This is a genomic window from Azospirillum sp. Marseille-Q6669, assembly GCF_965111635.1.
Genome location: NZ_CBCOOP010000005.1, coordinates 500,001 through 555,611, shown reverse-complemented (window position 1 = coordinate 555,611; position 55,611 = coordinate 500,001). Strand labels below are relative to the sequence as shown.

Here is a 55,611-nt window from a genome sequence, read left to right as displayed (position 1 = left end):
CCTTCGCCGGTGCGCATCTCGGTGATCTTGCCCTGGTGCAGGACCATGCCGCCCATCAGCTGCACGTCGTAGTGCCGCTGCCCCAGCACGCGCTTGCCCGCCTCGCGCACGGTGGCGAAGGCGTCGGGCAGGATGGCGTCGAGCGTCTCGCCCTGCGACAGCCGGCCGCGCAGCCAATCGGTGCGGGCGCGCAGCGCGTCGTCGGAGAGCGCCGCCAACTCGGGCTCCAGCGCGTTGATCTGCTGGACGGATTTTTGCAGCGCCTTGACGGTGCGCGTGTTGGCGGTGCCGAAAATCTTGCGGGCGAGAGCACCGAACATGAAAACCTCGGGGGTGGAACGTCGTGAAGCCGGCTTTTTGACCGGTCTCACATAGGCCCGAAGCAAGTTTCTGTCAACGAGACCCGCCCCTTTGCCCGGCCCTTTGCGGCGCGCATCGCGGGGGTGTCAGCCCCGCATCGGCTGTGGAGCGGCGAGTGATGCGCCCTGGAAGCACCACCGTTCCGCCGCCATATCGCCTTGAACACGGTCGAAGCAAGGGGCCGAAGCAAGGCGTCATGGCCGCTCATCACGACCGCTTGCCCCGCGCCGCGAACCCATGCTTAATCCCCCGCGGATTCGGGCGCGGGGCCGGATCGTCCGCACAGCCGCCACCAAATCAACGGCCGCCGCCAATCATAAGACGTTCTGTCATGCCATTGACCGTGACAAGACACATCCGCCGGAAGGAAAAGACTCCATGGTGAATCGAGTGTTCCGCGCCGCCCTGCTGTCGATGGCCGCCTGCGGCCTCGCGCTGGCCGCACACGCCCAGACTCCGGCGCCGACTCCGGCTCCCGCCGCCACGCCCGCCCCCGCCGCGCAGGCCGCTCCCGCCCCGGCGGATGCCGATCCGGTGGTGGCGCGCGTCAACGGCGAGGCGGTCCACCGCTCCGACGTCCAGCGCATGGTCGCCCAGCTTCCGCCGCAGGTGCAGCAGATGCCGCTGGAGATGATCTACCCGGCGGTGATCGAGCAGCTCGTCAATTCCAAGCTGGTGGCCGAGGCCGGCTACAAGGCCAACCTCGCCGGCACGCCGGAGGTCAAGGACGAGATCAAGCGCGCCGAGGAGCGCGCGGTGCAGCGCGCCTACATCCAGAAGGAAGTGCAGTCGCGCATCACCCCGGCCAAGCTGGACGAGGCCTACCAGGCCTTCCTGAAGCAGAACCCAGCCCAGGAAGAGGTCAAGGCCAGCCACATCCTCGTCGAGAAGGAGGATGAGGCGAAGGCGATCATCGCCCAGCTCAAGAAGGGCGGCGATTTCGCCAAGCTCGCCAAGGAGAAGTCGAAGGACCCGGTGGCCGCCGAGCAGGGCGGCGATCTCGGCTACTTCACCAAGGACACGATGGTCGAGCCCTTCGCCGACGCCGCCTTCGCCATGAAGAAGGGCGAGGTGAGCAAGGAGCCGGTGAAGACGCAGTTCGGCTGGCACATCATCAAGGTCGAGGACAAGCGCACCCAGCCGCAGCCGTCCCTGGACGAGGTCAAGCCGCAGCTCGAGCAGCAGCTCAGCAAGGACATCGTGACCAACGTCGTCGAGGACCTGCGCAAGGTCGCCAAGGTCGAGACCTTCCAACTCGACGGCTCGCCGATGCCGAAGGAAGAGCCGGCCCCGGCCGCTCCGGCCCCGAAGGCCGAAGAGCCGAAGAAGAACTAAGGTCCGGCAGCGCTTGCCCCCACCCCGACCCTCCCCGCTGACGCAGGGGGGGAGATTGTCCCCTCCCCGCCCAGCGGGGAGGGTTAGGGTGGGGGCAAGCGCCCGCACATCAATACCCCCTCACCCCCGCTCCACCAGCCCCACGAGCCCGTCCCCATGGCCACGACCGTCTCCCCTTGGCACCCGCCGGCTTCCCGACGCTCCCGCCCGTGGCGGGCGTGCGCATCGCCACCGCCAACAGCGGCATCCGATACAAGGGCCGCGACGACCTGATGCTGGCCGTGCTCGACGAGGGCACGACGGTGGCCGGCGTGCTGACCAAGTCGCTGACCTGCTCCGCCCCGGTGATCTGGTGCCGCGACAGCCTGCCTCGCGGCTCGGCTCGCGCGGTCGTGGTCAACGCCGGCAACGCCAACGCCTTCACCGGCAAGGCCGGCGACGCCACCGTCCAGGCGACCGTCGAGGCCGCCGCCAAGATCGCCGGCTGCGCCACCGACGAGGTCTACGTCGCCTCCACCGGCGTGATCGGCATCCCGCTGGCCGCCGACGCCATCGCCAAGGTCCTGCCGGGCATGGTCCCGGCGCTGAAGGACGACTCGGCGGCGCTGGAGGCCGGGGCGCGGGCCATCATGACCACCGACACCTTCGCCAAGGGCTCGACCCGTCAGGTCGCCATCGGCGGGACGACGGTGACGATCAGCGGCTTCGCCAAGGGCTCCGGCATGATCGCCCCGGACATGGCGACCATGCTGGGCTTTCTCTTCACCGACGCGGCCATCGCCGCCCCGGCGCTGCAGTCCATGCTGTCGGAGTTCACCGAGCGCAGCTTCAACGCCATCACGGTGGACGGCGACACCTCGACCAGCGACACCCTGCTGCTGTTCGCCACCGGCAAGGCCGGCAACGCCCCGGTCACCGACGCCCAGGCGCCGGAGCTGGCCGACTTCCGCAAGGCGTTGGAGGAGGTGATGCTCGACCTCGCGCTGCAGATCGTGCGCGACGGCGAGGGGGCGACCAAGTTCGTCTCGATCACGCTGGTCGGCGCCGAGAACGACGTGGCCGCCAAGCGCATCGCCCTGACCGTCGCCAACTCCCCGCTGGTCAAGACCGCGCTGGCCGGCGAGGACGCCAACTGGGGCCGCATCGTCGCCGCCATCGGGCGGGCCGGCGAGCGGGCCGACCGCGACCTCATCAAGATCACCATCGGCGGCACGCTGATCTGCGCCGAGGGCATGGAGGTTCCCGGCTACGACGAGGCGCCGGTCGCCGCCCACATGAAGGGCCAGGAGATCGACGTGCACATCGACCTGGGCATCGGCACCGGAACGTCCCGCGTCTGGACCTGCGACCTGACCCACGGCTACATCGACATCAACGGCTCCTACCGGAGCTGAGGCCGGCCTTGACGTCATGACCGGCGCACTCCTGCCCGAGCGCCTCGACACGGCGCGGCTGACGCTCCGCCCCTTCCGCATGGAGGATGTGGAGCGTTTCGTTCCTCTGATCGGGGAGTGGGAGGTGGCGCGCTGGCTCGCCCGCGTGCCCCATCCCTACGGCCTGGAGGACGGGCGCGTCTGGGTCGCCCTGGCCGCCCGCAACCGGGCGGAGCGCGCGTCGCTCGACCTGCTGGCGGTCCGTAAGGACGATGACCAGCCGGTGGGCGGCATCGGCGTGATCCTGGCGGACGGCGAGATCGGCTATTGGCTGGGCCGGCCGCACCAGGGGGTCGGCTATGGCGCGGAGATGCTGCGGGCCGTCGTTCCCGCCGCCTTCGCGCTGGGCCTGCCCCGCCTGTGGGCGCGGATCGCGCCGGACAACCACCGCTCCCGCCGCGTGCTGGAGACGGTCGGCTTCACGCCGCTCGACGCTGCCGACCATTATGAATTGACCGCCGGACGCTGGCGGTTCCTCACCCAGGAGACCGCGTGATGCCGGCCTGCTTCGACCCCTCCTCCACACCGGCCCCCGGTTCCCTGCCGACCCTGCTGGTCGTCGCGGTCGCCCTGGTGGACGCCGACGGCCGCGTCCTGCTGGCCCAGCGCCCGCCCGGCAAGTCGCTGGCCGGGCTGTGGGAGTTTCCCGGCGGCAAGGTCGACGCGGGCGAGACGCCGGAGGCCGCGCTGGTCCGTGAGCTGAAGGAAGAGCTTGGCATCGACACGGCGGCGAGCTGCCTCGCTCCCTTCACCTTCGCCTCGCACAGCTACGAAACGTTCCACCTGCTGATGCCGCTGTTCGTCTGCCGCGTCTGGGAGGGCGACGTGATGGCGCGGGAGGGTCAGAAGCTCGCCTGGGTCTACCCGAACCGCATGGGCGACTACCCCATGCCCCCCGCCGACGTGCCGCTGGTGGCGATGCTGCGCGACCTGTTGTAGCCGGTTGGGGATTTGCAACGCCGGGGAATTGCGCTACCTTATCGGGAGTGGCCGGCAGGTGCTCCTAACACCCACCGGCACGCTCCTAGTGCTTAGCGCACGGTGAAGCGGATTTCGATCCGCCATCGCCGCCACTGGAGCACCAGGAAAAAGGGCATTTTTGGCATGCCTCTTTCTCCTTTCGAAACGGCGGGTGGCCTGTTCCACCCGCCGTTTTCACCTTACACACGATCGGATGCATTTGCGCCACAGTTTTTCCCGCATCGCGCGATGCGCCACCCTTGTCCCCACAGCCCTTCCGGATTGCGTCTTCACGAATCGGGTGATCTGTGCCACATCATAGCCGTCGCGTTCGGGATCGCACCCCGACCACCAGATTCTGACCCGAACACCAGATTCTAAATCGTCCAGAGACGGACCCGCATCTGAACCGCATCGGCGTGGACTCGCTCTTCAATCTCAAGGCCCATCCGGCGGAGCCGGCCCAGGACCCTGACGGCAACCCCGCCCTGGAGGTGCTGGCGTCGGTCTTCGGCTATTCCGCCTTCCGCGGGCAGCAGGCCGACATCATCGCCCACGTCATCCGTGGCGGCGACGCGCTCGTCCTCATGCCCACGGGCGGCGGCAAGTCGCTGTGCTATCAAGTGCCGGCGCTGGTGCGCGACGGTGTGACGGTGGTGGTTTCGCCGCTGATCGCGCTGATGCGGGACCAGGTGACGGCGCTGCGCGAGTTGGGCGTGCGGGCGGCCTTCCTCAACTCCTCCCTCGACGCCGCCGAGGCGCGCGAGGTGGAGCGGGCCATGGTCCGTGGCGAGATCGACCTCGTCTATGTGGCGCCGGAACGTCTGGTCACCCCGCGCTTCCTCGACCTGCTGGACCGCACCAAGCTCGCCCTCTTCGCACTGGATGAGGCGCATTGCGTCAGCCAGTGGGGTCATGATTTCCGGCCCGAGTATCTCCAGCTCTCCATCCTGCACGAGCGGCACCCGACCGTGCCGCGCGTCGCGCTGACCGCCACGGCGGACGCGCAGACCCGCGCGGAGATCAAGGACAAGCTGGGGCTGACCGAGGCCCGCGTCTTCCTGTCCAGCTTCGACCGGCCCAACATCACCTACCGCGTCGTCCCGAAGAAGAGCGAACGCCAGCAGATGCTGGCCTTCCTGCGGGAGAACCATCCCGAGGACGCCGGCATCATCTATTGCATGTCGCGGGCGAAGGTGGAGGACACCGCCAACTGGCTGAACCAGCAGGGGCGGGAGGCGCTTCCCTACCACGCCGGCCTGCCGCCGGAGGTGCGCGAGGCGAACCAGGACCTGTTCATCAAGGGCGAAGGCATCGTCATGGTGGCGACGGTGGCCTTCGGCATGGGCATCGACAAGCCGAACGTGCGCTTCGTCTGCCACCTCGACCCGCCCAAGAGCCTGGAAGCCTATTATCAGGAGACCGGCCGCGCCGGACGCGACGGCCTGCCCGCCGACGCCTGGATGAGCTACGGCATGGCCGACGTGGTGGGCCTGCGCCAGATGCTGGAGCAGTCGGAGGCCGGCGATTCCCACCGCCGCGTCGAGCGCTCCAAGCTGGAGGCGCTGCTCGGCTTCTGCGAGACCTCGGCCTGCCGCCGCAAGGTGCTGCTGAACTATTTCGGCGAGACGCTGGAGGCGCCCTGCGGCAATTGCGACACCTGCCTGGAGCCGGTGGAGACCTGGGACGGCACCGTCGCCGCGCAGAAGGCCCTGTCGGCGGTCTATCGCACCGGCCAGCGCTACGGCGCCGGGCACCTGATCGACGTGCTGCTGGGCAACGCGACGGAGAAGGTGGCGCAGCAGGCCCACGACGCGCTGAAGACCTTCGGCTGCGGCAAGGAGCTGTCGAAGGCGGAATGGCAGTCGGTCTACCGCCAGCTCGTCGCCGCCGGCTATCTGACGGTCGATCTGGAGGGCTATGGCGGCTTCCGCCTGACCGACGCCGGAATCCCGGTCATCAAGGGCCAGCAGACGGTGAAGCTGCGCAAGGACCCGGTGGTGGAGAAGCGCCGCGGCGTCCACGACGCGCTGCGCCGCCACGTCTCCCGCGGCGGCTCCGCCCCTTCCGGCGGCCTGTCCGGCGAGGGCGTGTCGCGGGCGGGTGCGCGCGGCGCCCTGTCGCCCGCCGACGACGCGCTGTGGCACGCGCTGAAGGACTGCCGCACCGAGCTGGCCCGCGCGCAGGGGGTGCCGCCCTACGTGATCTTCCACGACAGCACGCTGCTGGAGATGGTCGCGACGCGCCCGATGGACCGCGCCGCCTTCGCCCGCCTGCCCGGTGTCGGCGCCCGGAAGCTGGAGCGTTATGCCGACCCCTTTTTGGACGTCATCCGCCAGAAAGGATAATTTTATCCATCTCCCAAAAAAGCGCTTGCGCCGGTCCGCCCCCCCGGTTAATTTCCGCGCCCACGACGCACCGACGTCGGCGCCGCAGTAGCTCAGGGGTAGAGCAACTGATTCGTAATCAGTAGGTCCGGGGTTCAAATCCCTGCTGCGGCACCAGTTTTTGTCAATCGACACAAGGGCTTAGCGCTAATGGCGCTAAGCCCTTCGTCGTTCTAGGTACCATCAAGGTAACAGACCATGCGATTGGCGGCTGAGTCTTAGGCGCGGGCATGATTGGGCGTAGAAGGGGGCTCCTGCGCATATGCACGTGCCATCGACCAACCGCAACAGCCATGTGCAGTTGCTAATGTGACAACATCAGCTGCTCCCTGGGGAATGTCCCACGATGTAATGTCTGAGAGGTGAGGCCGGCCCACCTAGATGTCCTTCCCCCACCTCCCCCAACGATCAGCACACCAAATTACTCGGCACCAACCCGCTAAACGCCTGAACGGCAAAATCAAGCGGCGCACCAATGTTGTCGGTACCTTCACTGGGGAGCCATGCGCCTCATTGGTGCCGTGCTAGCTGGAGCAGCCTGATGAGTGGGCAGTGTGCCGGCGTGACACGACTATGGAAAGCCTGACCGAGCTGTGCCAACCTCAGGCGACTTACCCGCAGGTTATCGCAGCGGAATAGAGTGACAGCTTCAGCTCGCCGAAGAGCGCATAGGTTCCCTCAGACACCACGCCGCTGGGCACGATCTCGCCAAGGTCTCGGCAGGCTTGCCGTGCAGCGAAGATACGGGTCGATTGAAGCTGTTGCCATGCCCCTACAGCAAGGCGTCGAAAAGTGTGACATGCTAGATTATGGGGTCCGCGGTAAAAAAAGTGAATACGTGGCCATTATGTATGAGAATCAAAGGCATAGCCACGCAGCAGGAGGCTGGTCCGCCCTTGGTCAAGCGAGCAACCTTAATGGGGACCTATCGGCGTCCAGTGCATCCTCAGCGCTCAGGGCCCGACTGACCTCCATCACGCGAAGGCACTGGGGACCGTCCGCCCCCAGAGATTAGAGCTGACGGCTGATAGATGGATCACTCATCGAACCCTATATTGCTACGCGTGCATGATCCCTAACCATATGTTAACCGTCTCCTGAGTTTCGGAACGTACAATGAAAGTTTTGAACACGCCCAAAACGCTCCAAGCTGTCAACGAGGAATGTGTGAGCAACATGTCATTGTTCGATACTATGCCAAAGTTTAAGTTTTATCCAAACGCAATAGAGATAAATCGTACTTTCAGTACGAACGTATATCACGAAATAATTATGTCGCCTTCATTTCAGAGGTTGAGTCGTATTCGCTTTTTGGGAGCCATCGATTTTCTCATACATCCAAATGGAGCGCCAACTCATCGGCGACACACCCGCTATCATCATACTCTTGGAGTAGCAGAACTCGCCATTTATTGTTGCCGATGGCTTAACGTGAGCGATGTAGAAGAAAAGCACACCGTCATTGCCGCGCTTTTACATGACATTGGGCATGCTCCGCTTTCGCATAGTCTTGAGCCGGTCTTCAAGAAAAGTTTCGGCATCGGCCACCACGAAGCGGGTCGCCGTATTCTGATGGGAAAAGCTCCAATTGGCGCCGACATTCACCACATTCTAAGAAGTAACGGAATTGACATTGAACGAGTTTTGTCCCTCATAGAAGGAAAAAGCAATGAAAAGACAGCGCATCTTTTTTCAGGACCAATAAACATTGATACTGTCGAAGCTATCTCTAGATCTTACTCATATGCATCATCCAATTCCATAGGCCCTGCGCCGTTCTATATTATCAAGTCCGCAGTACTGAGGGCTGATAATGGAGATCAACGTGTTCTTGACGATTTTTGGCGCCTCAAAGGCAAGGTTTACCAGCACATTATAAACGGAAAGGCTGGCATACTAGCAGATGCTATATCTCAACATTACATGAAGAAAAACTTGGTCAAGTTTGGCGTCGAAAGCTACTATATGAATGAAACTGAGCTCCGGAAGTTCTGTCCTGATATTTTCAGAGCGCTTGAGCTTTCGCAAAGACCAGCCCTCTTAAGGCGTCAATTACTGAATGAAGTAGATGAGGAAATTGGCTTAATTGAGGTTCAAGATCGAAAATTCTATGTTGATGACACTGTGCATAGCTTTAGCCCTGATGCAGATCGCCTGCGCTACCGCCAGACGAAAAAACTAAGGACTTTACATATATCCGAACTTATGCCATCCGTCACTGCCGCGGATGGCGAGTGGATCCAAACAAGCTTCGAGATGGATGATGAGCTTAGCACTCAGGAACATTGAAGAATGCCGCTTATACTCCGAAAAGCGCTTAGAGCAGCTTCGGAGTGACATTGCCCCGCTCCTCGATGGAGCCAACTTCATAATAGGGACCAATGGCTCTTATGCGCGGCGAGAGGCTTCAGGCCAGTCCGACCTAGACTTTTTTATAGTTTGCGAAAAAGAGGCGGATGTTAAGGCCGTTGAGGACCGCATGGCGCTTGTTAAGCCGCAGATTCGCAAAGTGGTAGGAAAGGAGGCATCTAAAGATGGGGCTTTTGGTCGGGTAGAGTCGCTGGATGTTATGTTAAAGAATATCGGCGGAAATGATGATGACAACAAAAAATTTACACGAAGGATGCTTTATCTTCTAGAGGGAGAGTGGCTATACAATGAAGAAATGTTTAAGCATGTGCGGAAAAGGCTCATTCACACTTATATACGCGATGGGATCAACGACCATCAATTGGCTCTCTTTCTTCTAAATGACATCATCAGGTATTACAGAACGATTTGTGTCGATTTTGAGTTTAAAACCCATGAAAGTACCAAAGAATGGGGAACAAGGAATATCAAGTTGGTATTCTCCAGAAAACTTTTGTATTTTAGTGGAGTGCTGGCAATAGCAGAAACATACAGAAAAACTGCAGAGGACAAACGCGATACTCTAGAAGCCTTGTTTGAAATGCCTGTCATTGAGCGCGTTAGGCATATCTGTGGGGATCGTGCCGAACAAGCTCTCGCTCTATATGATGACTTCTTGGGTGATTTCTCTAAAGCAGAGGTCCGTGAGGAATGCGATAAAGTTACCGAGGGGCAGCGAAATAATTCCCAGCTATACAGAAGACTTAAGAACAAAGGGCACGAGTTCTCCGGAAGGCTGATGAATGTACTTAAGAATAACTATGATGACGGGCACCCTATATTCCGATCTCTTGCCTTGTAGGCAAGTGAACTAGGATTCGGTTGCTTGTTTATGATCGGCCCTTTTGATGTGGAAGGGCTGATTTGGGTAATCGTACTACTCGCGCTTTGGTAGCGTGCGGGGAAATAGGAGTGCCGACTAAAACCCATTTTGGCCCGATTTAGATCAACGGCTTGGCTCCACGGAGCAGGGTTTTTATCCGCACTCTTATTGCGCCGTCCACCCTCTGCTCCTGAATGCGGCGCCACCAGTGGTCCATGGTCCGCGAAGACACCCTGGCGTATTGGCGCCGTTCAGGAGTGTGCCGTCGCTCAGTAGCACGACGCGTGCGCGGCATTGTTTTGTGGCATTTTGCCGTCTCGGACGAGGTTCTCCAGCCAACGGCAGTCGTGGGGAATAAGCTTCAGGTCAATGGCCTACTACGAGATTTCCATGCCTCCGCAGGGTGCGGTGATCTCTCGCAGACCACTAGTTGATCCAACAGCATCAAGCCGGTGCAACAGGTTTCTGACCTGCGACGGACCCCAGCAGCCACCTCGCGGCGCGGGCACATGACGGTAGCCTAGCTCGCGACCGATTTCGCGAAGGCTTTTTGGTCCCGATGACATAATCTCTGACACGACGTCGAGGAGATCCTGAGCCCGTTGGTCCGCGAGTTTCCGCATCCGTTGGGAGCCACGTGTTGGAGGAAGGCCGCGCAGGTTGACTCCTCTATTGGGACCGCCCAGCATTACACCCCGTTCTTTCGCGGCGCGCAGAGCGGCTTTGGTCCGTTCGCTGATGGCCTCCCGTTCGTACTCGGCCATGGCCGACAGAATATGGACGGTCAGCTTGTTGGCGTACGGCATGTCCGCGGCGATGAACTCCACGCCGCTTTCCATCAAGTTGGCGATGAAGGCGACGCTTCGTGCAAGACGATCCAGTTTCGCGATCAGCAACGTCGCGCCGGTGAGCTTGCAGAGATGGAGAGCGCGCTGAAGCTGGGGACGATCCGACCGCCGTCCCGACTCGACCTCGAAAAACGTCTCGATGATGCAATCCCCTTCGCGGGAGGCGTGAAGAGCAAGGGCCGCGTGTTGGGCTTCAAGGCCGAGTCCGGAAGCTCCCTGGCGCTGGGTAGACACACGCAGATAACCGACGTACCGAGCCATGCCGACCTCCTGGGTTGCGCTGGAGGGTAAGCGGATGTTCGTGATCTGTACACATGCGCGGAACCCCCGTTCCGGGAATATGTACAGTCCGGGACCAGCCGCTATGCGCCGATTGTGTTGAAAAAGTCGGGGTTGCCGGCGGCCAGAAGTGCTGATTCAGTTCTCCTGGGAATCGGAGAGCACGGCGACGATGGTCGAGAGGGCGGTGATGCGCTGTTCTACGAGTTCAGCCTCAAGCGCCACCTCCCGGACCACCTGCTTCGCTCAATCGACCGGTCCGTCGACCTGTCCAGCATCCGTGCCCATCTGCGGCCGTTCAACAGCGCGATGGGGCGGCCCTCGATCAACCCGGAACTAAAGGCCATACCTTCTTCGCCTACGCCACCAACTACCTGATCGACTTCGACCACGCCGTCATCGTCAATGTCGAGGCGAGCAGTGCCATCCGCTAGGCGGAGGTCGACGCCTCCCGCACTTTGCTCGACCGTACCCAGGAGCATTTCGCGCTTTATTCCGAACGGCTGGCCGCCGACCGCACACCGGCCTCGGCGGCGCCACGCCGATCGAAGTCGCCACGCGGACGTCGCCGCAACCGGGGCCGGGGCATGCCCCGGCCCCGGTTGCCATCAACGCCCGTTCAGGGCATCACATGAGGGGACTCGCACTCTGAGTGGAGGAAACTTGGGGAGCAGGTCATGGCTGGTCCATGAGCGCGGGATCGAACCGCACATTCCAGTCTTCGACAAATCCGAGCGCTACGACGGGACCTTTGAACGGGCCGATTTCACCTACGATCACGAGGCCGACGCCTATGTCTGCTCCGCCGGCAAGGACCTGCGGCCGCGGCAGAAGACCTATCGGACGCCGCGCTCGCTCGCCGACGAGGACGGGATGACCCGCTACCGCGCCAGCACGCTGGACTACGCGCCCTGTCTGCTCAAGCAGCGCTACTGTCCGAACACTCCCGCGCGCAAACGTCCCGGCAGCCGATGTGGCAATTCAGCATGACATCTGCATTTGAAAACCGACATGGCCCCTCGGAGCGACTATGATGGGCGGTAAGAATTTGTTTACAAATGCGCGCGTGATTGAATGCTACGGGTCAAAGAGCGTCGTTGTCGGGTTTCCTATCGCCTCGGACCCCGAGAATTTCCTCCAGCAAAAGGGTTGGAAGGCGGTAGGTTTCTACAGGAGCTCGACGAAGCCACTCCACCGCCTCTTCTGGGTTCAAGTCGCGGGATGGGGCGTGAGGGGTCAGGCGGGTCGCGGTAGCACGGGACAAATTGTGGGACATGAGGCTGAGCGTCGTCTTGTCGGACGCCCCAAGCTCTAGGAACAGCGGAATGGATGGAAGTGATTTGGCGATGTCAGGAAGCCCAACATTCTGTAGAACCTCAGCAAGTATGGCACCGTAACAACTGAATAATCGTACGCATTGATAGCGCACACGCTTCTCAACTACTTCAAGGGTATTTCGAATAACTCTACGACGATCGGGGTCAGTGCTTCGACGCAGCTGGTTTTGAATGATCTGAGGGAGTGGTGTTCCTCGCATCCAAGATAAGGCCATGAAGGCGAGAAAACGATGTAGACGCGAGTCATCTGGCCGCCCCTCTATGATTTTATGACATGTTTCGAGTATGTCGGCATAGGATTGGTATGCTTCCCGGTCATTCGGATGTTTCGGAACCAGGGCTTTGGCCGCCTCGTGAGATATCTCAGCATGCGAATGCAGACGTCGGTAAAGAGCCTGTTGTCTGTGCGGTGAGATGTTTGGATTTATGCGCAAAACGCTGGCAGGCAGAGTTATATCAGCAGCCGCTTCAGCAATCGCCTTTTGCAAGGCCAGCGAGCCCGGTGTTGTGTCGCCAAAGGTGGGAATTCGTTTCAACATCCTTGACAGGCTGCCGGAGAAATATTCATGCAGCAGGTGACTGAAGACAGCATCGACATGGTCGATTTCCGTTCGCTGGCTTTCGGGCCGCTCGACGACACGCAACAGGTCAGCATTTCGGCGGAGGATGCCTGCCTCTATCGCTGGTACGACAGTGGCATCGCGGGGTTGTTCAAGTGGCTTCCTGTGCCAGTTATCATAGTCGATGAGAAAAATATTGCCTTGAAACTCTTTCATCAGCCGCCCAGCCCGTCCAGCCAAATTCCAGAAGTCGACCGACTCCAAGGGTTCGCTGTCCCCCTTTTTTGGGCGGCAGAGGAAAAGATTCTTTGCCGGTAGATTGACGCCCTGGAGGAGAGTTGTAGTACATACGAGATAGTCGATATCCCCTTCCGAAACTGCGTCTTCGACTGCAGTCCGGATTTGCGTCGGCATATTAGAATAGTGGAAAGCAACACCCTGCTTCACGCATGTTACGAGCGCGTAAGACCAATGGACCGTGTCCGCTACAAGCTTGGCTAGTGCCTGTCGCCGTGGAGTTGGCTGCCTATTGAGCCGACCGGAGATAGCAAGCGCGATAGTTTCGGCATCACCTGCGCCGTTGGCGTAAATGATATTTGAAGCGTCTCTACCAAAGTGGGTAGCAAGATTCACAAGTTTCTCGACACGTGTTACCGAGCGGTGGCCCAGGGCTACGTTCCCGACCTTAGTTTGTACGAACGGCGATTCGACATAGCGCAGAGTGAGATCGCCCCCCTCCGCGTCATTAAAAGTCGCGACTAGAAAGTTCTGAGCAACTGTGGGATCGCCACCAGGAAGAGTATCTATATCGACTAGATCAAATATCCGTCCAAAAACATCTAGGTTTCGAATGATTGGGCTGGCAAAGAGGAGTTGGGCTGTAGGTAAACGCTTCAGGAGATCTTCCACAGTCCATTGCAAGAGTACGCCACGGGCGCCCTCACCAATTGAATGCGCTTCATCAACAACGATGAGCTGCGCAAAAAAAGTTGGATGGGCACTTAACATCATTCTAAGTCTTTCTTGAGTCAAAACATATACAGCACGCCCTGGCAGAAACTGTTTTGAATCGATTGGGACAGTAATTACGTCCACCTCAGCTGAAACTCCTCTATCATCGTTGAGAACTTTACGTATGTCGGCGGAGACCTGTGCAATGAGAGCACGGGTCGGGACGATGTAAACGACTGTAAGAGGATCTGGTTCTTCCAAGCGTTTCGCGATGAAACTCTTAAGGACAAAGGATTTTCCCGCAGAAGTTGGCGCAGAAACGGCTACGCGTTTCCCTGAAACAAGACGTCGCCAAAGCTTGAACTGATAATCAGTAAGCACGGTTGGTTGACCACGGTGGCTCACCGTTCGGCGATCCGAAACAACGAACTCTTCCGTGATGAGACTGGCTGGCAAATTGACCAGGGCGTCGCGGATTGAAGGACGCGTGGCCATGGCAGGAAAATTAACCAAGCGTGCCAGGACGACGCGCGCTGCCTGATCGAGCGGAAGCTCAGACGCACCGTAAAGGTCAAAGGCCGATGTCATCGAGCGATAAGCCTGCTCGCGATGCGCGGGAACTTTCGAACATGCCAAAATGGCCGAGGCCTGTACAATACGAACCACTTCTTCGAGGTCAGGACGGTCATCCTGAGTAACGCCAATATCCTGTGCAAGCCATGCTCGTTGCAAACGGCTTGCTGCGGCGTGGAACACGGGATTGGCCCAGACTTTGTTGGCGAGCGCTTGCATCCTAATTATGGGTCCAGCCAATTTGGTTTTGGAAGTGATCGCGCAACTTAGACACCGAAGGGACAGGGAATAAGAAGAGTTCGACTCTCTGTCTGGGTAGGTCGGCGTCTCTCAATGCTTTAGCGAATGCTGGCCCTACATGGCGGAGTTCGGCAATCGCTAGAGATTTGAATTTCGCGTCCAGGTCATCCTTTTCGTCCTTCTCGAGATCGGCATAAGCGGAAAAATCAAAGCCGATAAGGCAGGTCACCACCTCGATGCGGTCTTTGTAGACTTCGTCAAAAGGGTCAAGGTAGCGGAGCAGTGCCGTTTGCGCATCAGCGTCGAGGCCAGTAAAATCAATGTGCCTTTGGACGAGTTCAATCTCGTGCCGCATCTTCTCGCGGTTGGAGCCAGCTTTGATTGATGCGACTGCAGACCTGATCACTTGGCTGAGATCTCTGTGGAGTTTGGCTTCTCCCGAGTAGAAGATCAGGCGCTTAGTCTCTGCATCAAAGCGAGCATGTATACCATCAGAGCCATAGACAGGCATCTGGGTACTGGTTTTAAGCGACATCTTGGCGATGATCTGAGGGGCGTCTAACATCCATTCTGTGAGCAGGTATAGTAGCAGTTCGCCGGCCTCCCCTGTCCGCTGGGACGACCTCCTCGCCCGGATGAACAGCGAACGTGCTTCCTGCTCAAGGCGGGAGATTGCTTGATGACGCTCGAACGCCGACGCCATTTTCTCCAGAGATGCATAGACGGCTTCGACCCGTTTTCGTGGCAGGCTGAAGTGAGTCAGGTAGAGCGCGATCGTCTGGGCGAGTTCCTCGACCGTAGCTTCGGCGTCGCGCAGTGCGGGATAATGCAGACGCAGATTGAGGTGTCGATGGTCGGTGCTCAATTCGTGCTCGGCAGTGCGGATGCGCGACGACAGGACCGACCAGTCCTTTTTGATCACCGCAAGCGCGGTTGCTAGAGTGTTTTCGTTCACGATCTCATCACCGCTATCGGAATCCGAGACAGCCAAAGCCTGTATAGAGATACCATTGCCGCACGACGCTCGCCAACAGAGCGATGCGTAAAAGACCATAATCAATATACGAGCATGGATTAGGGCATATTCTCTTTTAGAAGGTTGCGCGCCGGATTCGGTAGGTGCGGCTTTGGGGGCAGGTCAGCTGGTCACCGCCTCTCGTCCCCATCGTGATCTAGCTCTTCTGTCGCGTACCGATTCGTGGAGCTTGTAGGCGGCCAAAAGGAAAGCAGACCCAATCGTGGCCGGAGACGACTAAATGGCGGATCGGCTGCAAATTGATCATCTGTCGCGCAAACCGGCTCAAGAGCCCGCAGGACCTCGGCCAGATGGTCCGATTGCACCGGACCAGGGTTACTGCGCAAAGACGTTACATGGCATGGCCGACCATCCTCGGGACATCGTTGACTGTGGAGCCGCTGGGTCACAGCCATGGTCCGATGAACCGAGAAGGGCCGGCTCATCGCCGAAGCCGGTCCAAGTCAGGCGAGGCGGCTACGGCGACATGGAGCGGTCAGAAGTCCCAGGGAATGAGGCCGGGGACGGATTCCCTGGCTCGCAAGGCCGAGCGGATGTGTGCGATCCTTTCCCTGGAATCGCGCTTGATCACTTTTATGGGACGGTGATTGCGCTTGTTCCGGCGGCGACGATCAAACCTCAGCAGGTTTTGGGGAGTCGCATCGAAGAACAGCGCGAGCTCCTGCACCCGTCGCGGTTCCTCGGGGACAAAGGTCTTCATCGAGTAGCTGACCGTCCTATGAACAGCCTGCTCGAGAGTCTGGTGCCGGCGCAGCGGTTTGACCATGACCTGGGTGGGCAGGTCGAACTTCGTGCGAAAGAGGTCCCCGATCTCCTCACCATTGAGCGACCGTCCATCCTTCGTCGCGGCGAAGATGAAGTGCGCGTGGCCGTTGATCACTTCGGTTGGGTCTTGACTGAACCCATGCCAATCGCGGGCCTTGCTTTGGTCGATGAACATCCGACCCCTTTCATTCATCTCCTCCGGCATCTTGGTAGCGAACTCGATCCAGCCGATCTGATCCACCCGGTCGAGCTTCGCGCGGTCCAAGAGCCGTCCGACCTGTGCCTTGATCCTTCGAATATCCGTCTGTGCGACGGCATCCAGCGAGGACACGCGGCGTGTCAGCGCGTTGGAGATGTCCGCATCGGTATTCATCCTGGCGATGGGGAGGAACAGCGAGTGACGGGTCGGGAATAGGAGCGTAACGAAGAAGACCTCCGAGTGCTGGTAAGATTTGAACGTTTCTAGGGCTTTCTTAATTCGACTGCGAATGAGGTGTCGACGACAGTCCGGACAGAACATACTCCCGCAGCGAAAAACATTCTGGAAAGAGGAGCGGTTATTTTCGATCGTTGCACACCTTTCCATGCGTGAAGCGAGCGTGCTGGTTACGGGATTTTGCTTGAGGGATTCAATGACTTTCTTGCGATAGCTGCGCTGCTTATAACTATGCTGGTAGCGGTAGGACTTGGCCTTAGGACGAGCCATGGGGATTCAGTTTTCTGTATAAAACCGCCACCTGTCTGGTCAAGGATGGACTTCCTTGATTGCGTCCGGGATGCCAGACAGTGTGACCGGTCTGTGCTCAGCATACGCCGCTTAAGCTCTGTGCAATTCGAGCTGTACGGCCTGACACTTTCAGCGGTGTCTCGGGTGCATCGATTTTTTATTTCGTATCTGCGTCTATCCTCTAAAAGGTGGCGGTCACTTCAGCGGTCGCGCGGTTACACGGTTACCCGGTCACACCGCGCGAACGGGGAGGGGCCAGCCGCCCCCTCCCCTTTGTCGTCAGCCGGTCAGCGCGTTGTCGTCCTCGTCGTCACCGACGACCGTGCCGCGGACGTGGTAGACTTTGATCGCGTTCCCGTAGCCCGGCAGCCGCTTGGTCACCGATGGCCCGCCGCGGCCCTTCACCAGGAACCCACGGGTGTCCAACTCCTTGATCACGTCTCGCGCATGGAGCGGGGCACAGATGTCGTCGCGGAAGGCAGCCGGGAAGATGAAGTAGTCGGTGCCACCATCCTTCGTGCGCGTGCGGAAGCCGACGCGGTTGGCGGCAGCCCTTTCGTCCGGGTCGTCCAGCGACGTGAACCGCGTGGGGCCATAGCGAAGCAGGAAGTCCCGGATCCGCTCGATACCCGCTGTCGCCTCGTGCGCCGTGGTCGATTCGCGCTCGGCGAGCCAATCCCGGAAACACTGACCGGCTGCCTGATAGGCGGCACCGCCCTGCCAAGGCAGGATGTCGTACTGGATCGCCAGTTCCCCAGCGACGGCGGCGAGACCAAACCTGTAGGCCACCCGGCGGACCTGACCGTCCACGTCGTCCGCACAGTACTCCTTCACGAAAGCGCCGATCTGCTGGTTCGCATTGTCATAACCGGCCCGACCATCGGCGATGAGCCGTTCGACGAAAGCGGGACCGGCCATGCCGTAGTGTTCCGTACTGGCCTGCCCGAGCCGGCGGGCGAAGCTGTTCGGCGTGTCGCCCGCCGGCACCCGCTCGAACAGACCCATGTCGGCGCCCGCGTCGGCGGGAAGGTCGATCAGCCTGACCTCCTGACCGGCCTGCACCCGATTCGGTCCCCGCGACAGCATGCTCGACAACGAGGTTTCCCCGGTCGAAAGGACGACGACCTTCCAGCGGCGAGTCGGTTCCGATTCGGCGTTGCGCGTCATCCGGGCCTTGCCCTGGCCGTTCATCAGCAGATAGGCGGCTTCGGCGACGACCCGCGCGGGGGCTTGGCTGATCTCATCCAGAACGAGCAGGTTGTCGTTCCGGCTGGCAGCCAAAGGTTCCAGGGCGTTCTCCGTCGCCCGCCAGGACCGGATGAAGCGGTTGTCCCCCGGTCCCCACACGCTGGCGGCCACAGCGGCGGCCGTCGTCTTGCCGGTGCTCGACCGCCCCCGCAGGTGGATGCCAAGGTTCTCACCCGGCAGCCATTCGAGCAGCGGCCCGACGAAGCCGAGGGAGAGCGCGAGCATCAGCCGCGAGTTACCCTCGGCGGGCGATGCCACGGCTTCCTTCCAGTCGTCCAGCGTGCCGCTGCTGGCGAAGCCCGCATCGGCGTTCCGGTCCACGATCACGTCCTCCTTCGGATTCCCGAGGACGCCCGACGGCAGGACGAACGCGTCCGTGGCGCACCATCCGAGCTGCCCCGCCTGCCGAACGAAGGCCGTCGGTGTGCAGGCGAGAAGGTAGTCGGGAAGGAGCTTGCGGAGGTCGCTGTCCGGAGCCAGGTCCAGGCCGTTGCTGGCCAGCATGCCGGTGAGTGAATTCGCCGGGCCGGAGAGCAGGGAAGCGGGCAAGATCATGGTCCGGCGCGATCCGTCAATCGCGGTCAGATTAACGGCGCGTCCCCATCCCGTGCTGTCGAAGCCGCGGGTGTAGGACAGCACTTCCAACCGGCCGCAGATGCGGTCCAGCCTCTCCGAGCCAGTGGCGGGGTTGGGGGTGCGAAGGAAGACACCGTCGTCTTGCAGAGCGAACGGATAGGGAACGACCATGGTGGTCGACGGGACGGTGGGCAGCTGGGCGGTCATCAGGCGCGCCCCCCGCAGTCGCAGCCGCAATGGCCGCACGGGCGCTTCAACCGGCTCTTGCTGCCGAATGCGGAAGGGGTGTCGGAGGTGGACGCCCGCCGATTGTCGGCGAACCACGCATCAACATCCTCGCGGGCATAGCGGATCGCCCGCCCCGCCCCGCTGTAAAGGGGGCCACCACCCTTCAGGCGGCGCTTCTGGAGGAAGGAGCGGCTCAAGCTGTATTCGGCGGCGACCTGCTTCTCCGTCAGGAATTTCGGCGCCGGAAGGGGGGTGGCCGGCTGGCTGTCGGCCGGCGCGCTGCTGATGGTGAACGTGCTGTGAGTCATAGGTGTGTCCTCATCCGTTGGATGCGCTGCAGTCGCCCGAGTTCGACTGTTCAGCGGATGAGGGCATTGTCAGCCCGAGCGAGCTGTTGGTCAGCGGGGGGCGGGGAAAGGCTTTCCCCGGCGCTCGACCTCGTAATCAAAATATTCCTTGACACGATCCTCGATAGTCTTCCGATCCGGGGGATCCTTAAACTCCCGAGAAATCCACTCGATCATGGCCTTCTTCACCGTGTCCTCATCCGGCAGCCCGTCCGGATGCCCCGCCCACCGAATCATCTCGAAGTAAACACGTTTCCAATCGATTTTTTCCGGTCTCCCCTCCTTCTTGCCCATTACCAAGGGCGCATCGGATCGCATTACCCGCAACCACGATTTCAGCTCTGCCATATTCAACTCGACAGCAGAGGCTATTGAGGTTTGGAAACGGACAACTCCTCCCACCCAGTCTATCTTTGCCGTTCTCCATTCGCTTGAATCCGCTTCTATCGGCCGAACCAAGGTGGCGGCTTCGGAAGTCCAAGGTTGGAACTCTAGGCCGTTGGATATCCAGCCACGATCCGATATGCCGCTGATACTGACGCGCCCCCGCACGCTGACGGTCCCCTCGGAGATAAGCTTGATGACGGTGTCCTGAGCCTTCTCATAGGAAACAGAAAATCCGATCTGGACTTCTCTTACTGCGCTATAAATATCCACCCACTCGGCAAGACAGATTGCATCGCTCATGATTTTCTCTTCGTTTTTGTAATTAGACATTTTGGGAAAGAAGCGAGCCGATGTGGTCGGCGGTCTTCGTTGCACCAACGCGCACCACGTCGTCGGCAAGATGTGCGTATCGAGCCGTCGTAGACTGATTCCTGTGGCCCATCAGCTTGCCGATCACCGCCAAGCTCGTTCCGCCGGCCAGCGCGAAGCTGGCGAAGCTATGGCGAAGATCGTGAATCCGGACATCATCCAGCCCGGCTTCATGCCGCACCTTCTGCCAGAACGGCTGCATGTCCTGATGGGGAGCGTCGGGCCGGCGACCGACGATGACCCAGGGGTTGCCCGAAACCCGCGGAATGGCCGCCAACGTCGCGCGGACCTGATCCGTGATAGGAATCGTATGCTGCCCGGTCTTCGTGTCCGGCAGATGGATGCGTCCGGCGTCCAGGTCGATGAACGACCATTTCAATGTCCGGATCTCTGACTGTCGGAGGCCGGTGAGTAGAAGAAGACGAATGGCAGCGACAAGATAAGGGCTGCTGGATTCATGGCGAACCAGAACCTCGGCAAGCTTCCCAACCTCATCGCCGGACAGATATCGGTTCTTCGGCTTCTCCGGGAACTTTTCCACCCGGCGGCAGGGGTTGGTTCCTTCCGGTCTGAGGCCCCAGATCTCGGCAAGGTTCAGCATCTTGCTGAGGATCGCAAGGCAACGATTCGCATGGTAGGGCGTCTTTTGTAGTGATCCGTGAAACTTGGCGATGTCCGCGCGTGTCAGGTCTTCCACACGGAAGTTTCCAAGCTTCGGAACGATGATTCTGCGAATGGTGGCTTCGGTATCCTTCGCCGTTTTCGGTTTATTTTTCGGCCGCACGTGTTCCTCAAGGAACCGGTCACACAGCTCCGACAGCTTTGGGGCGGACCGTTTGTGCTGGCGTTCCAGCGACGGGTCTCGGCCAGTGCTGACATGGTAGGCCAGTTCACGAGCCCGTTCGCGCGCCTGATCTACGGTCAGGCTACCGAACCGGCCGATCGTCGGCTTGCGTTGCTTGCCGTCTGGCCCGCGATACAGGAACACGAACGAGCGATGCCCCGCCGGGGTGAGCTTGAACCCGAAGCCTTTCACCTCGGTATCCCAGATCATCAGGTCGGTCGCGATCGGTTTGGCGGCGTCGATGACGCGTTTGGTAAGCTTCTCTGTCGGCATGGTACCCCCTTTGGCGACCATATAGGTAACGCCAAGGTAACTGGAAAGGTACAAAGCCAACATATTCTGTGCTGCACGATCAGCAGTTTACAAGTTGTAAACTGCGCACCCGTCCAACGCCATACAACACTGTGAGTCGCAGTGCCGTTACTACATTAAATTTCGTAATCAGTAGGTCCGGGGTTCAAATCCCTGCTGCGGCACCACTCTAAGGCCCTGGAAGGTAACGCCTTCCGGGGCCTTTCCATGTGTGGCAATACTCATCGCGCCCTTTTCCCAGCACGGCCGATGCACCAGCCCCCCTCCCCGTCCCCCCTCAACGACCTCGCCGCCGCGCTGCGCCGGCCCGTGACGAGCGGGCGGGACCTGAAGGCCATCGAGACGCTCTGCGAGGCCTTTCTCGACCGGCCCAGGACCGAGCGGGCGCGGGCGGCGCGGGAGTTGCCCCAGCTTGCGCGGGGAGCGGACACCGTCCTGCTGCTGTCGGCCATGGCCGCCGTCTCCGGCGACCTGCGCTATTACGACGAACTGCTCGACGCGGTGGAGGGGAACATCGCGCAATCCGGGCTGGAGGGGCTGCTGCACATCCACGCCGGCATCGGGCGCCAGCTCTTCCTGATGCGCATGAACCCGGCGAGCCGCCCCGGCTTCTTCGAGGAACGGCAATTCCCCTTCTACCGCCGCATCCTCGACGAGATGCGCCGCCGTCAGGCCATCGTCCCGCCCGCCCGCCGGGCCGAGGGAGCCGACAGCGGGCGGGTCGTGCTGGTGACCAACCAGTTCCTGTCGCTGCGCCACCAGCCGTCGCGCGACCTGCTGTCCTACGCCGCCCTGCTGGAAGACCGCTGCGGGCGGGAGGTGGTGATCCTCAACACCAACATCATGCCAGCGGCGGCGCACAGCCTGTTCGTGCCCTCCTTCGCGGCGTCGGTGGAGCCCACCTTCTCCGGCGATCAGCGGATCGAGGCGGACGGGCGCGGCTATCGGATGCTGTCCTCGGTCGCGCCCTGCGTCAGCCCCGGCAAGATCGCCTGGTTCCTGGAGGCCATCGCGGCGCTCGATCCTGACGCCGTGCTGTCGCTCGGCGGGTCGAACGTCGTGGCTGATCTGATGGCCGGAGCGCGCCCCACCCTGTGCATTCCGACCACCACCGGGACCACCCTGTCGCAGGCCGACATCGTGCTGGATTTCGGCGGAGGCGCGGCACCCGCCCACGGGCCACTGGCCCGGTCCTGGCGGCCCTTCCGCTTCCTGCATTCGCTGGCCGGGGCGGCGCCGCGGACGGACACGGCGCGCGCCGCCTTCGGGCTCGATGACGGCACCTTCGTCTGCGCCGTCGTCGGCAACCGGCTGGACGAGGAGGCGGATGGCGCCTTCCTCGCCATGCTGGAGGCGCTGTTCGACCGCCTGCCGCACGCCATCGCCGTCTTCGCCGGGCACGCCAACGCCCTGCCCCGGCGGCTGGCCGCGTCACGCCATGCAGCACGGCTGCGGTGCCTGGGCTATGTGTCGGACATGGGCGCCCTGCTGGCGGTCTGCGACGCCTATGTGAATCCCCGGCGGACTGGCGGAGGCGCCAGCGCTGCCGAGGCCCTGGCCGCCGGGGCGGTGCCGCTGTCGCTTCCCGGCGGCGACGTCGCCAGCGTCGTCGGTCCGCGCTTCATCCACCCCGACTACGACGCCTTCGTCGAACGGCTGGCCGCGTTGGCCGCCGACCCCGCCGCACTGGCCGCCGCTGCTGCGGAGGCCCGCGTCCAAGGGTCGCGCCGCACCGGGCCGGAGGAAGCCGCCGCCGCCCTGTCGCGCTATCTCGACGAGGCGGCGTCGCTGTTCCGCAGCCGACGTCCGTTGGAAGAGTGATCCGGGCCGCCCCCGTCAACCGCTTTATCGCACAGGCGGAGCAAACTCCCGGCTTGCTTTGGCGCCGGTGCCTTTCCAATATTCCGCGCTCCCCGACCGGGCGTCCGCTGGGACGCCACGGCGGGTGTCTTATTTTCTGCAACGAGGACCTTTTCATGCGCGCCTTCGACGGCCAGCATTCCGACAACGTCGCCATCAAGCGCACGCGGGAGCAGAAGCAGCTTCAGCTCCAGCAGTTGAAGGAGCAGCTCGCCACCCTGAAGTCCCACGCGGCCCCGGCGATCCGTGAAGCGCTGGTGAAGCGCATCGCCGAGCTGGACGCGGAGATGCGCCAGCCGCCGAAGCCGCCGCGCGAAGGCCGCGGCGACGGTCCCCGTGGCGAGGGGCGCGGCCCCCGTGGTGATGGTCCCCGTGGTGACGGCCCCCGGGGCGACCGCCCGCGCCGCGAGGGCTTCTCCCGCAGCGAGGCCTTCCGGTCGGACGGTCCGCGTGGTGACGGCCCGCGCAGTGAAGGCTCGCGTGGCGACGGCCCCCTGTCGCCCTTCGCCTCCCCGCGCCGCCGCGGCTGAGCCGCGGCCCGTTCCCTGATGCGTCCAGCCCGATGAGTCGCCAGCCGTGAGCGAAAACGCCACCCCCGCCCGCCGCCGCCTGCTCGATCAGGCGTGGCTCCTGATGATGTTGCCGCCGCTGTTCTGGTCCAGCAACGCTGTCCTGGGCCGCGCGGTGTCGGGGGAGGTGCCGCCGGTCGGGCTGGCCTTCTGGCGCTGGACGCTGGGGATGCTGCTGGTGCTGCCCTTCGCGTGGCGGCACCTGCGGCACGACGCGCGGGCGCTGGCCGCCCAATGGCCAGTCGTCCTGCTGCTGTCGGCGCTGGGCATCGCGGTCTTCAACACCTTCCTCTATGTGGGTCTGCACACCACCACGGCGCTGAACGCGGTGATGATGCAGTCCTCCATGCCGGTGCTGATCGTGCTGATGAGCCTGGCCCTGTTCGGCGACCGCGTGACCCCGCTGCAAGGGGTGGGCATCGCCGTGTCGCTGACCGGCGCCCTGACGCTGATCGCGCGGGGCGACCCGGCGGTGCTGATCGGGCTGCAACTCGCCGCCGGGGACTTGTGGGTGCTGGCGGCGGTGCTCGGCTACGCCGCCTACACCGCCCTGCTGCGCCGCCGCCCGGCGGTGCATGGCCTCAGCTTCATCGCCGTCACCTTCGCGGGCGGCGCGGCGATGCTGCTGCCCTTCTACCTGTGGGAAAGCGTCGGCGGGAACCCCATGCCGATCACCCCGACGGCGCTGGGGGCGGTCGCCTACGTGGCGCTGTTCCCGTCGATCGCCGCCTATCTCTGCTTCAACCGCGCCGTGGCGTTGGTCGGCGCCAACACGGCGGGGATGTGCATCCATCTGATGCCGGTGTTCGGGAGCGTCCTCGCCATCCTGTTCCTCGGCGAGCAACCCCACCTCTACCACGCCGCCGGCATCGGCCTGATCGCGGCGGGCATCCTGCTGGCCACCCGCCGTGCCAAGGCCTGAGGGTTACAGGTAGCCGAGCTTCCGGGGAAGCCAGAGCGCCAGCTCCGGCACGAAGGTCACCAGGACCAGCGCGCTGAGCATCGCGGCGACCATCCACAGAACCCAACGCACCGTCGATTCCATGCTGATGCCGGCCACCCGCGTGGTCACCATCAGGTTCACCGCCATGGGCGGGGTGAACTGGCCGATGGCGAGATTCATGGTCAGCATCACGCCGAACCACACCGGGTCCCATTGGAAGGCGGTCATGATCGGGGTCAGCAGCGGCAGCAGGATCAGGAAGATCGACACCGCGTCGAGCACCATCCCCAGCGCCAGCAACGCCACGTTCAGCAGCAGCAGGACGAGGACCTCGCTGCCCACCCCCTCGATCGCCAGGGCGGCGACCCGGTCGAAGGCGCCCATCGTGCTGCCCGCCCAGGCGAAGACGCTGGACAGCGCGATGATGAGAAGCACCACGGCGGACATCTCCGCCGCCTCGGCCAGCACCTCGTACAGCTCGCGCCAGGTCAGGCTGCGGTAGACGAAGACGCCGACGGCCAGACCGTAGAAGACGGCGACCACCGCCGCCTCGGTCGGGGTGAAGGCGCCGGTGCGCAGGCCGCCCAGGATGATGACCGGGGCCAGCAGACCCCAGATCGCCTGCCGCAGGCTGCGCCAGAAGGGCGGGCGCGGCCCGGCGTCCTTCAGGCCGAAGCCGTGCTTGCGCGACAGCCAGATCGTCGGCGCCAGCAGGGACAGCCCGGCCAGCACGCCTGGGATCAGCCCCGCCGCGAACAGCGCCGGCACCGACGCCTGCGGGACCAGGACGCTGTAGATGATGAAGGCGACCGAGGGCGGGATCAGGATGGCCGTTGCCGCCGCCGCCGCGATCACGCTGGCCGAGAAGGCCTTCGGATAACCGGCCTTGTGCATGGACGGGATCATCACTGTGGCGACCGCCGCCGCGTCGGCGGGGCCGGAGCCGGAGATGCCGCCCATCACCATGCAGACCAGGATCGCCACCACCGCCAGCCCGCCGTTCTTCGCCCCGACGATGGAGGACGCGAAGGTGACGAGTTGCTTGGCCACGCCCGCCCGCTCGAAGATCAGGCCGGCCAGGATGAAGACCGGGATGGCCAGCAGCGGGTACTTCGCGATGCCGGCATAGACGTTGGTCGGAACCGACAGGATGCCGAGCTGCGCGTCCAGGATCGCCAGCGACCCCGCCAGCCCCAGGGCCACCGCCAGCGGCGCGCCGATCACCAGCAGCAGCAGGAAGCCGCCGAACAGAATCGTCAACGCCATCAGGCCGTTCCCTTCGCCGTGCGGATCAGGCGCCCGATCACGCGCAGGGCGACGACCGTCGACAGCAGCGGAAGCCAGACCGTGTAGAGCCACTGCGGGTTGCCCAGGCCGGGCGAGGTCTCCTCGAACCGCCACTGGTCGTAGGTCAGGCGCCCGCCGTACCAGACGAGCAGGCCAAACATCGCCAGAGCCGCCGTCCAGGCCACCAGCTCCGTCACCCGGCGCAGGGCCGGCGGCAGCTTGTCGGCGATGAAGGTGATGCGGATGTGCCGGTCGGCGGCGGCGGCGACGGCGGAACCGAACAGCGTCATGACCACCAGCAGGAAGATCGAATATTCCTCGGTGAAGGCCAGGGAGACATCGGTCAGGTAGCGCGTCACGACGTTGGCAAAGGTGACGAGGCACAGGGCGGCCATGGACAGGGCGGCCAGCGAACGCTCCAGCGTCACCGGCACCCGCGTCTTGGGCTGCTCCGTCGCCATGCCGGCTTCCAGCAGATCGTTGTTCATCGGAAAATCTCGAATTGGGAACCGGTCGCCCCCACCCTTTTCCCATCGCGGATCAGGGTGGGGGCAACGGCACGGCAAGCCGCAGGCTTACTTCCGGTCGGCGACGGAGGTCTCGGCGGCCTTCACGAGGTCGGGGCCGATGGTCTTGGCCCACTTGTCGTAGACGGCGCGGGTGGCGGTCTGGAACGCCTTCTGCTGCTCGGGCGTCAGCTGCACGACCTCGACGCCCTGGGCGGCGATGTCCTTCAGCAGGCTGTCGTCCTGGGCGGTGATGCCCTTGCGGGCGATGGCGACCTCCTCCGCGGCGGCCTGGACGGCGGCGGCGCGCACCGCCTCCTGGTCCTCCTTGGACCAGCTGTTCCAGACCTCCTTGTTGACCACGAAGATCAGCGGGTCGGCGACGTAGCCCCACAGCGTCAGGTGCTTCTGGCCAAGCGTCGGCAGCTTGCCGGCGACGAACACGCCGACCGGGTTCTCCTGACCGTCGACGGCGCCGGTGGACAGCGCCGGCTGCGCGTCGGCCCAGCTCATCTGCGTCGGGTTGGCGCCCAGTGCCGTGAAGGTGTCGAGGTAGAGCGGCGAGCCGACGACGCGGATCTTCAGGCCCTTCAGGTCCTCCGGGGTGCGGATGGCGCGCTTGGAGTTGGAGACCTCGCGGAAGCCGTTCTCGCCCCAGGCCAGCGGCACCACGTCCTTGCTGGCGAGCAGGTCGAACAGCTGCTTGCCGACCGGCCCCTGGGTCAGCGCGTCCATGGCCTTGTGGTCGGGCATCAGGAAGGGCAGCGAGAAGAGGTTCAGCTCCTTCACCTGCGGCGACCAGTTGATGGTCGAGCCCACCGCCATGTCGATCACGCCCTGGCGCAGCGCGGTGAATTCCTTGGTCTGGTCGCCGTTCACCAGGGCGGAGCCGGGATACATCTTCACATTGATGCGCCCGTTGGTCTTCTCCTTGACCAGCTCGGCCCAGCGGTCGCCGCCGATCCCCCAGGGAAACGGCTTGCCCAGCACGGTGGACAGCTTGTACTCGGCCTTGTAGTCCGCCGCCGCCGCGCCGCTGGCGACCACGCCCGGCAGAACCATGGCGGCCAGCGCCAGACCGGCGAACAGCGCCTTCATCGACTTCATTCTTGTTTCCTCCCGCATACCGCAAACGAAAGATCGGACCGGGATCGTACAGAGGCACGCACGACTGTTCCACGCGGAATTTGACGGCCCGCCCCCAAGCCTGGGACAATGCGGGCATGCAAATGCGCAAACTCCCAACAATCGGGGCATTGGCGTTCGGACTTTTAGGGGGCGGGCTGGCCCTTCCCGCGGGTCCGGCCCTGGCGCAATCGGCGGCGGCGCCCGCCGTCCCGCTCGGCCCCAACCCCAGCGAATGCGAGATCCAGGCCGCCCTGTTCGGCGCCGCCGGCCCCGGCTGCCCGCCCATCGTGATGAAGCGCCCACCGCCGCCGCCCGTCGCGGCGGCACCGCCCCCGGCTCCCGCATCAGCCTCCGCACCGGCTCCCGCCCCGGTGGCGGTGCCCGCCCTGCCGGGGCCGCCGCCGGACCCGCCCGTCGCGGCGCTGAAGGCCGGGCTTCGCGCCGCCGTCGGGGTCGGCTTCGACTTCACTTCGGCGCGCATCGGCCCGGGGTCGCAGGCGGTGCTCGACCGCAGCGGCGCGGTGAGGACGGCGCCGGGGGCGGCGCCCGCCCGCTTCCGCATCGTCGGCCACACCGACGCGGTGGGCGGTGACGCGGCCAACCGGGCGCTGTCGCAGCGCCGGGCCGATGCCGTGGCGGATTATCTGGCGGAACAGCACGGCGTGCGCCGCGACCGGCTGGACACCGCCGGGATGGGGGCGCGGGAACCGCTGCTGCCCAAAAAGCCGAAGGCCGCGGAGAACCGGCGGGTGGAGATCGTGAATTTGGGAGAGTGAGGTGGTTGCGCTGGGCCCCCACCCAACCCTCCCCGCTGACGCAGGGGAGGGCTATTCTCCTCCCCCTACCCGTCCAGATCGTCCCAGCCCCGCCGCTCCCAGGCGCCGTCGATGAAGGCGGCGGCGCGGGACGAGCGCGGCAGGCCGCAGCAGGTCAGAACCGAGGGCGGAACCCGGCCGCCGCCGCGGCTCCACCACAGGCTGGCGCGGGGCGGCAGCGGGCCGACGCGCTCCTCGACCACGGTGGCGACGGTGGGGTCGGCGCCGTTGGGCTCCGGGCGGCCCAGGATCGCCATGCGGGCGGGCAGCGCATCCACGTCGGCCCCGGCGCGGCAGGCGTCGGCGGCGATGGATTCCGCGCGGGTGAACCAGTGCAGGCAGGCCACCGGAACCACCGCGAGGTCGGTGCCGTAGGGCAGCGTGCCGACGATGGTGAAGGGGTACTGCCGGCCCACCCGGTCGGCGCTGGGCATCATGATGCCGGCCAGCGGCGGCTCCCCGCACAGGCCGGGGGACAGGGCGAAGCGCCAGACCGGGGCCGACTGGAACAGCCGCTCCCAAGGCGAGCCGAGCTGGCGCACCGCCGCGTCCAGAACCTCCGTCAGCCAGGCGTCCCAGGGAAGCAGCACGCCGCGCGGCAGGCCGTAGCCCACGAAATCACCGCGCGCCGGCACCTTCCCGTGGAAGCCCACCGCGAAACCGGGGCTCATCAGCCAGCCCCGCCGTTGTTGGGGGTGCGCGGCATCGGCGCGGTCGGCTGGCCCAGCACGTCGAGGACCCGTGACACCAGCGCCTCGTCGGGCGGCACCGGGGCGAAGCCGGCCTCGACCAGCGCGGCCAGATGGTCTCCGAGCGCCCGGCGCTCCGCCTCATGGGCGGCGCCGGGGAGCGTGCGCTGCCAGTCGGCGGCCAGCCATTCGGCCAGAACCGCCGGGTCCAGCGGCTCCCGCCCGCCGATCATGGCGTAGGCGCGCAGGCTCTGCCGCAGCAGGTCGGGCCGCGCCCAGCCGGTGCGCAACTGCTCCTCCAGCCGCAGCACGATGCGCGACAGGAACACGCTGCGCAGCGCCCGGCGGTAGACGTCCTCGGCGGGCAGGCCGACGCGCTCCCCCTGCGACAGGCCGAAGCCGAGCAGGGACGCCCGCCGCTCCGCCCGCTCGCTCCAGCCGGCGGGCAGCGCGCGCAGCGCGTCGAGCGCCGGCAGGACGGCGAGGAAATCGGAATCCTCGACCCGCGTCAGCGAGCGCGGCGGGGTGTCGAGGACGCGCAGCCGCTCCTCCGCCACCGCCACGGCGGCCTCCGCCCGCGCCAGCAGCGCCTCGTTGGCGCGGTGGCTGCTCAGCCCGGCCAACCCGAGCAGCAGGCCAGCCGCCGCCGTCCCGCCCAGCGCCCAGACGTGGCGCCGCCGCCGCGCCCGCTCCAGCGCACGGTCCACCCCGACCATGTTGGCCTCGGGGAAGACCACCTCGGGCAGCAGACGCTCCAGGAAGAAGGTCTGGGCCGGCGATTCCGCGGAGGCGCCGGGCTGGGTCGCGCTGGTCAGGTAGATGCCGCGCAGCAGCGGCACCGCCTCCTCGGCCTCCGCGGTGAAGGCGGTGTCGACGAGGTCGGCCAAAGCCGCCTCGAAGCCCGCCATGCGCAGCGGGAAGGCGAAGGCGTCGCCGCGCCGCTGGATGTCCGGCTCCTGGTGCAGCCGTTCGGGCAGCCGCTCCTCCAACCGGCGCAGCAGGGCCGCGTACTGCGCGTGGAAGCTGGCCAGCGGGCCGGGCGGCAGGTCCTCCACCGGGAAGGTGATGCCCCAGATCTGGGCGCGCTCCGCCCGGTCCAGCGGGTCGAAATAGGTGGTGAAGCCGTCGACGAGGTCGGCCTTGGTGCACAGCAGGTAGACCGGCACGCGGATGCCGAGATGGGCGCGCAGCTCGCCCAGCCGCTGGCGGATGGTGATGGCGTGGTTGTGCCGCTCCGCGTCGCTCCAGCCGGCGAGGTCGGTCAGGCTGATGGTCAGCAGCACGCCGTTCACCGGCTGGCGCGGGCGGTGCTCCTTCAGCAGGTCGAGCAGGCCGGACCAGACGCGCCCGTCGATGGCCCGGCGGCTGTCCTGGGTGGTGTAGCGGCCCGCCGTATCGATCAGCACCGCCTCGTCGGTGAACCACCAGTCGCAGTTGCGCGTGCCGCCCAGATTCTGCACCGGCATGCCGTCCAGCCCGCCGCCCAGCGCCGCGCCCAGACGGGCGTTGGCCAGCGCCGTCGTCTTGCCCGAGCCGGGGGCGCCGATCACCAGATACCAGGGAAGCTGGTAGAGATACTGGCCGCCCCAGCGCGCGCCGAAGCGCTGCGTCTTCAGCCGGTCGATCACCGCGTCCAGCCGCTCGCGCACCGTGCCCAGCTCGTCCAGCGACGCCTTCAGCTCGGGATCGCGGGACGCCGCCAGCGCCTCGACGAAGCGGGCGTTGGCGGCGCTCTGCCGGCCGTCCTCGTGCCGGTTCAGCGCGTACCACAGGCCGAGCAGGACCAGCGCCGGCAGCAGGCGGGCCAAGCCGCCGAACCCGAGCAGCGGCATCACCGCCCAGCCGAGCAGCCCGACCGACAGGGCGACCGCGAGCGTGGTCCACCAGCGCAGGCGCGGCGCCATCGCCGGATCGGCGCGTCGGGGCTTGTTGCGGGACTTGGGGCGGGTGCGCGGAGACGGTTCGCTCATGGACCGCGGCCTATTCGGGGTAGAGGCGGACATCGACGCGCCGGTTGGCGCCCCGGTTGGCCGGCGTGGTGTTGGGGGCCAGCGGTTCGCGCTCGCCCCGCCCTTCGGCGGTCAGGCGCTCGGTGCCCAGCGTGCGCTCCAGGATCTTCAGCACGGCCACCGCCCGCGCCTCGGTCAGCGCCTCCGGCGTCGGCAGCCCGCCGCCGCGCGGCGTCTGGTCGTCGGTGTGGGCGACCACCAGCACGCGCCCGGCCTCGGGACCCAGCGCCTGCCCGACGCGGTCGACCACGGCGCGGTAGCGGGCGCGGATCGCGTCGCTGCCGGTGGCGAACATGCCCGCCCCCTCGATGCGGATGACCAGCGCCCCGTCGTCGCCGGCCAGCACCGCCACCGCACCGGAGCGGATTTCCGGCTGGAGCAGGGCGGTGACCCGGACGGCCAGCGCCGGCCCGGCGCTGGCCGGCGGCGGCGGGCCGGCGCGGACCAGCTCCAGCGGCCGGTCGGGAAGCCGCGCGCCCAGCCGGGCCACCACCGCGTCGGCCCGCCCGCCCCGCGAGGCCGACAGATTCCGGAACAGCCCGCCGAGCAGCGTCGCCACCGCCACCGCGGCCAGCCAGGGCGGCAGGACGTGCCCCAGCGGGCGGAAGCGCTCGGCGACGCCCCGCCATTGCGGCGACAGCGCGCGCTCCCGCTCGCCGCGCAGGCGGCGCAGCACGCGGAACAGCTCGTCCCGCAGGTGGGCGAGGTCGTGGGCGCCGCGCGGCTTGTCGCGGAACTTGCCCTCGAAGCCCAGCGACAGGCAGGCGTAGAACAGCTCCAGCTCCAGCCGGTGCAGGCGCGGGTCGCTCAGCATGGTGTCGAGCAGGTCGAAGAAGCGGTCCGGCCCGCCGGCGCCGGGATCGACCACCACCGCCAGCCCCTCACGCGCCCAACGGCAGCGCGCCCCCACGGGGTCGCCCGCACCACGTCGTCCAGCATGGTGCACAGGGCGAAGCGGGCGACGCGCACCTCCTCCGGCGGGACGCCGATGGCGGCGGCCTCCTCCTCGAAGCGGCGGACCTCGGCGAGGATGACGTCGCGCAACCCCTCCGGGTTCTCGTGCCCCGAGCGTTCGCGCAGCGACCCGGCGAGGTCGAGCAGTGGCCCGGCGGCGGCCAGCAGCGGGTTCAGCGCCCCGCGCAGCCGCGCCGGCTGGTCCGGCGGCGTGTCCGCCGGCGGGCGGTCCTCAGGGGCCACGGCGGGCCCCGCCGCGAGGAAGGCCGGGAGCGCGCGCAGCCCACCGCCGGACTCCGCGGAAAACTCCCCGCCGTCCCGCAGGCCCGCCCCGCCGCCGAAGCGTCCGTCCGATTCCATGCCCCCGCCGCCGCTCTGCTGTATGATGATCCGTGTGATGGGAAATCCCCCGCCGGAGGAGGTATAGCAGGCCCGGCCGGATGGGGAAATCGGAGGGTTTGATGCAAATCGCGGAAGAAGTCCGCGGCGACGTGACGATCCTGCGCCCGGTGGGGCCGATCGACAGCGCCGCCGCCCCCCGGATCGAGGCGCGCCTGTTCGCCGCGCTGGCCCCCGCCACCCCGGACGTGCCGGAAAAGGTGCCGGCCGGGCTGGTGCTCGACCTGTCGGCGGTGACGCAACTGACCCCGGCGGGGCTGCGCTCGCTGCTGCTGGCGGTGCGGCAGGCGCGGCCGGGTGCGGGAAGCATGAGTGGGCGGTCCGGCGTGCGGATCGTACTGGCGGCGGTGCCCGGCCCGGTCCGCGGCGTGCTGGAGGAGGCCGGGCTGGCGGCGCTTCTGGAGAGTCACGGCGATCTTGACGCCGCCGTGCGCGCCGCCTCACGACAATGAACTAATCCATATTGCGAAGACTGGAGTCGTAGAGCTGCTGCGCCAGGATAGTCTTCAGCAGCGCCTCGACGGTAACGCTCATGTAGCGCGCCTGCTGTTCCAGACGCCGATAGACGTCGAGCGGCAGATCAAGCGTCACGTTGACCCTGCTGGCGTGGGGAAACTCGGTCATATCCCCTCTCCATCTCTGTGAACCGCGTCACGCGACGCCGGGCCACAGACGATAAGACTCCCCTTGGGCGCGGTCCATGGCGCAGTCCGCGAAGCGCGCTGTGCGGTTGCGCCGAACCGCTCCCCCAATTTGGAGCCCTTCAGGCCGCGGCCCGCAGCGCCCCGTGGACCTCCGCCAGGATCTCGTAGGAGCGCACCCGCGCCGCGTGGTCGTGGATGGCCGAGGCCACCATGATCTCGTCGGCCCCGGTTTCGGCGAGGAAGGACTCCAGCCCGCGCCGCACCGTCTCCGCCGAGCCGACGAAGGAGCAGGACAGCATGTTCATCGCCTGCGCCTTCTCCAGCGGCGACCAGAAGCTCTCGATGTCGTCGATGGGCGGCGGCAATTGGCCGCGGGTGCCGCGGATCAGCCGGGCGAAGCTCTGCTGGGCGGAGGTGAAGAGCCGGCGCGCCTCCGCGTCGGTCTCGGCGGCGACGACGTTCACCCCGACCATGGCGTGGGGCCGGTCGAGCTGCGCCGAGGGCGTGAAATTCTCCCGGTAGACCTGCAACGCCCGCATCAGGGCGTCCGGCGCGAAGTGCGAGGCGAAGGCATAAGGCAGGCCGAAGGCGGCGGCCAGCTGCGCGCCGAACAGGCTGGAGCCGAGGATCCACAGCGGCACGTTCGACCCGGCGCCGGGCACCGCCTGCACGCGCTGGCCCGGCTGGACGGGGCCGAGCAGGGCCTGAAGCTCCAGCACGTCCTGTGGGAACTGCTCCGCCACCGACGGGTCGCGGCGCAGGGCGCGCAGCGTCATCTGGTCGGTGCCCGGCGCCCGGCCCAGGCCGAGGTCGATGCGGCCGGGGAACAGCGCCTCCAACGTGCCGAACTGCTCGGCGATGACCAGCGGCGAATGGTTGGGCAGCATGATGCCGCCGGCGCCGACGCGGATGTTCGTGGTGCCCGCCGCCACATGGCCGATGACGACCGAGGTCGCGGCGCTGGCGATGCCGGTCATGTTGTGGTGCTCGGCCAGCCAGTAGCGGCGGTAGCCCAGCCGCTCGGCGTGGCGGGCGAGGTCCAGCGTGTTGCGCAAGGCGTCGCCCGGCGTGCTGCCTTCCGGCACCGGGGCGAGGTCGAGGACGGAGAGGGGCGAGCGGGAGGTGTCGTCGGTCGGCATGAAGGGGGTATCCAATGAAACGGGAAGATCGGGAGAGGCTTTTACCCCCACCCCGACCCTCCCCGCTGGGCGGGGGAGATATTCGCGAAGCGGCGGCAGTCCCTCCCCGCCCAGCGGGGGAGGGTTAGGGTGGGGGCAATAGGGGCCTAGAACGCCGCCCCCTCCTCCACCCAATCCTGAACGCTCCTGGCCAGCGTCTGCCCCTCGGGCAGGAAGGCCAGCGAGACGGAGTTGATGCAGAAGCGCATGCCGGTCGGCGGCGGGCCGTCGGGGAAGACGTGGCCCTGGTGGCTGCCGCAGCGGGCGCACAGCGTCTCCACCCGCACCATGCCGTAGCTGTTGTCCTGCACCAGCTTCAGATGCGCGTTCTCGTAGGGCGCGGTGAAGCTGGGCCAGCCGGTGCCGGATCGAACTTCGTCCCGGACCGGAACAGCGGCAGGCCGCACAGCCGGCAGGCGTAGGTGCCAGGATTCTTGTTGTCGAGCAGGCCGCCGCAGAAGGGCGCCTCCGTCCCATGGCTGAGGAGGACGTGCCGCTCCTCGTCCGACAGGCGCTCCACCAGCACCGCGCGCTGGTCCGGCGTCGGCGGCGTCAGGTCGAAGGGTCCGGCGGTCGGGGAACGGTCGGCGGGGGCGGACATCGGGCGGCTCCAGTGACGGGGTGACGGTCCTAGGGGATATGGGCCAGTCGGTCGCGGATGACACCCGGCGTCAGGCTGCTATCTTCCCTGCACGGAACGAATGGAGGGAGAGACCAGCCATGACCGGAACGACCACCGGCACGAGCAGCGCCTGGACGCACCTGACGGCGTCCGACGGGCACCGGCTGACCGCCTACGAAGCCCGGCCCGTCGGGCCGGAAAAGGGGCGGCTTCTGATCGTCCAGGAGATTTTCGGGATCAACAGCCACATCCGCCGCGTCTGCGACGGCTACGCGGCCGACGGCTACCGCACGCTGGCCCCCGCTTTGTTCGACCGGGCGGAGCGCGGGGTGGAACTGCCCTACGACGAGGCCGGCGTGCAGCGCGGCCGCGACCTGATGGGTGCGGTCAGCGTCGAGGACGCGCTGACCGACGTGGCGGCGGGGCTCGCCCATCTCGGCGGGGCGGAGGGGGCGGCCATCGCCGGCTATTGCTGGGGCGGCACCATCGCCTGGGCCGCCGCGTCGCGCCTGCCCGTCCGCGCCGCCGTCGCCTATTACGGCGGCGGCATCGGCAACCGGTTGGACGAGGTTCCGCGCACTCCCGTGCTGCTGCATTTCGGCGAGACGGACCATGCCATCCCGCTGATGGTGGCCGAGGCGGTTCGCCAGCGCCATCCCGGCGCCATCACGCACCTCTACCCCGCCGGCCACGGCTTCAACTGCGACGAGCGCGCCAGCTACGACGCGGCGAGCGCCGCCCTGGCCAAGCGGCGCACGCTGGGCCTGCTCCAGGCAGTGTTCTGAAAAAGGAAAAGGCCCTTCCCCCCCAGCGTGGGAGGAAGGGCCTTCTTTCAGAACAAATCTTTAGGTGGCGACGTCCGGCTTGGTGCGTCCGGTGTGGCGCTCGATGCCGGCCAGTTCCGCCGCCAGATCGGCCAGCGGCTTCAGCGCCACCGGGGCGTCCAGCCCATGCTCGCCGCCGACCGGCTCGTACCGCTCGAAATAGACGCGCAACGTGGCGCCCGACGTGCCGGTGCCGGACAGGCGGTAGACGATGCGCGAGCCGTCCTCGAACCCGACGCGCAGACCCTGCCGCTCCGACCGGCTGCCGTCCACCGGGTCGGTGTAGGCGAACTCGTCCGCCGCCGCGACCGTGCGCCCGCCGAGAGCCGTGCCGGCCAGCGAGGGCAGTGTCCCGCGCAATTCGGCGATCAGGGCGTCGGCGGCCTCCTGCGGGATGGCCTCGTAATCGTGGCGGCCATAATAGGTGCGCCCGTAGGTGCCCCAATGCTCGGCCATCAGCTCGGCCACCGACAGGCCGCGGGCGGCCAGCACGTTGAGCCACATCAGGACGGCCCAAAGCCCATCCTTCTCGCGCACATGGTCGGCGCCGGTGCCGAAGCTCTCCTCGCCGCACAGGTTGATGCGTCCGGCGTCGAGCAGCGTGCCGAAGAACTTCCAGCCCGTCGGCGTCTCGTAGCAGGAAATCCCCAGCTTCGCCGCCACGCGGTCCACCGCCCGGCTGGTCGGCATGGAGCGGGCGACGCCCGCCAGACCGCCTTTGAAGGCCGGGACGTGGGTGGCGTTGGCGGCCAGCACGGCGAGGCTGTCGCTGGGCGACACGAAGACGTTGCGGCCCAGGATCATGTTGCGGTCGCCGTCGCCGTCCGAGGCGGCGCCGAAGTCCGGCGCGTCCGGCCCGAACAGCCGCTCCACCAGCTCCTCCGCGTGGGCGAGGTTCGGGTCGGGGTGGTGCCCGCCGAAATTCTCCAGCGGCGTGCCGTTGATGACGGTGCCGGCGGGGGCGCCCAGCCGGCGCTCCAGGATCTCCGTGGCGTAGGGGCCGGTGACCGCGTGCATGGCGTCGAACACCATGCGGAAGCCCGACGAGAACAGCTTGCGGATCGCCGCCATGTCGAACAGCGATTCCATCAGCTCCGCGTAGTCGGCCACCGGGTCGATGACCTCCACCGCCATGCCGCCGAGCGCCGTCTCGCCGAGACGGTCGAGGTCGAGGTCCGGCGACTCCAGCGTCTTGTATTCGGTGATGCCCTTGGAGCGGGCGAAGAAGGCGTCGGTCATCGACTCCGGCGCCGGGCCGCCGTTGGCGGCGTTGAACTTGATGCCGAAATCGCCGTCCGGGCCGCCGGGGTTGTGGCTGGCCGACAGGATCACGCCACCGATGGCGCCGCGCTTGCGGATGACGCAGGAAGCCGCCGGGGTGGACAGGATGCCGCCGCGCCCGACGACCGCACGCGCGACGCCGTTGGCCGCGGCCATGCGCAGGATGGTCTGAACGGCGGTGCGGTTGTGGTACCGCCCGTCGCCGCCGATCACCAGCGTGGCGCCGGACAGGCCGTCCACGCAGTCGAAGATGGATTGGACGAAGTTTTCCAGATAGCGCGGCTGCTCAAAGACCTTCACGGCCTTGCGCAGCCCGGAGGTGCCGGGCTTCTGGCCGTCGAAGGGCGTGGTCGGACAGGTGACGGGAACCACTGGACGTCCTCTCTTGGTCGTGTCGGGCCGGGGCGGCGCGCCGTCGCACCGCCACCCCGCCCCGCCACGATGCGCGGCTTTGCGCCGCCGTTCAACTGGGCCGAACGACACCTTACCTTCGGTGGGCCGACTCTTTACGCCTCTTCGACCGAGACGGCTTCCGGCCCCTTGTCGCCCTGGCGGATGGAGATGCGGACGCGCTGACCGTCGTTCAGCCCCTGCAGACCGGAACGCTCCACCGCCTTGACGTGAACGAACACGTCCTGGCCGCCGCCGTCCTGGGCGATGAAGCCGAAGCCCTTGGTGGCGTTGAACCACTTCACAGTGCCCTCGGTCTGGGTGGTCGGGCCGCCCGCCGCCGGACGGCGCGGGCCGCCGAAGCCGCTCCGGTCACCGCCCCGATCGTTGAAGCCGCGGTCGCCACCGCGATCGCCACCGCGATCGTTGAAGCCACGGCTGTCGCCCCGGCCACTGAACCCGCGATCACCGCCCCGGTCGTTGAAACCACGGTTACCGAACCCGCGGTCACCCCCACGCTCGTTGCGGTCGCCGAAGCCACCCCGCTCGCCATAGGACGGGCGCGGCCCCTGGGCACGGGCGGGACGGGCCGGGACGGCGGTGGAGGTGTCGACCGAATGCAGGGCGGAGACCTGGTTGCCCTTGCGCCCCTCGACGATGTCCACCACGACGGTGGCGCCGTCCGGCAGGGACTCGTGACCGGCGGTGCCGACGATGGCGGCGGGGATCAGGGCGTCGGGCGACCCGTCCTCGAACTTGACGAAGCCGAAGCCGCGGGTCGGATCGTACCACTTGACGGTGGCCTGAACCTGGGTGCCGAGGACGACGGGCTGGCGGTAGACGTGCTGGCGCGGGGGTTGACGGTGCATGAGACCCACTGAACTCCAAAAGGCGACTCGGCACCGGCCTCCGGTGCCCGACAGAACACATCGCCTTTCCCCGCGCGAATCACAAGACCGCAGGCGCGCCGTTTTGCGCGCCCGCAGCCCTGGTGCCATTTTTCTCCCCGGTGAGCGGTTTCAGGCCAGCCGCTCGGGGTTGGGCGGCGGCTCCTCCGGCGGGACCGGAATGGCGTCCGGCGGCTCCTTGATCGGTGGCCGCGACGGGTCGCCGGGCATGTCCGGCATGCCGGGCGGCGGCACCGGCATGTCGGGGGTTGGCGGGGAAGGAGGAAGGGGACCCGCAACGCTCAGGTCGGCGGCCATCAGTTCGGCCATCATCCGCATTGTCGCCATCAGCCGCCCCCGCCCATCGTGCCACCCGTAGCACCCGGCGCGGTGCGGGTCAGGCCGCGCGCCTTGTCCAGGGAGTCCATGCAAAGCTGCTCGTTGCCGTCCTTAGCGGCGGAGCGCGCGGCGGTCACCAGCGATTCGATCTGGGCGTTGCGCGCCGCCTGCCCCATCGACCCGCTCTCCATCGAGGAGCCGCTGTTCGGCGCGGCGTCGGGCCGCACCGCCGGAGCGGTCGGCATGGGGGCGCCGGTGCGCGGCGGCTCGATCACCGCCTGATCGCCCGAGGCCGGCGGCGCCACCACCCCGCCCGAGCGGGCGAGCTGGTCCGGCGTCGTGCCGGAACTGCCATTCGGCAAGGCCCCATCCCCCGCGGTGGAGCCGGAGCTGCCCGGCGGCGTCGCGACCGGCGGCGGGCTGGCCGACAGGTTGTTCTCGGCGGCGAAGCGGTCGACCAGCGCGGCGCAGCTTCCCTGCGCCAGAGCGGGACCGCCGCCGCACAGCACGAGGCCGGCGGCGAGCAAAAGGCCCTGTGGGATCGGATGTCGTGCCATCGGTTGCCTCCCCATCAGCAATACCACCCTCAACCGGTGTAGCGGTGCGGCGGTTCCACCTGCTTTTTCCCGCCATGGACACCATTCGGTGGTGCCGTTTCGCCCGCTCCTCCTGTTGAAGGCGCAACGGACAACGGCGGGGGAGAGGGGGTGCGATGGACGGCAACTGTGAAGGCCGGGGGCGCGAAGGCCGTGCCGATGTCTCGGCCGAGGCCGAAGCCTTCTACACGGAGAGTCTCAAGGTCCTGAAGGAGTCCGGCATACCCTTCCTGCTGGGCGGCACCTACGCGCTCAGCGCCTACACCGGGATCACCCGGCCGACCAAGGACATCGACATCTTCTGCCGGGGCGGCGACTTCCCGCGCATCCTCGCGCATTTCCAGGACCGCGGCTTCGGGACGGAGATCGAGGATGAGCGCTGGATCGGCAAGGTCCTGCACGGCGACCTGTTCTTCGACGTGATCTTCAACTCCGCCGCCGCCATCAACCCGGTCAATGACCGCTGGTTCGAGGAGGATCACCGCGCGCTGGTCTGCGGCGCCGACGTGCAGCTCATCCCGCCGACGGAAATGGTCTTCTCCAAGGCCTTCGTGCAGATGCGGCACAAGTACGACGGTCCCGACGTCGCCCACATGATCCTGAAGCAGCACGCCCACATTGACTGGAAACGGCTGCTCGGCCACATGGAGCAGTATTGGGAGGTGCTGCTGATGCACGTCCTGAACTTCCGCTTCATCTACCCGACGGAGCGCGACCACATCCCCGCCTGGCTGTTGCAGGAGCTTCTGGACCGGCTGAACGAGCGCGCGAAGCTGCCGGTGCCGCAGACCCGCATCTGCCGGGGGCGGCTGTTCTCGCGCGAGGATTATCGGATCGACGTCACGGACTGGGGGTTCGCCGACGTCGTCGGCGAGGAAACGAAGCATGGCTGATGCAACCCTGAAGGTCGCCGCCATCGGCGACATCCATGTGGGGGAAACCTCCTCCCATCCCTACCGCGAGCTGTTCCAGGAGATCGCCGACCGGGCGGACGTTCTGGCGCTGGCCGGCGACCTGACCAACCACGGCAAGCCGCGCGAGGCCGAGGTGCTGGCCGAGGACCTGCGCGCCATCGGCATCCCGGTGGTCGCCGTGCTGGGCAACCACGACCACGAATGCGGCCATGTCGAGGAGCTTCAGCGCATCCTGGAGCAGGCGGGCGTCCGCTTCCTCGACAGCAACCCGGTGGAGATCCGCGGCGTCGGCTTCGCCGGGGTGAAGGGCTTCGGCGGCGGGTTCGAGAACCGCATGCTCGACGCCTTCGGCGAACCGGCGATCAAGCAGTTCGTGCACGAGGCGGTGAACGAGGCGATGCGGCTGGAAAGCGCGCTGCGCCAGTTGGAGACCGAGCGGACGATGGTCGTCCTGCACTACGCCCCGATCGCCGAGACGGTGCGCGGCGAGCCGACCGAGATCTATCCCTTCCTCGGCTCCTCCCGTCTGGCGGAAACCATCGACCGCTTCCACGTCCAGGCGGTCGTCCACGGCCACGCCCACCACGGAAGCTACGCCGGCCGGACCCTGCGCGGCACGCCGGTCTACAACGTCGCCCAGACCATCGAGAAGGAGTCGGGGAGGCCCTACGCGCTGATCGAGGTGTGAGGGAAGGTTAGTGGGGGGCCCGACGCGACGACCTCCCCACACCCCCGCCATGCCACCGTCGCACTACCGCCCCGGCGGGGTTCCGGATAGGGCGCGGGCACAATGCCCCATTTTGCGCCCCGCCCTGCCCTTCCGAAGCTCCCATCATGCTGACCGCCAACCTCGCCGCCCTGGGGGCTGCGCTCTGCTGGGCGGCCAGCGGGCTGATCGCCATCGGCCCGGTGCGGGCCATCGGCTCGGTCGCCTTCAACCGCCTGCGCATGAGCATCGTCTTCGTCGGCACGGCGCTGGCCGCGACGCTGCTCGGCGGCTGGCAGACTCTCGACCTGCAGGGTGCGGCGATCCTGGCGCTGTCCGGCGCGGTCGGCATCGTGATGGGCGACACCGCGCTGTTCTGGGCGCTGGGGCGCATCGGCCCGCGCCGCAACTCGGTCATCTACGCCACCAACGCGCCGATCACCGCGCTGCTCGCCTGGGCCGTGCTGGGAGAGGCGCTGGGACCGTGGACGGCGGTCGGCATCGCGCTGGTCACCGCCGGGGTGATGCTGGCGATCTTCTTCCGCGCCAGCCCGGTCCCGAACGGCACCGGCACCGTTCCCCATGACTGGGAGTCGGTGCGGGGCCGCCTGCTGGTCGGCGTCGGCGCCTGCCTGATCGCCGCGGTCTGCCAAGCCGCCGGTTCGGTCATCGCCCGGCCGGTGATGGCGGCGGGCGCCGACCCCATCGCAGCGGCGGCGGTGCGCGTCGGCATGTCGGGGCTGCTGCTGTTCGCCGGCGGGCTGCTGCCCGGCCAGCGCTTCGGCTTCGGCCCCGGCCTGACGCCGCGCATCTTCGCCCAGGTGGTGGTGAACGGCTTCATCGGCCTCGGGCTGGGGATGACGCTGTTGCTGATCGGGCTGGCCCACGGCAACGCCGGCGTGGTCGCCACCCTGTCGGCCACCAGCCCGGTGCTGATCCTGCCGATGCTGTGGGTCTGGACCCGCCAGCGTCCGGGGGCCGGAGCCTGGGCGGGCGCCATCGTCGCAGTGCTGGGCGTGGCGCTGATCGTCAACCGCTGAGCCGGTCGGGAAATCTCCGCGGTTTGGAAATTTTTATCTGAAACGGTTGCGTCCGCCAATTTCCGGGGCAGGATGGAGAAACCGGCACCCGGTTCCCGCATTCCGATAAGGCGCGACACCCCATGGCCTCCCCCCGCCGCAAGCGTTCCGGCGCCGATCCCGCCGCGCCGGTGCTGCATCTGACCCGCTTCCTGCCCTACCGCCTGTCGGTGCTGTCCAACACGGTCAGCCACACGGTGGCGAAGCTGTACGAGAAGCGATTCGGCATCACCATCCCGGAATGGCGGGTCATCGCCGTGCTGGGCGGCGGCGAGACGCTGAGCGCGGGGGAGATCGCCCAGCGCACCGCCATGGACAAGGTGCAGGTCAGCCGGGCGATCAGCCGGATGCTCGATTCGGCGCTGATCCTGCGCGAATCGGGCGCCACCGACCGCCGCAAGGCGCAGCTGACCCTGACGCCCAAGGCGTTGGCGATCTACACGGAGATCGTCCCCCTCGCGCTGGCCTACGAGCGGGAGCTGACCGGCGCCCTGACGGAGGAGGAGATGGGGCAGCTCGACGGCCTGTTGGCCAAGCTCCAGGCCCAGGCCGACGCCCTGGCCGCCCGCCCCGCTACGCGAAGTCCTTGAAGCTGTCCGCCGCCGCGCGGTCGTAGCCCTGGCTGGCGCGCAGGAGCTGGCGCGTGTAGTCCTCCCGCGCGGCCCCCCGGCGCAGCGAGTCCACGTCCATCTCCTCGACGATGCGGCCGCGGTTCATCACCGCCAGCCGGTCGCACATGGTGGCGACCACCGCCAGATTGTGGCTGACCAGCACGTAGGTCAGCGCGTGCTCCGCCCGCAGCCGCTTCAGCAGGTTGAGGATTTCCGCCTGCACCGACACGTCGAGCGCCGAGGTCGGCTCGTCCAGCAGCAGCACGCGCGGCTCCAGCACCAGGGCGCGGGCGATGGCGACGCGCTGGCGCTGCCCGCCGGAGAGCTGGTGCGGGTAGCGGAAGCGGAATTGCGGCCCCAGCCCGACGTCGCGCAGCACCCGGTCGATCCGCCCATCGGCGTCGCGCAGCCCGTGGATGGCGATGGGCTCGGCCAGGATGCGGTCGATGGTGTGGCGGGGGTGCAGCGAGCCGTAGGGGTCCTGGAAGACCATCTGGCAGGACTTGAAGAAGCCCTTCTCACGACGACGGCCTTGCGCCGCGCCGGCCACGGCGATGGACCCGGTCCAGTCGTGGTTCAGCCCGACGACGGCGCGCAGCACTGTCGATTTGCCCGACCCCGATTCGCCGACCAGCCCGAAGCTCTCGCCCTCCTGCACGGTGAAGGACACCCCTTGCACGGCGGCCACCGCATCGGCGCCATGGCCGAAGGTGACGCGCAGATCCTTGACGTCGATCATCGCCCGCCCTCCAGCCAGGACGGGTCGCGCGCCAGCACCGGCAGCTCCGCCCGCGTGTCGTCCAGACGCGGCAGGCTGTCGAGCAGGCCGCGGGTGTAGGGATGCTTCGCCGCGTGCAGCTCCGACGCGCGGCAGGTCTCGACCACCCGGCCGGCGTACATGATCAGGATGCGGTCGCAGAAGGACGCCACGAGGTTGAGGTCGTGGCTGACGAAGATCATCCCCATGCCGCGGCTGGAGCACAGCTCGTCCATGATCGCCAGCACCTGCATCTGCACCGTGACGTCGAGCGCCGAGGTCGGCTCGTCGGCGATCAGCAGGTCGGGGTTGGGGATCAGCATCATGGCGATCATGATGCGCTGGCCCATGCCGCCCGACACCTCGTGCGGGTAGAGGCCGTAGACGCGCTCCGGGTTGCGGATGCGCACGGCCTCTAGCATCTCCAGCGCGCGCCGCTTCGCCTCCGCTTTGTCGGCGCTGGAATGGACGCGGTAGGCCTCGGCGATCTGGGCACCGATGGTCATCACCGGGTTCAGCGAGAATTTCGGGTCCTGCATGACCATGGAGATGCGGCGCCCGCGGATGCCGCGCAGCCGCTTCTCCGGCAGGGTCAGCAGGTCCTCGCCCTGGAAGGACAATTTGTCAGCGGTGACGATTCCAGGCGGCGGGACCAGCCGCAGGATGGCCCGCCCGGTCATCGACTTTCCGGAGCCGGACTCGCCGACGATGCCCAGCTTTTCCCGGCCCACGGTGAAGGAGACGCCGCGCACCGCCTGCGTCAGGCCCGTCCGGGTGGGGAAGGAGATGCGGAGGTTCTCGACCTCCAGCAAGGGTTTGTCGCTCATTGGCCTTTCGGGTCCAGAACGTCGCGCAGGCCGTCGCCCAGCAGGTTGAAGCCCAGGCTGACCACGAAGATGGCGATGCCGGGCATGGTGGCGACCCACCACTGCTCCAGCACATACTGCCGCCCGGTGGCGATCATCGCGCCCCATTCCGGGGCGGGCGGCTGCGCGCCGAGGCCGAGGAAGCCCAGCCCCGCCGCCGTCAGGATGATCCCCGCCATGTCCAGCGTCACCCGCACGATCAGCGAGGAGGAGCAGAGCGGCACCACATGACCGAGGATGATCCGCGGCGTCGAGGCGCCCTGGAGCCGTGCGGCGCTGATGAAGTCGCTCTTGCGGATGGTGATCGTCTCGGCCCGCGCGATGCGGGCGTAGGGCGGCCAGCTGGTGATCGCGATGGCGATGATGGCGTTCTCGATGCCCGGTCCCAGCGCCGAGACGAAGGCCAGCGCCAGGATCAGCTTCGGGAAGGCCAGGAAGATGTCGGTGACGCGCATCAGCACCGCGTCCACCCAGCCGCCGAGATAGCCCGCCACCGTCCCGATCAGCAGCCCGGCCACCGGCGCCGTCACCGCGACCAGCGCCACGATCATCAGCGTCAGGCGGGAGCCATAGAGGATGCGCGTCAGGATGTCCCGGCCGAAGGCGTCGGTGCCCAGCCAGTGCGCCGCGCTGGGCGGCAGCAGACGCTGCGACAGGTCCTGCATGTAGGGGTCGTAGGGCGCGAGCAGCGGGGCCAGCGCCGCCATCAGCACCAGCAGCAGCACGATGCCAAGCCCGATCATGGCCAGCCGGTTGCGCGCGAAGGCCAGCCAGCCCAGATAGACCCGGCCCAGCCGCGCCTGCCCGCGGGACTGCGGCGTCTCCGCCGTCAACCACGCCCGCAGCCCGTTTTCGGTAACGTGCGTCATCGTGCCACCCTCATCGCGCACGGGGGTCCAACAAACGGTACAGCAGGTCGGACAGCAGGTTGAGGCCGATGAACACCGCCCCCACCACCAGCGTGCCGCCCAGCACTGCGTTCATGTCCGCCGACAGCAGCGAGTTGGTGATGTAGAGCCCGAGCCCCGGCCAGGCGAACACCGTTTCCGTCAGCACCGACCCTTCCAGCAGCGAGGCGTAGGACAGCGCCACCACCGTGGTCAGCGGCACCGCGATGTTGCCCAGCGCGTGGCGCCAGATCACCCGCGCCTCCGACATGCCCTTGACGCGGGCCGTCGTGATGTATTCCTGGCGAAGCTGGTCCAGCATGAAGCTGCGCGTCATGCGCGCGATGTAGGCCACGCTGTAGAGGCCGAGGATGCCCGCCGGCAGCACCAGATGGTGCAGCGCGCTCCAGAACACGTCGGTCTCGCCGGCCAGCAGGGCGTCCACCGTGATGATGCCGGTCACCGGATCGACCAGCCCCTCGTAGAAGACGTCCACCCGCCCCGGCCCCGGCGCCCAATCGAGCCGCGCGTAGAAGACCAGCAGCGCCATCAGCCCCAGCCAGAAGATCGGGATGGAATGGCCGATCAGCCCGATCACCCGGATCAGATGGTCCGGCCAGCGCCCGCGATGGACGGCGGCCATCACCCCCGCCGGGATGCCCAGCAGAACGCCGACGACCAGTGCGGCGGTCGCCAGTTCCAGCGTCGCCGGGAAGACGCGCAGGATGTCCTCCAGCACCGGACGGGAGGTCAGCACCGAGGTGCCGAAATCGCCCTGCAGCACGTCGCCGACGTAGCGCAGGAACTGCTGCCACAGCGGCAGGTCCAGCCCCAACTCCTGCCGGACGCGGGCATAGGTGTCGGCGGACACGCGGTCGCCGACCACGGAGATCACCGGGTCGATGGGCACCACGCGCCCGATCAGGAAGGTGACGAGCAGGAGGCCGAGGACGGTCAACGCCACCGAGACGAGCAACCCCGCCCCGCGAATCGCATGACGCCGCCCCGGCATCCCCGGTCGTTTCAAGATAGCGGCCAAGTTTCACCTGAGTTCGAAAACAAAACCCTCTCCCCAGAGGGGAGAGGGGATGAAGTGCGGGAAGGGTAAAGCCCGCCTTACTTCTTGCTGACCTTCCAGTAGTAATTGCTGTCGAAGCTCGGTCCCCAGACCAGCCCTTCGACGTTGCTGCGCTCCGCGATCACCTCGGTCTGCTGGAACATGATGACGAAGGGCGAGGTCTCCAGCACCTCGCGCTGCAACTCCTGATACATCGCGGCGCGCTTGGCGGTGTCGCGCTCCTCGACCGCGGCGGCGGTCTTCTTGGTCAGCTCGGGGATGTCCCAGGCGTTGCGCCAGGACAGCGGCTTGGCCTTCGCGTCGTCGGCATTGTCCGGGTTGGCGGCGAAGGTGTCGGCGTTGGTGTTCGGGTCCTGGTAGTCGGCGCCCCACTGATAGAGCAGCGCCTCGTGGTTGCGGGCGCGGTACTTGGTGACCACCTGCTTGCCATCCGCCGGCAGCAAGTTGATCTTGATGCCCGCCGCCGCCGCGCTGCCCTGGATGGCCTGGGCCATGTCCATGCTGGGCGAGGTGTTGCGGACGTCCATGGTCACCGTGATGCCGTCCGGATAGCCCGCCTGCTTGAGCAGCTCCTTCGCCTTGGCCGGATCGTACGTGTACGGGTTCTCCTCCAGCGCGCCGAGGAAGCCCTTGGGCAGGAAGGCCTGATGGACGGTGCCCAGCCCGTTCATGATGGTCTTCGCCATGCCGTCGTAATCCACGGCGTACTTGAAGGCCTTGCGCACGTCGGGCTTGGCCAGGACCTCGTTCTTCTGGTTCAGGCCGAAATAATAGAGCGTGCCCTTGGGCGCCTGGACGATGCGGATCTTGTCGTTGCCGCGCAGCGGCTCGAACTGCTCCGGCTTCAGGTTGCGGGCCACGTCGACGTCGCCCTTCTCCAGCAGCAGGCGCTGGGTCGCCGGCTCCGCAATGTGGCGGATCAGCACGCGCTTCACCGCCGGCGCACCGCCCCAGTAATTGGGGTTGGCCTCCAGCGACAGAAGCTCGCTGGCCTTCCACTGGCGCAGGACGAAGGGGCCGGACCCGGCGGAGTTGGCCTTCAGGAAGGCGGCGCCGAAGTCGCCGTTGACCTCCTTGCTCTTGACCAGCTTCGAATCGACCACGCCGGAGACGTCGGCGGTCAGGCAGTAGAGCACGAAGGTTGGGGCGTAGGTCTTGTCCGTCTCGAACACCAGGGTGCGCGGGTTGGTCGCGCGGACCTTCTGGTCGACGTTTTCCGGCGTCAGGCCGAACTGGGTCAGGATGAAGGCCGGCCCCTTGTTCATCTTCACGGCACGCTGGAGCGAGTAGGCCACGTCCTCCGCCGTCAGCGGGTTGCCGGAGTGGAACTTGATGCCGTCGCGGATGGTGAAGGTGAAGGTCTTGCCGTCGTCGGAGACGGTCCAGCTTTCCGCGACCTGCCCGTGGATCTTGCTGACGTCGTTGACGTCGAAGCGGATCAGCCGGTCGTAGACCTGGGCGCCGTACTCGGCCCCCGACAACTCGAATATCTCGCCGGGATCGAGCGTCACGATGTCGTCGAACTGCCAGGCCATGACCAGCGTGTCCTTCGGCGTGTCGGCCAGGACCGGCGAGGCCGCGAGACCGAAGGAAAGACCGGCGGACAGAAGGGCGGCACCGGCCAGACGGCGCGCGAGCGTGTTCATGGTTCCCATACTCCCTGCGTGATCCCGGAACGACCCCGGACGGGGCGAATTCTCTTTGGAATTCTTAGCGGTTAACGGCCGGATGATCCGGCGGCGCGGGTTCGCCTGTCAAGCGGGCGGCGGTCATAGCGGCCCCCTGCGACCAAACGCGAAGGCCGTACCCCGGTCCGAAACGGGCTTGCCGATCCCACCCTTCCGTCCACATCACTGTCAAAGCGATGGAGGACCCATGGACCAGGACCGCGAGAACGGCCAGTCGCGCGTGCCCAAGCCGCCGAGCCGCGACGAGGTGGAGACGATCAGCGACGCGCAGCGCTACATCACCGACGACTGGACCGGCGACGGGGGAAAACCGGAGGACAAGCCCACCGACGACAGCGGCCGTTGAGTCCGGAACCGTCCCCGCGTAGCTTCGGCGACCAGCAACCACGCGCGCGGGGACGACCATGATCGGGAACAACGGAAAGCCGGTGTCGAAGGAGGGGCTGCGCCAGCACCTCGCCGCCTACAACACGCAATCGCGCGGTTCGAAGGAGTTCGCGGCGATCCCGCGTGCTCTCGTCACCGTCTGCGACAATCTGAAGGCCGGCAAGACCACCTACGTGAAGTGCCTGGACGGCCAGTTGCAGCTGTCGCGGCGCAAGGACAACAGCGTCCAGGCGGCCTAGCGGCTCGTCACCCCTCGCCCTTCACTGGAAAATCGAACCAGGGCAGGCGCAGGAACTCATATTCGCGCAGCCGTGGCGTCCGCCCGCGCCGCATCCAGTCGTGGAGGATGGCGTAGGGCGCCGCCTGGTCGAGCGTCCAGGCCGCCTCGCCCCGGTCGAAGAACCAGCCGATGTAGGCGCCGACGAGCCCGAGGAACTCCCGCCCCGCCGCGGTCGGCGCGATGCCGAGGAAGCTGACGATGATGTCGTCGAACGGCCCACGGGCGCGGCGGTCGCGCATGACGGTCAGGTCCCAGCCAGCCCCGTCGCGCAGGTCTGGCGGAAGCGGCGCCGTGCAACGGGCGTCGATGTCGGTGATGAAGACCGGCGCCCCGGTCCGCTCCAACAGGTCGAGGGCCACGAAGAAGCGCGCGCAGGCGTAATAGGTGGTCTCCGCCCCCGGCGCGTGGACGGGCAGGTCGATGCGCTCCAGCGACCAGGACAGCCGCCCCGGCTGGGCGGCGCAGCGGCGGTCCAGGTCGGCGTGGTCCTCCGCGTCGGGATTGACGACATGGACATGCACGCGGTTGCCCGCCGGGTCCTTCAGGGCGTGGGACAGGAACCAGCCGCCGAAGCGCCGCCAATAGCCGGAATCGACGCTGACCAGCAGGATCGCGTCACCACCCGCAGCAGGAGGAACCGGCATCGACCGCTCCCCCGCCCCGGCGATGCGCGGCCGGTACGCGGCGAGCGCGTCGAGGAAGACCGGCCGCGCATCGACCTGCCGCCATTTCGCCGCCTGCGGGTCGGCGCGGATGGCCTCCTCCGACCAGCCGCGCAGATAGCGCTGGACAAGCCGCGAGGCGGTCGCCAAGCGCCCCCGCCGGTAGAGACCGTGTGCGATGCAGGCCGCCGCCGCGCCATCCCCCGGCGCGCGCCGCAGTCGGTCCCGCGCCCGCTCAGCGATCCGCTCCAGCCGGGCGTCGTCCAGCATGCCGCGGTGGATGGTCAGCACGGCGGTGCGGAACAGCGCGGCCTCCGCCACCTCCCCCGCCCCGCGGTCCAGCGCCGCCAGGAACAGGTCGAGGACGCGGCCCAGCGGCTCGCCCCAACTCGCCTCCGGGCGGTCGGCGCGGGGAAACTCCGGCAGGGCGCCGCTTGCCTGCAAGGTCGCCATGGCGAGGTTGCTCAGCGCCGCCCCGTCGTCCGGACGCAGCCGCGCCGCCCGGCCGTAGCCCGTCACCGCCCCATCGGCCTCCCCGCCGCCAGCCGTGCACGCCCCACAGCCGCCCAGCCGTCGGCGCTATCCGGCGCCAGGGCCAGGGCATAGGCCAGCCAGCGCTCCGCCGCCAGCGGCTCCGGCCCGCCAGCCAGCAGCCGTCCCGCCGCCAGCGCCGCCGCCCCATAGCCGGGATCGATCCGCAGGGCGGTGCAGAAGCATCCCAGCGCCTCCCCGACCCGGCCCAGATCGCCGAGCGCCACCCCCCGGTTGAAGGTGGCCTTGGCCCGCGCCGGCTCCAACGCCAGAGCGCGCGCGTGCTGCGCGGCCGCCCGCGCCGCATCACCGCCGCCGCGGCGCAGACTGCCCAGATTGTCGTGATAGTCCGCCGCCTCCGGGTCCAGCGCGATGGCCTGGGCGATCAGCGACAGCGCCTCCTCGCTCCGCCCGGTCTGGCCGGACAACACGCCCAGCAGATGCAGCGCGTCGGCCTGTCGCGGATCGGCGTCGAGAATCGCCCGGTAAACCCCGGCGGCCTCGCCCATCCGTCCGGCCCGGTGGTGGCCGATGGCGATGGCGTAGGCTTCGGACAGGCTGACCATGACGACTCCGGGCTGCGCTTGCGACATCGCGCCCGCTTGCGGAGGCGCGCCGTCCCTCTACCATCGCGGGCCATGAGAACCGATCCCGACGGCCTTCCCCATCATGACGACCGCCGCGCCCTGGCGGAAGCCCTGCGCGCCGCTCTGACGCAGCGTTTCCCGAACGCCGACGCCGACCTGACCGCGGCCATCGGGGCCATGGCGGCCAGCCGCTTCTTCGGGGTGCGCTTCCGCGCCGAGGGCAACGCCGCCCGCGCCTGGGTCGCCCGCCGCCCCAACCCTGACGTGTTCGAGGTCTGGGACCCCGCCACCGGCGCCTGGGATTTCGTCGAGCGCCTGCCTGACCCGTCACTTTACCAGCCGACGCCGGAAGGCACCGCGCGCATCGCCGCCAAGGCACAGCAGGCCATGGCCGCGGTCGCCGCCGCCGGGCGTCTGGCCCACGCCCTGGCCGCCGGGATCGAGCCGGACGACGAATAGAAGGCCCGCTCAGGCGGTGGCGAACAACCCGCCGTCCTCCGGCCCCTCCGACCCGCCGTCGGCGTTGGGGTCGGCGTTCGGATCGCCCAGCGCCGTCTCCCAGCCCAGCGCCGGCAGGGCGATGCTGCGCGTGTTGCCCAGCCCGCTGCGCGTGGCGACGAAGCCGCGCTGCTCCATGTAGGTCAGCAGGCGCCGCGCCCGCCCGCGCGACCGGCTGCCGCAGGCGCGGGCCACGTCGGCGTCGGACGGGCAGGGCAGATGGTCCAGCGCCGCGCGGGCCAGCAGCAGAAAGACGACTTGAATGTCCTCCGGCAGGGTGGCCGCGACCTGGGTCGCCTTTTCCCAAGCGGGATTCTCCGCGGTGCCGTCCCCCGCCCCGGCGCGGGCCGCCGCCAGCTTGCGCCGGAAGGCCGGCAATTCCAGAAGCTCGCCCCGCACCCCCTGCGTCCGGCAGCGCACCAGGAAGTCCTGATACAGCACGGCGATGGAGCGGTAGGGCGCCTCCGGATTGGCCAGCACCTCGCGCAGGATCGCCTCGTAGGCGGCTTTGCGCTCCGCCGCCTGCTCCGGCGTTTCCGGCTCCTCCATGGGCGGCGCGGATGCTGCGTCGTCGGTTTCCGGCTCCACCGGCAGGGGGCGCGGGCGGGAGAGCTGGGCCAGCAGATCGGCGCTGGCGCTGGTCGAGGGGCGGCGCACCGGCAGGCGCGGCGGTTCCGGATCGCCCGGCCTGAAGATCAGCTCCCGCGCGTCCTCCAGCGGGGTGTCGGGCAGCGGCATCAGCTTCGGGCTGCCGGCGCGCCCCTGCGTCTCCACCGCGCCGATGCGCAGCGGCAGCGGGCGGCGGGAGATGGCCGGGCCGAGCGCGATGAAATGGCCGCGCTCCAGATCGCGGAACATCTCCGCGGTGCGGCGCTCCATGCCCAGCAGGTCGGCGGCGCGGGCCATGTCGATGTCGAGGAAGGTGCGGCCCATCAGGAAGTTGGACGCCTCCGCCGCCACGTTCTTGGCGAGCTTGGCGAGGCGCTGCGTCGCGATCACCCCGGCCAGCCCGCGCTTGCGCCCGCGGCACATCAGGTTGGTCATGGCGCCCAGCGAGACCTTGCGCGCCTCGTCCGACACCTCGCCGGCGGCCGACGGGGCGAAGAGCTGGGCCTCGTCCACCACCACCAGCATGGGGTACCAGTGGTCGCGGTCGGCGTCGAACAGCCCGCCCAGGAAGGCCGCGGCGTGGCGCATCTGCATGTCCGCGTCCAGCCCCTCCAGGTTCAGCACGACGGAGACGCGGTGCTGGCGCACGCGGGCGGCGACGCTCTGCAAGGCGGCCTCGCTGTGCTCGTCGGCGTTCACCACGATGTGGCCGAAGCGCTCGGCCAGAGTCACGAAGTCGCCTTCGGGGTCGATCACCGCCTGCTGCACCCAACGTGCGCTCTGCTCGATCAGGCGGCGCAGCAGGTGCGACTTGCCGGAACCGGAGTTGCCCTGCACCAGCAGGCGGGTCGCCAGCAGCTCCTCGAGATCCAGCATCGCCGACGCCCCCGTCGCGCCAGCCGTCATGGCCGCCCCCATGTCGATGCCGACCTTCATGCCCCGCCGCCCCCAGATCCATCATCGTCTGCGTTGAAGCGCACCCCTATAGCGCAAAGCGGGGTCATGGTGCGAAGGGCATTTTGGATCGCCCTCGCGCAGACGCCTTGCCTTTGTCACGAAATCGAAAAGATCATCCGCTACAAGATGGGCTTGCCCGCGACGAACATGGACAGCCGGCGGTGGACGAAGCCATGGCCTCGGTGCCAGCAGACGAATGGGACGATCGCTCCGGCACACCGGCGGGGGGCCCCCGCAAGGCCGCGCTGCCGGCGGAATGGATCCGTCTTCTGGCTGGGCTGTCGGTCGCCTTCCAGCCCATCGTGCAGATGCGCACCGGGCGCTGCCACGGGATGGAGGCGCTGCTGCGCGGCCTGGAGCTCAGCCCCTTCGCCAGCCCCAACGACCTGCTGGACGCCGCCTGCATGCAGGGCCTGCTGGCCGAGGTCGAATGCGCCCTGCATGCCAAGGCGGTGGCGGCCTTCCGCGCGCTGGACCACTGGCCGAACGCCAAGCTGTTCCTGAACATCGACGCGCGGGTGGTCGGAGTGGCCGGCTCGCCCTGGCTGGCCCCCGTCGCGCTGGATGGCGGCGCGCCCGACCCGCGCCTGACCATCAGCCTGGAAATTTCCGAGCGGCGGGAGCTGCGTCCCGACCACAGCATCGAGCAGGCCATCGACCGCTACCGGCAGGCGGGCATCGGGGTGGCGCTGGACGATTTCGGCGTCGGCTTCGCCGGGCTGCGGCTGCTCTACGAATCCAAGCCCGACTATCTCAAGATCGACCGCTATTTCATCGACGGCATCGACCAGGACACGCGCAAGCGGGCCATCGCCCACGCGCTGGTCGGCTACGCCCACGCGCTCGGCATCCTCATCATCGCCGAGGGGGTGGAGACGGAGAAGGAATTCTACACCTGCCGCGATCTCGGCTGCGACTTCGCCCAGGGCTATCTGATCGCCCGGCCGAGCCTGGACTTGCGCGCCGTACCCGAGCGCTACGGCATCGTCGAGGAGTTGGACCGCCAGGACCGGCGCAAGCCAAACGAGGCCCGCCTGCGCCTGTCCGAGGTGATCGAGCGGCAGCCGCCGCTGGCCGTCAATTCCCCGAAGACCGAGCTTCTGGAATATTTCCGCGGCGACAACAGCCCGTCCATCGCCCCCATCGTCGACCGCCAGCAGCGCCCGCTGGGGCTGATCCGCGAGCGCGACCTGAAGCGCTTCGTCTATTCGCGCTTCGGCAGCGAGCTTCTGCGCAACAAGGGGCTGGGCGACACGCTGCTGGATTTGGTGGTGAAGAGTCCGGTCTGCGACATCTCCACGCCGCTCGACCAGGTGATCGAGGCCTTCTCGGCGGAGGAGGCCAGCGACGGCATCATCATCATCGAAGGCGGCGAGTATGCCGGCTTCCTGTCCAGCGGCGCGCTGATCCGGCTGGTGCACGAGCGCAACCTCGCCATGGCCGCGGACCAGAACCCGCTGACCCGCCTGCCCGGCAACGCCGCCATCGTGCGCCACATCGAACGCGCCCTTCAGGAGCAGGACCGCAGGCACGTTCTGGCCTATCTCGACTTCGACAACTTCAAGCCCTTCAACGACCGTTTCGGTTTCCGCCAGGGCGACCGCGCCATCCTGATGTTCAGCGAGCGGCTGAAGGCCTGGGCCTCGGGCAACGGCGGCTTCGCCGGCCACATCGGTGGCGATGACTTCTTCGTCGCCCTCAGCGGTGCCGAGGACGAGGACGCGCTCGCCCGCGTGGCGGACCTCGTCGCGCAGTTCCGCTCCGACGCGGAGAGCCTCTACGATCCGGAGGCGCGGGAGGCCGGCTGCTTCGAGGGCAAGGACCGTTACGGCGCGGTGCGGCGCTTCCCGCTGCTGTCGGCCAGCGGCGTCGCCGTGGTGATCGCTCCCGGCCCGCACCGCCTGACCCCCGACGCGATCAACACCGCCATCGCCGGCCACAAGGCCATCGCCAAGGAAAGCCCCGACAAGCTCTGCACCGTCCACCTCCCAACCCTTTCGTCCCCTCGCCCGCCGGTGGCGGGGGAGGGTTAGGGAGGAGGCCGGCCGCGACACCCCGGACACGACGAAAAGCCGGCGCTTTCCGTTGGGAAAGCGCCGGCCTTGCCGTTCATGAAGCCGATTGTCAAGTGTGTTTGAAACCCATCCATCCAAGTCCTTGATGGCTTGGCGTGTGCCGTGGTGACCTGGCGGCGACCTACTCTCCCACGTCTTAAGACGCAGTACCATCGGCGCTGAGGCGTTTCACGGCCGAGTTCGGAATGGGATCGGGTGTTGGGAGCCTCGCCATGACCACCAGGTCACCAAGGCACACGCGAACCATCCGGACCGGACGGGCGGGTTTCGTTAAGTTTGAGGACGTCTGCTCTTGTTCTTTGCGGTGTTGGCTCGTGCGTCCAGGGCTTGCCGCTGCGCGCGGGCCGCCTGCTGGGAAGGATCAAGCCGATCGAGCGATTAGTAAGGCTCAGCTTCAGGCGTTGCCGCCCGTCCACATGCCTCCTATCGACGTGATGGTCTGTCACGGCTCTCAAGGGAGTTCTGGTTTTGAGGTGGGTTTCCCGCTTAGATGCTTTCAGCGGTTATCCCGTCCATACTTAGCTACCCGGCCATGCCACTGGCGTGACAACCGGTGCACCAGAGGTATGTCCATCCCGGTCCTCTCGTACTAGGGACAGATCCTCGCAAAACTCCGACACCCACGGCAGATAGGGACCGAACTGTCTCACGACGTTCTAAACCCAGCTCACGTACCACTTTAATCGGCGAACAGCCGAACCCTTGGGACCTGCTCCAGCCCCAGGATGTGATGAGCCGACATCGAGGTGCCAAACGACTCCGTCGATATGGACTCTTGGGAGTCATCAGCCTGTTATCCCCGGCGTACCTTTTATCCGTTGAGCGATGGCCCGTCCACGTGGGACCACCGGATCACTATGGCCGACTTTCGTCTCTGCTCGACTTGTCTGTCTTGCAGTCAGGCGGGCTTATGCCATTGCACTCGTCGAGCGATTTCCGACCGCTCTGAGCCCACCATCGCGCGCCTCCGTTACACTTTGGGAGGCGACCGCCCCAGTCAAACTACCCGCCATGCAGGGTCCCGGCTCCGGATCAACGGAGCGCGGTTAGATGCCAGAGACCTCAAGGGTGGTATTTCAAGGATGGCTCCACCCGAGCTGGCGCCCGGGCTTCCTAGCCTCCCACCTATCCTACACATGAGATCCCTAGCACCACTGCAAAGCTGTAGTAAAGGTGCACGGGGTC

General features: G+C 66.7%; 50 protein-coding genes, 1 tRNA gene, 2 rRNA genes and 6 pseudogenes (2 of these 59 running past the window's edge). 26 read left to right on the top strand and 33 right to left on the bottom strand.

The window, feature by feature from the left end; translation table 11 throughout:
- A protein-coding gene (gene secA / locus ACWPXE_RS27925; protein WP_454020431.1) for a preprotein translocase subunit SecA crosses the window boundary here: on the bottom strand, positions 1-320 show its beginning. Its footprint begins 2,431 nt before the window's first position; only the first 320 of its 2,751 coding nucleotides appear in the window; the start codon lies at positions 318-320; its stop codon lies off the left edge, out of view.
- A 418-nt stretch (positions 321-738) separates the two neighbouring features.
- On the opposite strand from secA, the gene ACWPXE_RS27920 reads away from it, so the two are divergent.
- From ACWPXE_RS27920 to ACWPXE_RS27880, 9 genes and pseudogenes are all read left to right on the top strand, one after another.
- Positions 739-1,695, top strand: a complete 957-nt coding sequence (locus tag ACWPXE_RS27920) for a peptidylprolyl isomerase (protein ID WP_454020430.1) — start codon at positions 739-741, stop codon at positions 1,693-1,695.
- Positions 1,696-1,871: 176 nt separating this feature from the next.
- Entirely contained in the window at positions 1,872-3,089 is a 1,218-nt protein-coding gene (argJ, locus tag ACWPXE_RS27915; RefSeq protein WP_454020429.1) for a bifunctional glutamate N-acetyltransferase/amino-acid acetyltransferase ArgJ, read from the top strand.
- Positions 3,090-3,105: 16 nt separating this feature from the next.
- Positions 3,106-3,624: a GNAT family N-acetyltransferase gene (locus ACWPXE_RS27910; protein ID WP_454020428.1), complete on the top strand. Its 519-nt coding sequence runs from the start codon at positions 3,106-3,108 to the stop codon at positions 3,622-3,624.
- On the top strand, positions 3,624-4,067 hold the full coding sequence (locus ACWPXE_RS27905; protein WP_149164075.1) for a (deoxy)nucleoside triphosphate pyrophosphohydrolase: 444 nt from the start codon (positions 3,624-3,626) through the stop codon (positions 4,065-4,067). The genes ACWPXE_RS27910 and ACWPXE_RS27905 overlap by 1 nt, the downstream gene beginning before the upstream one ends.
- Before the next feature lie 440 nt (positions 4,068-4,507).
- Entirely contained in the window at positions 4,508-6,436 is a 1,929-nt protein-coding gene (gene recQ, locus ACWPXE_RS27900; protein WP_454020427.1) for a DNA helicase RecQ, read from the top strand.
- A gap of 81 nt (positions 6,437-6,517) precedes the next feature.
- A tRNA-Thr gene (locus ACWPXE_RS27895) sits at positions 6,518-6,592 on the top strand.
- Between the two features lie 283 nt (positions 6,593-6,875).
- Positions 6,876-7,114, top strand: a pseudogene (locus tag ACWPXE_RS27890) (transposase); the annotation flags it as partial.
- Positions 7,115-7,591: 477 nt separating this feature from the next.
- Positions 7,592-8,764, top strand: coding sequence for an HD domain-containing protein (locus ACWPXE_RS27885; RefSeq protein ID WP_454020426.1), 1,173 nt, complete (start codon positions 7,592-7,594; stop codon positions 8,762-8,764).
- Entirely contained in the window at positions 8,739-9,686 is a 948-nt protein-coding gene (locus ACWPXE_RS27880) for a DUF294 nucleotidyltransferase-like domain-containing protein (RefSeq protein WP_454020425.1), read from the top strand. The genes ACWPXE_RS27885 and ACWPXE_RS27880 overlap by 26 nt, the downstream gene beginning before the upstream one ends.
- A gap of 398 nt (positions 9,687-10,084) precedes the next feature.
- Here ACWPXE_RS27880 and ACWPXE_RS27875 read toward each other — a convergent pair whose 3' ends face one another.
- On the bottom strand, positions 10,085-10,816 hold the full coding sequence (locus tag ACWPXE_RS27875) for a recombinase family protein (RefSeq protein ID WP_454020424.1): 732 nt from the start codon (positions 10,814-10,816) through the stop codon (positions 10,085-10,087).
- 171 nt (positions 10,817-10,987) lie between these two features.
- On the opposite strand from ACWPXE_RS27875, the pseudogene ACWPXE_RS27870 reads away from it, so the two are divergent.
- The 3 pseudogenes from ACWPXE_RS27870 to ACWPXE_RS27860 form a co-directional block, all read left to right on the top strand.
- Positions 10,988-11,173, top strand: a pseudogene (locus ACWPXE_RS27870) (IS5/IS1182 family transposase); the annotation flags it as partial.
- Positions 11,131-11,356 (top strand): annotated as a pseudogene (locus ACWPXE_RS27865) (IS5/IS1182 family transposase); the annotation flags it as partial. The pseudogenes ACWPXE_RS27870 and ACWPXE_RS27865, both read left to right, overlap by 43 nt.
- A gap of 153 nt (positions 11,357-11,509) precedes the next feature.
- Positions 11,510-11,803: pseudogene (locus ACWPXE_RS27860) on the top strand (IS5/IS1182 family transposase); the annotation flags it as partial.
- A 115-nt stretch (positions 11,804-11,918) separates the two neighbouring features.
- On the opposite strand, the gene ACWPXE_RS27855 reads toward ACWPXE_RS27860, so the two are convergent.
- The 7 genes from ACWPXE_RS27855 to ACWPXE_RS27825 form a co-directional block, all read right to left on the bottom strand.
- Positions 11,919-14,474, bottom strand: a complete 2,556-nt coding sequence (locus tag ACWPXE_RS27855; RefSeq protein ID WP_454020423.1) for a DEAD/DEAH box helicase — start codon at positions 14,472-14,474, stop codon at positions 11,919-11,921.
- A gap of 1 nt (position 14,475) precedes the next feature.
- Entirely contained in the window at positions 14,476-15,450 is a 975-nt protein-coding gene (locus ACWPXE_RS27850) for a HamA C-terminal domain-containing protein (RefSeq protein ID WP_454020422.1), read from the bottom strand.
- A 556-nt stretch (positions 15,451-16,006) separates the two neighbouring features.
- Positions 16,007-17,002 (bottom strand): hypothetical protein, encoded by a 996-nt coding sequence (locus tag ACWPXE_RS27845; RefSeq protein WP_454020421.1) that lies wholly within the window; start codon positions 17,000-17,002, stop codon positions 16,007-16,009.
- Positions 17,003-17,302: 300 nt separating this feature from the next.
- Complete coding sequence (locus tag ACWPXE_RS27840) at positions 17,303-19,054, bottom strand: DUF927 domain-containing protein (protein ID WP_454020420.1); 1,752 nt, start codon at positions 19,052-19,054, stop codon at positions 17,303-17,305.
- Positions 19,054-19,383, bottom strand: a complete 330-nt coding sequence (locus ACWPXE_RS27835) for a helix-turn-helix transcriptional regulator (protein ID WP_454020419.1) — start codon at positions 19,381-19,383, stop codon at positions 19,054-19,056. Before ACWPXE_RS27835 ends, ACWPXE_RS27840 begins: the two co-directional genes overlap by 1 nt.
- A gap of 90 nt (positions 19,384-19,473) precedes the next feature.
- Complete coding sequence (locus ACWPXE_RS27830) at positions 19,474-20,109, bottom strand: hypothetical protein (protein WP_454020418.1); 636 nt, start codon at positions 20,107-20,109, stop codon at positions 19,474-19,476.
- Positions 20,110-20,131: 22 nt separating this feature from the next.
- Entirely contained in the window at positions 20,132-21,295 is a 1,164-nt protein-coding gene (locus ACWPXE_RS27825; RefSeq protein ID WP_454020417.1) for a tyrosine-type recombinase/integrase, read from the bottom strand.
- A 288-nt stretch (positions 21,296-21,583) separates the two neighbouring features.
- On the opposite strand from ACWPXE_RS27825, the gene ACWPXE_RS27820 reads away from it, so the two are divergent.
- The 3 genes from ACWPXE_RS27820 to ACWPXE_RS27810 all read left to right on the top strand — a co-directional run bounded on the left by ACWPXE_RS27820 (position 21,584) and on the right by ACWPXE_RS27810 (position 24,685).
- Positions 21,584-23,155, top strand: a complete 1,572-nt coding sequence (locus tag ACWPXE_RS27820) for a glycosyltransferase (RefSeq protein ID WP_454020416.1) — start codon at positions 21,584-21,586, stop codon at positions 23,153-23,155.
- A 155-nt stretch (positions 23,156-23,310) separates the two neighbouring features.
- A complete protein-coding gene (locus tag ACWPXE_RS27815; protein WP_454020415.1) occupies positions 23,311-23,724 on the top strand; it encodes a hypothetical protein in 414 nt (137 codons plus the stop codon).
- A 46-nt stretch (positions 23,725-23,770) separates the two neighbouring features.
- On the top strand, positions 23,771-24,685 hold the full coding sequence (locus ACWPXE_RS27810) for a DMT family transporter (RefSeq protein WP_454020414.1): 915 nt from the start codon (positions 23,771-23,773) through the stop codon (positions 24,683-24,685).
- A gap of 3 nt (positions 24,686-24,688) precedes the next feature.
- On the opposite strand, the gene ACWPXE_RS27805 is transcribed toward ACWPXE_RS27810, so the two are convergent.
- The 3 genes from ACWPXE_RS27805 to ACWPXE_RS27795 form a co-directional block, all read right to left on the bottom strand.
- Positions 24,689-25,972 carry a TRAP transporter large permease gene (locus tag ACWPXE_RS27805; RefSeq protein WP_454020413.1) on the bottom strand — a complete coding sequence of 428 codons (1,284 nt, stop codon included), beginning with the start codon at positions 25,970-25,972 and terminating at the stop codon, positions 24,689-24,691.
- Positions 25,972-26,481: a TRAP transporter small permease gene (locus ACWPXE_RS27800; RefSeq protein WP_454020412.1), complete on the bottom strand. Its 510-nt coding sequence runs from the start codon at positions 26,479-26,481 to the stop codon at positions 25,972-25,974. The genes ACWPXE_RS27805 and ACWPXE_RS27800 overlap by 1 nt, the downstream gene beginning before the upstream one ends.
- 87 nt (positions 26,482-26,568) lie before the next feature.
- Entirely contained in the window at positions 26,569-27,606 is a 1,038-nt protein-coding gene (locus tag ACWPXE_RS27795; protein ID WP_454020411.1) for a DctP family TRAP transporter solute-binding subunit, read from the bottom strand.
- Positions 27,607-27,755: 149 nt separating this feature from the next.
- Here ACWPXE_RS27795 and ACWPXE_RS27790 point away from each other — a divergent pair, with 149 nt between their 5' ends.
- Positions 27,756-28,403, top strand: coding sequence for an OmpA family protein (locus tag ACWPXE_RS27790; protein ID WP_454020410.1), 648 nt, complete (start codon positions 27,756-27,758; stop codon positions 28,401-28,403).
- Positions 28,404-28,468: 65 nt separating this feature from the next.
- Here the strand turns inward: ACWPXE_RS27790 and tagF are convergent, their stop codons facing one another.
- The 4 genes and pseudogenes from tagF to icmH all read right to left on the bottom strand — a co-directional run.
- Entirely contained in the window at positions 28,469-29,113 is a 645-nt protein-coding gene (gene tagF, locus ACWPXE_RS27785) for a type VI secretion system-associated protein TagF (RefSeq protein WP_014239131.1), read from the bottom strand.
- A complete protein-coding gene (tssM, locus tag ACWPXE_RS27780) occupies positions 29,113-31,101 on the bottom strand; it encodes a type VI secretion system membrane subunit TssM (RefSeq protein WP_454020409.1) in 1,989 nt (662 codons plus the stop codon). The genes tagF and tssM overlap by 1 nt, the downstream gene beginning before the upstream one ends.
- A 10-nt stretch (positions 31,102-31,111) precedes the next feature.
- On the bottom strand, positions 31,112-31,435 hold the full coding sequence (locus ACWPXE_RS27775) for an OmpA family protein (protein ID WP_454020544.1): 324 nt from the start codon (positions 31,433-31,435) through the stop codon (positions 31,112-31,114).
- 294 nt (positions 31,436-31,729) lie between these two features.
- Positions 31,730-32,454: pseudogene (icmH, locus tag ACWPXE_RS27770) on the bottom strand (type IVB secretion system protein IcmH/DotU); the annotation flags it as partial.
- 101 nt (positions 32,455-32,555) lie between these two features.
- On the opposite strand from icmH, the gene ACWPXE_RS27765 reads away from it, so the two are divergent.
- Positions 32,556-32,945, top strand: a complete 390-nt coding sequence (locus tag ACWPXE_RS27765; protein WP_454020408.1) for an STAS domain-containing protein — start codon at positions 32,556-32,558, stop codon at positions 32,943-32,945.
- Between the two features lies 1 nt (position 32,946).
- Here ACWPXE_RS27765 and ACWPXE_RS27760 read toward each other — a convergent pair whose 3' ends face one another.
- The 3 genes and pseudogenes from ACWPXE_RS27760 to msrB form a co-directional block, all read right to left on the bottom strand.
- Positions 32,947-33,117 carry a hypothetical protein gene (locus ACWPXE_RS27760; RefSeq protein WP_454020407.1) on the bottom strand — a complete coding sequence of 57 codons (171 nt, stop codon included), beginning with the start codon at positions 33,115-33,117 and terminating at the stop codon, positions 32,947-32,949.
- Between the two features lie 139 nt (positions 33,118-33,256).
- Positions 33,257-34,276, bottom strand: a complete 1,020-nt coding sequence (locus ACWPXE_RS27755; protein WP_454020406.1) for an LLM class flavin-dependent oxidoreductase — start codon at positions 34,274-34,276, stop codon at positions 33,257-33,259.
- Positions 34,277-34,422: 146 nt separating this feature from the next.
- Positions 34,423-34,916: pseudogene (msrB, locus tag ACWPXE_RS27750) on the bottom strand (peptide-methionine (R)-S-oxide reductase MsrB).
- A 119-nt stretch (positions 34,917-35,035) separates the two neighbouring features.
- Here msrB and ACWPXE_RS27745 point away from each other — a divergent pair.
- Positions 35,036-35,722, top strand: a complete 687-nt coding sequence (locus ACWPXE_RS27745) for a dienelactone hydrolase family protein (RefSeq protein WP_454020405.1) — start codon at positions 35,036-35,038, stop codon at positions 35,720-35,722.
- A gap of 60 nt (positions 35,723-35,782) precedes the next feature.
- Here ACWPXE_RS27745 and ACWPXE_RS27740 read toward each other — a convergent pair whose 3' ends face one another.
- The 4 genes from ACWPXE_RS27740 to ACWPXE_RS27725 form a co-directional block, all read right to left on the bottom strand.
- Positions 35,783-37,414: an alpha-D-glucose phosphate-specific phosphoglucomutase gene (locus tag ACWPXE_RS27740; RefSeq protein WP_454020404.1), complete on the bottom strand. Its 1,632-nt coding sequence runs from the start codon at positions 37,412-37,414 to the stop codon at positions 35,783-35,785.
- 134 nt (positions 37,415-37,548) lie between these two features.
- The gene (locus tag ACWPXE_RS27735) at positions 37,549-38,301 is read right to left on the bottom strand and encodes a cold-shock protein (protein WP_454020403.1); all 753 of its coding nucleotides are present in this window, start codon (positions 38,299-38,301) and stop codon (positions 37,549-37,551) included.
- Between the two features lie 150 nt (positions 38,302-38,451).
- Entirely contained in the window at positions 38,452-38,667 is a 216-nt protein-coding gene (locus ACWPXE_RS27730) for a hypothetical protein (protein WP_137103625.1), read from the bottom strand.
- A complete protein-coding gene (locus ACWPXE_RS27725) occupies positions 38,667-39,215 on the bottom strand; it encodes a hypothetical protein (protein ID WP_454020402.1) in 549 nt (182 codons plus the stop codon). The genes ACWPXE_RS27730 and ACWPXE_RS27725 overlap by 1 nt, the downstream gene beginning before the upstream one ends.
- Positions 39,216-39,370: 155 nt before the next feature.
- On the opposite strand from ACWPXE_RS27725, the gene ACWPXE_RS27720 reads away from it, so the two are divergent.
- From ACWPXE_RS27720 to ACWPXE_RS27705, 4 genes are all read left to right on the top strand, one after another.
- Entirely contained in the window at positions 39,371-40,147 is a 777-nt protein-coding gene (locus ACWPXE_RS27720; protein ID WP_454020401.1) for a hypothetical protein, read from the top strand.
- Positions 40,140-40,856, top strand: a complete 717-nt coding sequence (locus tag ACWPXE_RS27715) for a metallophosphoesterase family protein (RefSeq protein WP_454020400.1) — start codon at positions 40,140-40,142, stop codon at positions 40,854-40,856. The genes ACWPXE_RS27720 and ACWPXE_RS27715 overlap by 8 nt, the downstream gene beginning before the upstream one ends.
- A gap of 146 nt (positions 40,857-41,002) precedes the next feature.
- Positions 41,003-41,914, top strand: a complete 912-nt coding sequence (locus ACWPXE_RS27710; protein ID WP_149164056.1) for a DMT family transporter — start codon at positions 41,003-41,005, stop codon at positions 41,912-41,914.
- 122 nt (positions 41,915-42,036) lie between these two features.
- A complete protein-coding gene (locus ACWPXE_RS27705) occupies positions 42,037-42,543 on the top strand; it encodes a MarR family winged helix-turn-helix transcriptional regulator (RefSeq protein WP_237904426.1) in 507 nt (168 codons plus the stop codon).
- Here ACWPXE_RS27705 and ACWPXE_RS27700 read toward each other — a convergent pair.
- From ACWPXE_RS27700 to ACWPXE_RS27680, 5 genes are all read right to left on the bottom strand, one after another.
- Positions 42,527-43,303: an ABC transporter ATP-binding protein gene (locus ACWPXE_RS27700; protein WP_454020399.1), complete on the bottom strand. Its 777-nt coding sequence runs from the start codon at positions 43,301-43,303 to the stop codon at positions 42,527-42,529. The genes ACWPXE_RS27705 and ACWPXE_RS27700 overlap by 17 nt on opposite strands.
- Entirely contained in the window at positions 43,300-44,148 is an 849-nt protein-coding gene (locus tag ACWPXE_RS27695) for an ABC transporter ATP-binding protein (protein WP_454020398.1), read from the bottom strand. The genes ACWPXE_RS27700 and ACWPXE_RS27695 overlap by 4 nt, the downstream gene beginning before the upstream one ends.
- The gene (nikC, locus tag ACWPXE_RS27690; protein ID WP_454020397.1) at positions 44,145-45,056 is read right to left on the bottom strand and encodes a nickel transporter permease; all 912 of its coding nucleotides are present in this window, start codon (positions 45,054-45,056) and stop codon (positions 44,145-44,147) included. Before nikC ends, ACWPXE_RS27695 begins: the two co-directional genes overlap by 4 nt.
- Positions 45,057-45,066: 10 nt before the next feature.
- Positions 45,067-46,086: an ABC transporter permease gene (locus ACWPXE_RS27685; RefSeq protein WP_145625582.1), complete on the bottom strand. Its 1,020-nt coding sequence runs from the start codon at positions 46,084-46,086 to the stop codon at positions 45,067-45,069.
- A gap of 104 nt (positions 46,087-46,190) precedes the next feature.
- Positions 46,191-47,798, bottom strand: coding sequence for an ABC transporter substrate-binding protein (locus ACWPXE_RS27680; protein WP_454020396.1), 1,608 nt, complete (start codon positions 47,796-47,798; stop codon positions 46,191-46,193).
- Between the two features lie 229 nt (positions 47,799-48,027).
- Between ACWPXE_RS27680 and ACWPXE_RS27675 the strand changes: the two genes are divergently transcribed.
- Positions 48,028-48,186: a hypothetical protein gene (locus ACWPXE_RS27675; RefSeq protein WP_454020395.1), complete on the top strand. Its 159-nt coding sequence runs from the start codon at positions 48,028-48,030 to the stop codon at positions 48,184-48,186.
- Positions 48,187-48,244: 58 nt separating this feature from the next.
- A complete protein-coding gene (locus ACWPXE_RS27670) occupies positions 48,245-48,466 on the top strand; it encodes a hypothetical protein (RefSeq protein WP_454020394.1) in 222 nt (73 codons plus the stop codon).
- 7 nt (positions 48,467-48,473) lie between these two features.
- On the opposite strand, the gene ACWPXE_RS27665 is transcribed toward ACWPXE_RS27670, so the two are convergent.
- Together ACWPXE_RS27665 and ACWPXE_RS27660 are read right to left on the bottom strand one after the other, a co-directional pair.
- Positions 48,474-49,688 (bottom strand): hypothetical protein, encoded by a 1,215-nt coding sequence (locus tag ACWPXE_RS27665; RefSeq protein WP_454020393.1) that lies wholly within the window; start codon positions 49,686-49,688, stop codon positions 48,474-48,476.
- Positions 49,685-50,293, bottom strand: coding sequence for a tetratricopeptide repeat protein (locus ACWPXE_RS27660; protein ID WP_454020392.1), 609 nt, complete (start codon positions 50,291-50,293; stop codon positions 49,685-49,687). Before ACWPXE_RS27660 ends, ACWPXE_RS27665 begins: the two co-directional genes overlap by 4 nt.
- A gap of 45 nt (positions 50,294-50,338) precedes the next feature.
- Here ACWPXE_RS27660 and ACWPXE_RS27655 point away from each other — a divergent pair, with 45 nt between their 5' ends.
- Positions 50,339-50,746, top strand: coding sequence for a hypothetical protein (locus ACWPXE_RS27655; RefSeq protein WP_454020391.1), 408 nt, complete (start codon positions 50,339-50,341; stop codon positions 50,744-50,746).
- Between the two features lie 9 nt (positions 50,747-50,755).
- Here ACWPXE_RS27655 and ACWPXE_RS27650 read toward each other — a convergent pair whose 3' ends face one another.
- Positions 50,756-52,330 (bottom strand): helicase HerA domain-containing protein, encoded by a 1,575-nt coding sequence (locus ACWPXE_RS27650; RefSeq protein ID WP_454020390.1) that lies wholly within the window; start codon positions 52,328-52,330, stop codon positions 50,756-50,758.
- Positions 52,331-52,512: 182 nt separating this feature from the next.
- Here ACWPXE_RS27650 and ACWPXE_RS27645 point away from each other — a divergent pair, with 182 nt between their 5' ends.
- Positions 52,513-54,384: a bifunctional diguanylate cyclase/phosphodiesterase gene (locus tag ACWPXE_RS27645; RefSeq protein ID WP_454020389.1), complete on the top strand. Its 1,872-nt coding sequence runs from the start codon at positions 52,513-52,515 to the stop codon at positions 54,382-54,384.
- 150 nt (positions 54,385-54,534) lie between these two features.
- Here the strand turns inward: ACWPXE_RS27645 and rrf are convergent.
- Positions 54,535-54,650 (bottom strand): 5S ribosomal RNA (rrf, locus tag ACWPXE_RS27640).
- A 133-nt stretch (positions 54,651-54,783) separates the two neighbouring features.
- A 23S ribosomal RNA gene (locus ACWPXE_RS27635) occupies positions 54,784-55,611 on the bottom strand (it continues 1,919 nt past the right edge of the window).

Excerpts from the sequence above, each read along its gene's own strand:
- ACWPXE_RS27920 (WP_454020430.1), top strand. The coding sequence starts at position 739 with ATGGTGAATCGAGTGTTCCGCGCCGCCCTGCTGTCGATGGCCGCCTGC.
- ACWPXE_RS27910 (WP_454020428.1), top strand. The coding sequence starts at position 3,106 with ATGACCGGCGCACTCCTGCCCGAGCGCCTCGACACGGCGCGGCTGACG.
- ACWPXE_RS27905 (WP_149164075.1), top strand. The coding sequence starts at position 3,624 with ATGCCGGCCTGCTTCGACCCCTCCTCCACACCGGCCCCCGGTTCCCTG.
- ACWPXE_RS27885 (WP_454020426.1), top strand. The coding sequence starts at position 7,592 with ATGAAAGTTTTGAACACGCCCAAAACGCTCCAAGCTGTCAACGAGGAA.
- ACWPXE_RS27880 (WP_454020425.1), top strand. The coding sequence starts at position 8,739 with ATGAGCTTAGCACTCAGGAACATTGAAGAATGCCGCTTATACTCCGAA.
- ACWPXE_RS27875 (WP_454020424.1), bottom strand. The coding sequence starts at position 10,816 with ATGGCTCGGTACGTCGGTTATCTGCGTGTGTCTACCCAGCGCCAGGGA.
- ACWPXE_RS27855 (WP_454020423.1), bottom strand. The coding sequence starts at position 14,474 with ATGCAAGCGCTCGCCAACAAAGTCTGGGCCAATCCCGTGTTCCACGCC.
- ACWPXE_RS27845 (WP_454020421.1), bottom strand. The coding sequence starts at position 17,002 with ATGGCTCGTCCTAAGGCCAAGTCCTACCGCTACCAGCATAGTTATAAG.
- ACWPXE_RS27840 (WP_454020420.1), bottom strand. The coding sequence starts at position 19,054 with ATGACCGCCCAGCTGCCCACCGTCCCGTCGACCACCATGGTCGTTCCC.
- ACWPXE_RS27835 (WP_454020419.1), bottom strand. The coding sequence starts at position 19,383 with ATGACTCACAGCACGTTCACCATCAGCAGCGCGCCGGCCGACAGCCAG.
- ACWPXE_RS27830 (WP_454020418.1), bottom strand. The coding sequence starts at position 20,109 with ATGAGCGATGCAATCTGTCTTGCCGAGTGGGTGGATATTTATAGCGCA.
- ACWPXE_RS27825 (WP_454020417.1), bottom strand. The coding sequence starts at position 21,295 with ATGCCGACAGAGAAGCTTACCAAACGCGTCATCGACGCCGCCAAACCG.
- ACWPXE_RS27820 (WP_454020416.1), top strand. The coding sequence starts at position 21,584 with ATGCACCAGCCCCCCTCCCCGTCCCCCCTCAACGACCTCGCCGCCGCG.
- ACWPXE_RS27815 (WP_454020415.1), top strand. The coding sequence starts at position 23,311 with ATGCGCGCCTTCGACGGCCAGCATTCCGACAACGTCGCCATCAAGCGC.
- ACWPXE_RS27805 (WP_454020413.1), bottom strand. The coding sequence starts at position 25,972 with ATGGCGTTGACGATTCTGTTCGGCGGCTTCCTGCTGCTGCTGGTGATC.
- ACWPXE_RS27800 (WP_454020412.1), bottom strand. The coding sequence starts at position 26,481 with ATGAACAACGATCTGCTGGAAGCCGGCATGGCGACGGAGCAGCCCAAG.
- ACWPXE_RS27795 (WP_454020411.1), bottom strand. The coding sequence starts at position 27,606 with ATGAAGTCGATGAAGGCGCTGTTCGCCGGTCTGGCGCTGGCCGCCATG.
- tagF (WP_014239131.1), bottom strand. The coding sequence starts at position 29,113 with ATGAGCCCCGGTTTCGCGGTGGGCTTCCACGGGAAGGTGCCGGCGCGC.
- tssM (WP_454020409.1), bottom strand. The coding sequence starts at position 31,101 with ATGAGCGAACCGTCTCCGCGCACCCGCCCCAAGTCCCGCAACAAGCCC.
- ACWPXE_RS27775 (WP_454020544.1), bottom strand. The coding sequence starts at position 31,435 with ATGTTCGCCACCGGCAGCGACGCGATCCGCGCCCGCTACCGCGCCGTG.
- ACWPXE_RS27765 (WP_454020408.1), top strand. The coding sequence starts at position 32,556 with ATGCAAATCGCGGAAGAAGTCCGCGGCGACGTGACGATCCTGCGCCCG.
- ACWPXE_RS27760 (WP_454020407.1), bottom strand. The coding sequence starts at position 33,117 with ATGACCGAGTTTCCCCACGCCAGCAGGGTCAACGTGACGCTTGATCTG.
- ACWPXE_RS27755 (WP_454020406.1), bottom strand. The coding sequence starts at position 34,276 with ATGCCGACCGACGACACCTCCCGCTCGCCCCTCTCCGTCCTCGACCTC.
- ACWPXE_RS27745 (WP_454020405.1), top strand. The coding sequence starts at position 35,036 with ATGACCGGAACGACCACCGGCACGAGCAGCGCCTGGACGCACCTGACG.
- ACWPXE_RS27735 (WP_454020403.1), bottom strand. The coding sequence starts at position 38,301 with ATGCACCGTCAACCCCCGCGCCAGCACGTCTACCGCCAGCCCGTCGTC.
- ACWPXE_RS27730 (WP_137103625.1), bottom strand. The coding sequence starts at position 38,667 with ATGGCGACAATGCGGATGATGGCCGAACTGATGGCCGCCGACCTGAGC.
- ACWPXE_RS27725 (WP_454020402.1), bottom strand. The coding sequence starts at position 39,215 with ATGGCACGACATCCGATCCCACAGGGCCTTTTGCTCGCCGCCGGCCTC.
- ACWPXE_RS27720 (WP_454020401.1), top strand. The coding sequence starts at position 39,371 with ATGGACGGCAACTGTGAAGGCCGGGGGCGCGAAGGCCGTGCCGATGTC.
- ACWPXE_RS27715 (WP_454020400.1), top strand. The coding sequence starts at position 40,140 with ATGGCTGATGCAACCCTGAAGGTCGCCGCCATCGGCGACATCCATGTG.
- ACWPXE_RS27710 (WP_149164056.1), top strand. The coding sequence starts at position 41,003 with ATGCTGACCGCCAACCTCGCCGCCCTGGGGGCTGCGCTCTGCTGGGCG.
- ACWPXE_RS27705 (WP_237904426.1), top strand. The coding sequence starts at position 42,037 with ATGGCCTCCCCCCGCCGCAAGCGTTCCGGCGCCGATCCCGCCGCGCCG.
- ACWPXE_RS27700 (WP_454020399.1), bottom strand. The coding sequence starts at position 43,303 with ATGATCGACGTCAAGGATCTGCGCGTCACCTTCGGCCATGGCGCCGAT.
- ACWPXE_RS27695 (WP_454020398.1), bottom strand. The coding sequence starts at position 44,148 with ATGAGCGACAAACCCTTGCTGGAGGTCGAGAACCTCCGCATCTCCTTC.
- nikC (WP_454020397.1), bottom strand. The coding sequence starts at position 45,056 with ATGACGCACGTTACCGAAAACGGGCTGCGGGCGTGGTTGACGGCGGAG.
- ACWPXE_RS27685 (WP_145625582.1), bottom strand. The coding sequence starts at position 46,086 with ATGCCGGGGCGGCGTCATGCGATTCGCGGGGCGGGGTTGCTCGTCTCG.
- ACWPXE_RS27680 (WP_454020396.1), bottom strand. The coding sequence starts at position 47,798 with ATGAACACGCTCGCGCGCCGTCTGGCCGGTGCCGCCCTTCTGTCCGCC.
- ACWPXE_RS27675 (WP_454020395.1), top strand. The coding sequence starts at position 48,028 with ATGGACCAGGACCGCGAGAACGGCCAGTCGCGCGTGCCCAAGCCGCCG.
- ACWPXE_RS27670 (WP_454020394.1), top strand. The coding sequence starts at position 48,245 with ATGATCGGGAACAACGGAAAGCCGGTGTCGAAGGAGGGGCTGCGCCAG.
- ACWPXE_RS27660 (WP_454020392.1), bottom strand. The coding sequence starts at position 50,293 with ATGTCGCAAGCGCAGCCCGGAGTCGTCATGGTCAGCCTGTCCGAAGCC.
- ACWPXE_RS27655 (WP_454020391.1), top strand. The coding sequence starts at position 50,339 with ATGAGAACCGATCCCGACGGCCTTCCCCATCATGACGACCGCCGCGCC.
- ACWPXE_RS27650 (WP_454020390.1), bottom strand. The coding sequence starts at position 52,330 with ATGAAGGTCGGCATCGACATGGGGGCGGCCATGACGGCTGGCGCGACG.